At 62.7% G+C, this 55,825-nt stretch carries 54 protein-coding genes (1 of these 54 cut by a window edge); 24 read left to right on the top strand and 30 right to left on the bottom strand.

Annotated features, from left to right (window positions below):
• Positions 1-761 (top strand): Gfo/Idh/MocA family oxidoreductase (locus LRQ04_RS17755; protein ID WP_235521631.1); only part of this gene is annotated, 761 nt, incomplete at its 5' end.
• A 73-nt stretch (positions 762-834) separates the two neighbouring features.
• Here the strand turns inward: LRQ04_RS17755 and LRQ04_RS17760 are convergent.
• Positions 835-1,440 carry a TetR/AcrR family transcriptional regulator gene (locus tag LRQ04_RS17760; RefSeq protein WP_235521632.1) on the bottom strand — a complete coding sequence of 202 codons (606 nt, stop codon included), beginning with the start codon at positions 1,438-1,440 and terminating at the stop codon, positions 835-837.
• Positions 1,441-1,633: 193 nt separating this feature from the next.
• Here LRQ04_RS17760 and LRQ04_RS17765 point away from each other — a divergent pair, with 193 nt between their 5' ends.
• The 3 genes from LRQ04_RS17765 (at position 1,634) to LRQ04_RS17775 (ending at position 5,105) form a co-directional block, all read left to right on the top strand.
• The gene (locus LRQ04_RS17765; RefSeq protein ID WP_235521633.1) at positions 1,634-2,677 is read left to right on the top strand and encodes an NAD(P)-dependent alcohol dehydrogenase; all 1,044 of its coding nucleotides are present in this window, start codon (positions 1,634-1,636) and stop codon (positions 2,675-2,677) included.
• Between the two features lie 189 nt (positions 2,678-2,866).
• Entirely contained in the window at positions 2,867-3,931 is a 1,065-nt protein-coding gene (locus tag LRQ04_RS17770; protein WP_235521634.1) for a ferredoxin reductase, read from the top strand.
• 13 nt (positions 3,932-3,944) lie between these two features.
• Positions 3,945-5,105 (top strand): acyl-CoA desaturase, encoded by a 1,161-nt coding sequence (locus tag LRQ04_RS17775; RefSeq protein ID WP_235521635.1) that lies wholly within the window; start codon positions 3,945-3,947, stop codon positions 5,103-5,105.
• A gap of 10 nt (positions 5,106-5,115) precedes the next feature.
• Here the strand turns inward: LRQ04_RS17775 and LRQ04_RS17780 are convergent, their stop codons facing one another.
• The 3 genes from LRQ04_RS17780 to LRQ04_RS17790 form a co-directional block, all read right to left on the bottom strand.
• Positions 5,116-5,379: a hypothetical protein gene (locus LRQ04_RS17780; protein WP_235521636.1), complete on the bottom strand. Its 264-nt coding sequence runs from the start codon at positions 5,377-5,379 to the stop codon at positions 5,116-5,118.
• Positions 5,380-5,430: 51 nt separating this feature from the next.
• Entirely contained in the window at positions 5,431-6,417 is a 987-nt protein-coding gene (locus LRQ04_RS17785) for an aldo/keto reductase (protein WP_235521637.1), read from the bottom strand.
• Positions 6,418-6,518: 101 nt separating this feature from the next.
• Positions 6,519-7,427 (bottom strand): helix-turn-helix transcriptional regulator, encoded by a 909-nt coding sequence (locus LRQ04_RS17790; RefSeq protein WP_235521638.1) that lies wholly within the window; start codon positions 7,425-7,427, stop codon positions 6,519-6,521.
• A 179-nt stretch (positions 7,428-7,606) separates the two neighbouring features.
• On the opposite strand from LRQ04_RS17790, the gene LRQ04_RS17795 reads away from it, so the two are divergent.
• From LRQ04_RS17795 to LRQ04_RS17820, 6 genes are all read left to right on the top strand, one after another.
• Positions 7,607-7,942, top strand: a complete 336-nt coding sequence (locus LRQ04_RS17795; protein WP_235521639.1) for a carboxymuconolactone decarboxylase family protein — start codon at positions 7,607-7,609, stop codon at positions 7,940-7,942.
• Positions 7,943-8,714: 772 nt separating this feature from the next.
• Positions 8,715-10,946, top strand: coding sequence for a catalase (locus LRQ04_RS17805; protein ID WP_235521640.1), 2,232 nt, complete (start codon positions 8,715-8,717; stop codon positions 10,944-10,946).
• Positions 10,947-11,116: 170 nt separating this feature from the next.
• Complete coding sequence (locus LRQ04_RS20625) at positions 11,117-11,242, top strand: hypothetical protein (protein WP_255774361.1); 126 nt, start codon at positions 11,117-11,119, stop codon at positions 11,240-11,242.
• Positions 11,243-11,284: 42 nt separating this feature from the next.
• The gene (locus LRQ04_RS17810; RefSeq protein ID WP_235521641.1) at positions 11,285-12,058 is read left to right on the top strand and encodes a phosphatase PAP2 family protein; all 774 of its coding nucleotides are present in this window, start codon (positions 11,285-11,287) and stop codon (positions 12,056-12,058) included.
• An 81-nt stretch (positions 12,059-12,139) separates the two neighbouring features.
• Positions 12,140-13,174 (top strand): AAA family ATPase, encoded by a 1,035-nt coding sequence (locus tag LRQ04_RS17815; protein WP_235521642.1) that lies wholly within the window; start codon positions 12,140-12,142, stop codon positions 13,172-13,174.
• 100 nt (positions 13,175-13,274) lie between these two features.
• Positions 13,275-15,251 (top strand): amino acid transporter, encoded by a 1,977-nt coding sequence (locus LRQ04_RS17820; RefSeq protein ID WP_235521643.1) that lies wholly within the window; start codon positions 13,275-13,277, stop codon positions 15,249-15,251.
• 7 nt (positions 15,252-15,258) lie between these two features.
• On the opposite strand, the gene LRQ04_RS17825 is transcribed toward LRQ04_RS17820, so the two are convergent.
• The 8 genes from LRQ04_RS17825 to LRQ04_RS17860 all read right to left on the bottom strand — a co-directional run bounded on the left by LRQ04_RS17825 (position 15,259) and on the right by LRQ04_RS17860 (position 23,122).
• A complete protein-coding gene (locus LRQ04_RS17825; protein WP_235521644.1) occupies positions 15,259-15,588 on the bottom strand; it encodes a putative quinol monooxygenase in 330 nt (109 codons plus the stop codon).
• Between the two features lie 79 nt (positions 15,589-15,667).
• Positions 15,668-16,840, bottom strand: a complete 1,173-nt coding sequence (locus LRQ04_RS17830; RefSeq protein ID WP_235521645.1) for a Gfo/Idh/MocA family protein — start codon at positions 16,838-16,840, stop codon at positions 15,668-15,670.
• Positions 16,841-16,909: 69 nt separating this feature from the next.
• Positions 16,910-17,725 carry a sugar phosphate isomerase/epimerase gene (locus LRQ04_RS17835; RefSeq protein ID WP_235521646.1) on the bottom strand — a complete coding sequence of 272 codons (816 nt, stop codon included), beginning with the start codon at positions 17,723-17,725 and terminating at the stop codon, positions 16,910-16,912.
• Positions 17,722-18,876 (bottom strand): Gfo/Idh/MocA family protein, encoded by a 1,155-nt coding sequence (locus LRQ04_RS17840; RefSeq protein WP_235521647.1) that lies wholly within the window; start codon positions 18,874-18,876, stop codon positions 17,722-17,724. Before LRQ04_RS17840 ends, LRQ04_RS17835 begins: the two co-directional genes overlap by 4 nt.
• Positions 18,877-18,883: 7 nt before the next feature.
• Positions 18,884-19,870 (bottom strand): ABC transporter permease, encoded by a 987-nt coding sequence (locus LRQ04_RS17845; protein ID WP_235521648.1) that lies wholly within the window; start codon positions 19,868-19,870, stop codon positions 18,884-18,886.
• 3 nt (positions 19,871-19,873) lie between these two features.
• Entirely contained in the window at positions 19,874-21,382 is a 1,509-nt protein-coding gene (locus LRQ04_RS17850; protein ID WP_235521649.1) for a sugar ABC transporter ATP-binding protein, read from the bottom strand.
• Positions 21,383-21,439: 57 nt separating this feature from the next.
• Complete coding sequence (locus LRQ04_RS17855) at positions 21,440-22,492, bottom strand: substrate-binding domain-containing protein (RefSeq protein ID WP_235521650.1); 1,053 nt, start codon at positions 22,490-22,492, stop codon at positions 21,440-21,442.
• Positions 22,493-22,813: 321 nt separating this feature from the next.
• The gene (locus LRQ04_RS17860) at positions 22,814-23,122 is read right to left on the bottom strand and encodes a hypothetical protein (RefSeq protein ID WP_235521651.1); all 309 of its coding nucleotides are present in this window, start codon (positions 23,120-23,122) and stop codon (positions 22,814-22,816) included.
• 213 nt (positions 23,123-23,335) lie between these two features.
• On the opposite strand from LRQ04_RS17860, the gene LRQ04_RS17865 reads away from it, so the two are divergent.
• Positions 23,336-24,424, top strand: a complete 1,089-nt coding sequence (locus LRQ04_RS17865) for a LacI family DNA-binding transcriptional regulator (RefSeq protein ID WP_235521652.1) — start codon at positions 23,336-23,338, stop codon at positions 24,422-24,424.
• A 111-nt stretch (positions 24,425-24,535) separates the two neighbouring features.
• Here the strand turns inward: LRQ04_RS17865 and LRQ04_RS17870 are convergent, their stop codons facing one another.
• From LRQ04_RS17870 to LRQ04_RS17900, 7 genes are all read right to left on the bottom strand, one after another.
• Positions 24,536-25,123: a hypothetical protein gene (locus tag LRQ04_RS17870; RefSeq protein ID WP_235521653.1), complete on the bottom strand. Its 588-nt coding sequence runs from the start codon at positions 25,121-25,123 to the stop codon at positions 24,536-24,538.
• Between the two features lie 13 nt (positions 25,124-25,136).
• Positions 25,137-26,285 carry a zinc-dependent alcohol dehydrogenase gene (locus tag LRQ04_RS17875; protein ID WP_235521763.1) on the bottom strand — a complete coding sequence of 383 codons (1,149 nt, stop codon included), beginning with the start codon at positions 26,283-26,285 and terminating at the stop codon, positions 25,137-25,139.
• Positions 26,286-26,337: 52 nt separating this feature from the next.
• Complete coding sequence (locus LRQ04_RS17880; protein WP_235521654.1) at positions 26,338-27,486, bottom strand: glutathione-independent formaldehyde dehydrogenase; 1,149 nt, start codon at positions 27,484-27,486, stop codon at positions 26,338-26,340.
• Positions 27,487-27,893: 407 nt separating this feature from the next.
• Positions 27,894-28,706, bottom strand: a complete 813-nt coding sequence (locus LRQ04_RS17885; protein WP_235521655.1) for a hydrolase — start codon at positions 28,704-28,706, stop codon at positions 27,894-27,896.
• A 47-nt stretch (positions 28,707-28,753) separates the two neighbouring features.
• Positions 28,754-29,734, bottom strand: a complete 981-nt coding sequence (locus LRQ04_RS17890; RefSeq protein WP_235521656.1) for an NAD(P)-dependent oxidoreductase — start codon at positions 29,732-29,734, stop codon at positions 28,754-28,756.
• The gene (locus LRQ04_RS17895; RefSeq protein WP_235521657.1) at positions 29,731-32,406 is read right to left on the bottom strand and encodes an alpha/beta fold hydrolase; all 2,676 of its coding nucleotides are present in this window, start codon (positions 32,404-32,406) and stop codon (positions 29,731-29,733) included. Before LRQ04_RS17895 ends, LRQ04_RS17890 begins: the two co-directional genes overlap by 4 nt.
• The gene (locus LRQ04_RS17900; RefSeq protein WP_235521658.1) at positions 32,400-33,422 is read right to left on the bottom strand and encodes a 3-oxoacyl-ACP synthase III; all 1,023 of its coding nucleotides are present in this window, start codon (positions 33,420-33,422) and stop codon (positions 32,400-32,402) included. The genes LRQ04_RS17895 and LRQ04_RS17900 overlap by 7 nt, the downstream gene beginning before the upstream one ends.
• Positions 33,423-33,688: 266 nt before the next feature.
• Between LRQ04_RS17900 and LRQ04_RS17905 the strand changes: the two genes are divergently transcribed.
• Positions 33,689-33,895, top strand: coding sequence for a DUF2945 domain-containing protein (locus LRQ04_RS17905; RefSeq protein ID WP_235521659.1), 207 nt, complete (start codon positions 33,689-33,691; stop codon positions 33,893-33,895).
• Positions 33,896-33,898: 3 nt separating this feature from the next.
• Positions 33,899-35,095, top strand: a complete 1,197-nt coding sequence (locus LRQ04_RS17910) for an NAD(P)/FAD-dependent oxidoreductase (RefSeq protein ID WP_235521660.1) — start codon at positions 33,899-33,901, stop codon at positions 35,093-35,095.
• Between the two features lie 19 nt (positions 35,096-35,114).
• On the opposite strand, the gene LRQ04_RS17915 is transcribed toward LRQ04_RS17910, so the two are convergent.
• Genes LRQ04_RS17915 through LRQ04_RS17930 form a run of 4 tightly spaced genes read right to left on the bottom strand, consistent with a single transcriptional unit; the run spans position 35,115 to position 38,267 of the window.
• The gene (locus tag LRQ04_RS17915) at positions 35,115-35,576 is read right to left on the bottom strand and encodes a phage tail protein (protein WP_235521661.1); all 462 of its coding nucleotides are present in this window, start codon (positions 35,574-35,576) and stop codon (positions 35,115-35,117) included.
• 32 nt (positions 35,577-35,608) lie between these two features.
• Positions 35,609-36,817, bottom strand: a complete 1,209-nt coding sequence (locus LRQ04_RS17920) for a cation:proton antiporter (protein WP_235521662.1) — start codon at positions 36,815-36,817, stop codon at positions 35,609-35,611.
• Positions 36,814-38,052 carry a non-homologous end-joining DNA ligase gene (gene ligD, locus LRQ04_RS17925; protein ID WP_235521663.1) on the bottom strand — a complete coding sequence of 413 codons (1,239 nt, stop codon included), beginning with the start codon at positions 38,050-38,052 and terminating at the stop codon, positions 36,814-36,816. The genes LRQ04_RS17920 and ligD overlap by 4 nt, the downstream gene beginning before the upstream one ends.
• Positions 38,049-38,267 (bottom strand): hypothetical protein, encoded by a 219-nt coding sequence (locus tag LRQ04_RS17930; protein WP_235521664.1) that lies wholly within the window; start codon positions 38,265-38,267, stop codon positions 38,049-38,051. The genes ligD and LRQ04_RS17930 overlap by 4 nt, the downstream gene beginning before the upstream one ends.
• A gap of 93 nt (positions 38,268-38,360) precedes the next feature.
• Between LRQ04_RS17930 and LRQ04_RS17935 the strand changes: the two genes are divergently transcribed.
• Positions 38,361-40,109: a pyruvate dehydrogenase gene (locus tag LRQ04_RS17935; protein WP_235521665.1), complete on the top strand. Its 1,749-nt coding sequence runs from the start codon at positions 38,361-38,363 to the stop codon at positions 40,107-40,109.
• Position 40,110: 1 nt separating this feature from the next.
• Here the strand turns inward: LRQ04_RS17935 and uvrA are convergent, their stop codons facing one another.
• From uvrA to arfB, 3 genes are read right to left on the bottom strand one after another with little or no spacing between them, the layout of a single operon-like run.
• Positions 40,111-42,678 (bottom strand): excinuclease ABC subunit UvrA, encoded by a 2,568-nt coding sequence (uvrA, locus tag LRQ04_RS17940; protein ID WP_374198977.1) that lies wholly within the window; start codon positions 42,676-42,678, stop codon positions 40,111-40,113.
• A gap of 39 nt (positions 42,679-42,717) precedes the next feature.
• Positions 42,718-43,122 (bottom strand): RidA family protein, encoded by a 405-nt coding sequence (locus LRQ04_RS17945; RefSeq protein ID WP_235521666.1) that lies wholly within the window; start codon positions 43,120-43,122, stop codon positions 42,718-42,720.
• Between the two features lie 45 nt (positions 43,123-43,167).
• Positions 43,168-43,587: an alternative ribosome rescue aminoacyl-tRNA hydrolase ArfB gene (gene arfB / locus LRQ04_RS17950; RefSeq protein ID WP_235521667.1), complete on the bottom strand. Its 420-nt coding sequence runs from the start codon at positions 43,585-43,587 to the stop codon at positions 43,168-43,170.
• Positions 43,588-43,624: 37 nt separating this feature from the next.
• On the opposite strand from arfB, the gene LRQ04_RS17955 reads away from it, so the two are divergent.
• From LRQ04_RS17955 to LRQ04_RS17965, 3 genes are all read left to right on the top strand, one after another.
• On the top strand, positions 43,625-44,020 hold the full coding sequence (locus tag LRQ04_RS17955) for a hypothetical protein (RefSeq protein ID WP_235521668.1): 396 nt from the start codon (positions 43,625-43,627) through the stop codon (positions 44,018-44,020).
• A gap of 82 nt (positions 44,021-44,102) precedes the next feature.
• Entirely contained in the window at positions 44,103-44,720 is a 618-nt protein-coding gene (locus LRQ04_RS17960) for a dihydrofolate reductase family protein (RefSeq protein WP_235521669.1), read from the top strand.
• Entirely contained in the window at positions 44,617-45,207 is a 591-nt protein-coding gene (locus tag LRQ04_RS17965; protein WP_255774364.1) for an MBL fold metallo-hydrolase, read from the top strand. The genes LRQ04_RS17960 and LRQ04_RS17965 overlap by 104 nt, the downstream gene beginning before the upstream one ends.
• A 12-nt stretch (positions 45,208-45,219) precedes the next feature.
• Here the strand turns inward: LRQ04_RS17965 and LRQ04_RS17970 are convergent, their stop codons facing one another.
• Positions 45,220-45,612, bottom strand: a complete 393-nt coding sequence (locus LRQ04_RS17970; RefSeq protein WP_235521671.1) for a hypothetical protein — start codon at positions 45,610-45,612, stop codon at positions 45,220-45,222.
• 218 nt (positions 45,613-45,830) lie between these two features.
• Here LRQ04_RS17970 and LRQ04_RS17975 point away from each other — a divergent pair, with 218 nt between their 5' ends.
• Together LRQ04_RS17975 and LRQ04_RS17980 are read left to right on the top strand one after the other, a co-directional pair.
• Positions 45,831-46,313: a pyridoxamine 5'-phosphate oxidase family protein gene (locus tag LRQ04_RS17975; RefSeq protein WP_235521672.1), complete on the top strand. Its 483-nt coding sequence runs from the start codon at positions 45,831-45,833 to the stop codon at positions 46,311-46,313.
• Positions 46,314-46,319: 6 nt separating this feature from the next.
• A complete protein-coding gene (locus LRQ04_RS17980; RefSeq protein WP_235521673.1) occupies positions 46,320-46,673 on the top strand; it encodes a TraR/DksA C4-type zinc finger protein in 354 nt (117 codons plus the stop codon).
• Positions 46,674-46,730: 57 nt separating this feature from the next.
• Here the strand turns inward: LRQ04_RS17980 and LRQ04_RS17985 are convergent, their stop codons facing one another.
• Complete coding sequence (locus tag LRQ04_RS17985) at positions 46,731-46,991, bottom strand: hypothetical protein (protein ID WP_235521674.1); 261 nt, start codon at positions 46,989-46,991, stop codon at positions 46,731-46,733.
• 147 nt (positions 46,992-47,138) lie between these two features.
• Between LRQ04_RS17985 and ribA the strand changes: the two genes are divergently transcribed.
• A complete protein-coding gene (ribA, locus tag LRQ04_RS17990) occupies positions 47,139-48,977 on the top strand; it encodes a GTP cyclohydrolase II RibA (protein ID WP_235521675.1) in 1,839 nt (612 codons plus the stop codon).
• Here the strand turns inward: ribA and LRQ04_RS17995 are convergent.
• Together LRQ04_RS17995 and LRQ04_RS18000 are read right to left on the bottom strand one after the other, a co-directional pair.
• Positions 48,964-50,253, bottom strand: coding sequence for an MFS transporter (locus LRQ04_RS17995; protein ID WP_235521765.1), 1,290 nt, complete (start codon positions 50,251-50,253; stop codon positions 48,964-48,966). The two genes, ribA and LRQ04_RS17995, sit on opposite strands and share 14 nt — an antisense overlap.
• 177 nt (positions 50,254-50,430) lie before the next feature.
• A complete protein-coding gene (locus tag LRQ04_RS18000; protein ID WP_235521676.1) occupies positions 50,431-52,362 on the bottom strand; it encodes an FAD-binding monooxygenase in 1,932 nt (643 codons plus the stop codon).
• 191 nt (positions 52,363-52,553) lie between these two features.
• Here LRQ04_RS18000 and LRQ04_RS18005 point away from each other — a divergent pair, with 191 nt between their 5' ends.
• From LRQ04_RS18005 to LRQ04_RS18020, 4 genes are all read left to right on the top strand, one after another.
• Positions 52,554-53,489, top strand: a complete 936-nt coding sequence (locus LRQ04_RS18005; RefSeq protein ID WP_235521677.1) for a 5'-3' exonuclease — start codon at positions 52,554-52,556, stop codon at positions 53,487-53,489.
• 135 nt (positions 53,490-53,624) lie between these two features.
• Positions 53,625-54,188, top strand: a complete 564-nt coding sequence (locus tag LRQ04_RS18010) for a Clp protease N-terminal domain-containing protein (RefSeq protein ID WP_235521678.1) — start codon at positions 53,625-53,627, stop codon at positions 54,186-54,188.
• Between the two features lie 218 nt (positions 54,189-54,406).
• Positions 54,407-54,826, top strand: a complete 420-nt coding sequence (locus LRQ04_RS18015) for a YciI family protein (RefSeq protein WP_211712572.1) — start codon at positions 54,407-54,409, stop codon at positions 54,824-54,826.
• Positions 54,827-54,874: 48 nt separating this feature from the next.
• Positions 54,875-55,825, top strand: partial view of an RNA polymerase sigma factor gene (locus tag LRQ04_RS18020; protein ID WP_235521679.1) — the 5' portion only. It continues 315 nt past the right edge of the window; 951 of the gene's 1,266 nt are visible here — the first part of the coding sequence; it begins with the start codon at positions 54,875-54,877; its stop codon lies beyond the right edge, outside the window.

Below are 55,825 nucleotides of genomic sequence, written 5' to 3' on the forward strand. Positions count from 1 at the left end.
TCCGCCGGGCCGCCGCCGTCGGAATCGCCGCGCTCTGCGAGAAGCCCATTGACCTGGACCTGGACCGCGCCCGCGAAACGGCAGCCTTCGCACAGGAGAGCGGCGTGCCCGTCATGGTGGACTTCAACCGCCGCTTCGACCGCGACTATGCCGAGCTCAAACGCGTGGTGGACTCGGGGGAGATCGGCGCAGTGGAGCTCATCCAGCTCACCTCCCGAGGCCCGTCCATGCCGCCGTTATCCTACATCGCCGTATCCGGCGGCCAGATGCGCGACCAGACCGTGCACTTCTTCGACCTCGCCCGCTGGCTCTCCGGGCTGGACCCGGTAGAGGTCTTCGCCATGGGTTCGGCCCTGGCGGAGCCCGGCATCGCGGAGTACGACGACGTCGACACCTCTGCGGTCACGTTGCGGCTCCCCGGCGGGGCATTGGTCCAAATCGATTCCGTGCGCCGCACTGGCTACGGCTACGACGAACGGATCGAGATCATGGGCTCCGAGGGGATGGTGGAAGCCCGCCGTCACCGTAACGGCGCAGTATCCAGATACTCTCGCAGCACTGTGGTGGACGACGGGCTTCACCCGGGTTGGTTTGAGCGCGTGCAACCGACGTACGCCGCGGCCCTTGCTGCCTTTCTGTCTGCGGTGGAAGATGGCAAAGCCCCGACCCCCTCATTGGAGGACGGATGGAAGGCCCAGGCGATTGCGGAGGCAGCGGCGCTCTCCCTGCGCTCCGGCCGTCTGGAACCCATTAAGTACTGAGCCCTGCTGTGTCCCACCCGCCGACCATGCGGGGTTTAGCCGGTGATGTAAGCCGAGTGAGGAGCTGGGTCGCTCAGCCGATGGGCCACCAATCCGGAAGAAGCTCGCGCAGGTCGTCGAGGAATTCGTCGACGGGCCGCGGCGGGGTTTCCAGGAGGCGCGACTCCAACGCGCCCACCACGCCGTAGGCGATGTACCGGGCAACCATGGATGGTGGGACTTCACGGCCGCCCGGTGCCGGTATTTCGATGGCACGACGGGCGAGCAGCAGGCGGACAGATGCCTCAAAGTGGGATGCCAGCATCGCGTGCAGCGCTCCGGTGCCCGAATCGGTAACCAGGCCCCGGCGGTAGATGTCGCGGTGCCGGTCCACGTGTCTGGCAACATCGGCGGTGACTGCGACGATGGCCGGGCCAATGTCTCCGGGCCCGCTGAGGTGAGTTTCGCGGAGGGTGTCGAGCTCTTCGGACAGAACCTGCCGGAGAAGCGCTGCGGGAGAGGCGGCGTGCTGGTAGAACGTTGATCGGTTGACCCCGGCGGTGGCGGCGACCTGCCCCGCGGACAGTGTTCCGGCGTCGTGCCCCGCTGCGAGGGCAAGGATGGCCGAGGACAGTTTTTCCCGGCTACGCAGGGCCCGAGGGTCACTGGAAGTCTCGGCGGACTGTTTCGGTTCCAGCATTATTCAGGTCACACTCCTCAGTGATCTTGCCCTCCGGCGGTAGAAAATCGGCCGACTCAAGCGTACCGTTCTAACTATCCAACAAATGTCGGATAGTTGCGCCGGTTCATCGTACCGAAGGCCGTCGGCGGCGGATTTGCAGCCCCTTGATTGACGCAACAAAGAGACGCAACACAGACAGGAAGGACATTCAATGCGCGCAATCGTATTCAAAGAATGGAAGCAGTTCCCCGTGCTGGAGGACGTGGCCAGGCCCGTACCCGGGCCAGGCGAAGTGCTGTTGAAGGTAGCGGGCGCAGGTGCTTGCCATTCGGACGTCAGCATTTTCCAGGACTTCACCGCCGAGGTCCCGGGGAATATCACCAAGGGCTTTGTGCTGGGGCACGAGAACTCGGGCTGGGTCGAGGAGTTGGGGGCTCGTGTTGAGGGTATTGAGGTAGGTGACGCGTATCTGGTCTACGGGCCCATCGGTTGTGGGCATTGCAAGGCGTGCTCCCGCGGCCAGGACACTTACTGCGAGAACGCTGCGACCAACCCATACCTTGGCATAGGTTTGGGTCGCGACGGCGGAATGGCGGAATACGTCACGGTTCCCGTCCGCAACCTGATCCCGCTTGGAGATGCAGACCCCATCGCTGCGGCACCGCTTGCAGATGCAGCTCTGACCCCGTATCACGCCATCAAAAAGGCGTTACCGCACCTGAACGGCGGTGGCCGGTTCGCGCTGGTGGTGGGGCTGGGAGGCCTGGGTCAGATCGCCGTCCAGATCCTCCGGGCACTGACTGGCGCAACCATCATTGCCACCGATATGAAGCCCGAAGCGATGGCCAAGGCCGAGGCGGCGGGGGCCCTGACGGTTCCAGGCGGTCCCGACCAGATTTCCCGGATCCGCGAAATCACCGGCGGACGCGGCGTGGACGCTGCGTTCGACTTTGTCGGAGTGACTCCGACGATTGCCACAGCCACCGGTTCCATGGCCCAGGGTGGCCGGCTGACCGTCGTCGGAATTGCCGGCGGCCTGCATGAGTGGACCTTCTTCAACACGCCTTATGAATCCACTATCACCAACACGTATTGGGGCACCATCGAGGAGCTCCATGAAGTAGTGGATATGTACCGGGCGGGGCAGATCGTCCCCGAAGTAGAAACCTTCAGCCTCGAGGACGGTCTCTCGGCCTACCGCAAACTCGCCGACGGGCAGCTGAGCGCCCGGGCGGTAGTAGTCCCGCACCAGTAGTAGTCCCGAGCCGGCACGGTTGGGGACCCCGCTCCTTCTTGGTACTGTTGAAAGCCCCTTCCGGGGGGCTTTCCGCACATTCCAGCGCGGCTTTGGGGGACTTATCATAAGTATGCTTATGATATTGAGTAGAAGGGATCCTGACCGGCAGGGTCGGGATCCTTATTTCCCTGTTGCGGAGAGTAGTCCATGTTCAACTTCCGGCCACTGGCCCGCATCGCCTCGGTCTTGACCACGCCGCTGGCCCCGGAAGACGTCCTGGCGTTGTTCAACCCGGTCTACTCATCGCGCCAGTTGCGCGGGGTCGTCACCAGAGTGGTTCAGGAAACTGCGCAGTCAGTCACCATTTTCTTCCGGCCCGGCCGCGGCTGGCATGCCCACCTCGCGGGCCAGTGGGCAAGGATCGGCGTAGAGCTCAATGGGGTGCGGCACTGGCGATCATATTCCCTGAGTGCGCCGGCCGGTCAGGACCCAGCCATCACTGTCACGGACGTTGGGTCGGTGTCCGGTGTTCTGGTTCGTGAGACCAAGGTTGGTGACATCCTTTTCCTGGCCCCGCCACAAGGTGACTTCGTCCTGCCTGAGCATCCGCGTTCCCTGCTCATGCTTACTGCCGGAAGCGGCATCACTCCCGTCATGTCGATGATTCGGACCCTCGTCCCCGGACGACCCGACGCCGACGTTGTCCTGATCCATTCCTCCCGTGGGGAGGATGACAGTATTTTTCGAGAGGAACTGTTCGAGCTCGCTGATCAGTTTCCCAATTTCCGCCTGGTGCAGTGGCAAACGGGTGGCCGTGGACGCCTGAGCTTGGCGACTCCGGCTGATCTTGAGAGCATTTGCCCTGACTGGCAGGACAGAGCCGCCTACGCCTGCGGCCCTGAGAGCTTCCTGGATGATGCCGAAGCTCTCTGGAACCAGGCAGCGCAGGCAGCCTCAGCGGGCTCGCTGACCATTGAGCGCTTCCATGCCGAGCTCAAGGGGCGGGATGGAGGCGAGGGTGGCTTGGTCACCTTTGAAACATCGGACCGCGAGGTCATGGCCGACGGCGGCGTCCCCCTCCTTGACGTCGGGGAGGATGCGGGCATCCTCATGCCCAGTGGCTGCCGCATGGGGATTTGCCATAGCTGTCTCACTCCGCTGCTTTCCGGCAGCGTCCGCGACCTGCGTACCGGTGAGGTGCGTGGCGAACCGGGTGAACTCATCCAAACCTGTGTCTCGGCTGCCGCCGGGCCCGTCAATCTCAAGCTCTGAGGAGTACCACCGCATGTCAGTAGCTTCGGCCAAAAACCCCGCCACCGCCGTCGGGCTCAAAACGCGGCCCGGCGCCCTTGCCGAGGCGGGTCGACCCACGATGCGTCCTCCGGCGGCTGCGCACTTGAGTGACGAGCAAGTGGCCGAATTGGGACGCGAGCTCGACGCTATCCGCGACGGGATCCTGGCCAAGCGCGGCTCCAGCGATTCGACCTACATCAGGCGCATGATCAAGATCCAGCGGGGTCTGGAAGTTTCCGGTCGGGCGGCGCTGCTCGTCAGCAGGAACAAGGGCGCGTGGGTCACTGGAACAGCCCTCCTAAGCGTGGCCAAGATCCTTGAAAACATGGAGCTGGGGCACAACATCCTCCATGGACAGTGGGACTGGATGCGCGATCCGGACATCCACTCCACCACCTGGGAATGGGACTTCGTCACCCCATCGCGCTCGTGGCAGCACACGCACAACGATCTTCACCACCGCTGGACCAACGTGGTAGGCAAAGACCGCGACGTCGGGTACAACCTTCTGCGGATGGACCCTGATCAGGAATGGAAGCCCTTCAACCTGGGCAACCCCCTCTATAACGCCCTGCTGGCGCCCGTCTTCGAATGGGGTATCGCCATCTACGACCTGGAAATCCCCGAGTACAAGGAGGGACTGAAGTCCAAAGAGGCGATGGTCAAGGACCTCAAGGCACTGGGTCGTAAAGCCGCGAAGCAGTTCGCGAAGGACTATGCGGCCACCCCCGCTTTGGCCATGCTCACGGGCTCCGGGAAGCAAGCCCTTTACGGCACCCTCGTGGCCAACGCCGTACGCAACGTCTGGGCCCACGCAGTCATTTTTTGTGGCCACTTCCCCGAAGGTACGGATACTTTTACCGAGGAAATGGTCGAAGGCGAAACCCGGGGCGACTGGTATGTACGTCAGATGATCGGATCCGCGAACATCTCAGGCCCGCGGTTTATGCATCTCATGACCGGAAACCTTTCACATCAGATCGAGCACCACCTCTTCCCGGACCTTCCCTCGAACAGGTACTCAGAGATTGCACCGAAGGTCCGCGAAATCTGCGATCGTTACGGCCTGAAGTACACCACGGGGCCGTTGTTGAAGCAGGTCGGCTCTGCGTGGGCCAAAGTCTTCAAGCTCGCTCTTCCGCCACAGGGTTAGAGCAGAATCGCTAGCTGCCCTGCATCCCTTCCATTGCCCAGGCGATGAGGGTTAGTTCGAATTCATGAGGCTCTAGCGCGTCGTGCACGTAGGCATCCAATTCCACGGGGGTGGCATTGCCGCCTTCCGCCCAGTATTTGATCCATAACTGTTCAAGCGTGATGGCCTCTCGTTGGAGAAGGTTTCGAGCTGATTGTCGTGGGTCCATTGCAGCTGTCCCGTTGTTGTCGGGGGCCTCCTTCAGAGCTTGATGCGCAGGCTCCTTACTATTCACCGTAAACTCTGCTCCCCAAGACGGGCAAATGCCACTGGCTATTTCGGTGCTTCAGCCGTTGACGTAGCCCATATGCGTGGCGTTGTAGCGATCGCCATGCACTCCTACATTGCGGGCTAGGGCATTGAGGGCGGCAACCTCGTCGGCAGTGAGCGCCACGCGGGTAGCTTGGGCGTTCTCCTTTATGCGTGCGGTACGTCGAGTGCCCGGAATGGGGACGATCCATGGCTGCTGGGCGAGAAGCCATGCCAGCGCGATTTGGGCAGGAACCGCATCCTTCGCCGCAGCGAGTTCGATGACGTGTGCAACAAGAGCCTGATTGGCGGTCAGATTTTCGTCATTGAAACGCGGGACAAGGTTGCGGATGTCGCCCTCGGCGAAGGTGGTGTCCGCGGTAACCGTACCGGTGAGGAAGCCCTTACCCAAGGGGCTGAAGGGAACAAGGCCTATACCGAGTTCGGCAAGGGTTGGAAGTATTTCGACCTCGGGGTCGCGCGTCCACAGCGAGTACTCACTTTGTAGGGCAGCGACGGGCTGCACGGCGTGGGCCCGTCGGATTGTGGCGGCGGAAGCCTCGGATAGTCCGAAGTGTCGTACTTTGCCCTCCGAGATCAGATCCCGGACGGTGCCGGCGACATCCTCGATGGGCACTTCGGGGTCGACCCGGTGCTGATAGAACAGGTCGATGGCGTCGGTACGGAGCCGCTTGAGGGATTCTTCGGCGACTCGGCCGATCTGTTCCGGGCGGCTGTTCAGCCCGATGCTTTCGCCGTTTTGGATGTCCCAGCCAAACTTGGTGGCGATCACCACCTGGTCGCGGATCGGTTCCAGTGCCTCGCCGACAAGTTCCTCATTCACATAGGGGCCGTATACCTCGGCCGTATCGAAAAAGGTGACGCCATGGTCGACGGCTGAACGGAGCACGCTGACCATTTCATCGCGGCTGCCGGGGTTGGGCCCGTAACTTTGGGACATGCCCATGGCACCTAGGCCGATGGCCGATACCTCAAGTCCCTGTCCGAGAGTTCTTGTATGCATGCTGGTGCCTCCATTGTGCTGTTGAATGCGGTGGTGTCTTCGTTTGGAACGTGTTCGTGCCGACCAGGGAGATCCAAGGTGCGGGACGACGGAAGTTGCCCTTAGGGTTGCGTCCCCCTGGGCGAGTCGACGTGCGGCACTATCGGCCCGGCGTCGTTCTGTTGTTGGAGCGTGGCGGCCCAACTGGCGAGGAGCCGTAGGCGTTCCTCGCTGGCAGAGCCAGGTTCGGCTGTGTAGATGAGCATTGACAGGCCCGGCTCTGCGGTTAGCTCCAGGCCTTCATATGTCAGCGTGAGTTCGCCTACCTCATGGTGGTGGAAGCTCTTGGTGCCGGATCCATGCCGCCTGACATTGTGAGACCCCCACCGGATCCGAAACTCTGCACTTCGGGTGGAAAGCTCCCCAACCAGGTCGTGAAGCCGTTTGTCCTCCGGGTCGCGTCCCGCCTCAGTTCGCAGGATTGAGACGGTGACGTTTGCGGCCGCGTCCCAGCCCGGATAGAAATCCTTGGCCCGTTCGTCGAGGAAACAGAACCGCGCCAGGTTGCCCTGCCCTGGACCGTCGAAGACGTGATCGTAGAACGCCCGTCCCAGCGCGTTGGTGGCGAGGATGTCCATCCGGCCGTTACGCACGAATGCCGGCCCTTCCGTTATCACGGCGAGGGCGCGTGTCAGGCTTTCCCTCGCCACCCAATTCTGCGACTTGCGCTTGCGCACGGCGCGGACAGCGCCGTTGGCGATACGTGAAAGGTCGAAGAGGTGTTCGCGTTCAGCGTCGTCCAGTTGGAGGGCCACCGCAAGTGCATCGAGAACAGCATCTGAGACCCCGGAGAGATTCCCGCGCTCAATCTTGGCGTAGTACTCGACGCTTACAGCGGCGAGGGCTGCTACCTCGTTTCTTCTGAGACCCGTGACGCGGCGGTTCCCGGTAACTGCCAGCCCGGCCTGCTGGGGGGTTACCCTCGCACGGCGGGACATGAGAAATTCTCGAACTTCATTCCGGTTGTCCACGTTCCCAAGGCTACGACGTCCACACGTTGCGAGGGATGCCCTGCTGGTACGCCCCTCAGCGGTGACTCCCATAACTGGCGTCGTTGAGGTCCTATGGAATCTCAACACCCGCAGGGCATGCGGCCGCTGGCCGGTACACGCCCAACTGGCGAGGGAACCCATACACGAAAGGAAAAGACATGGCGAAGGACCCACGTGCAGGATGGACCGGCGGGCAAAACGCGTTCGGTGACTTTGCGCCCGGAATGGTCCACTACACCGACAAGGTGCTGTTCGACGAAGTATGGGAACGCGCGGGCTTGTCCAAGAGAGACCGTAGCCTGATCACCGTCGCTGCATTAACGGCTACGGGAAAAGCCGATCAACTGACGTTTCACCTCGACTATGCACGCCAAAACGGGGTAACCGAAGAAGAATTGAAGGAAGTCATCCTCCACCTCGCCTTCTACACGGGCTGGCCCAACGGAATGAGCGCGATGACCGTGGCCAAGAAGGTCTTCACCAAGGAGAAGTAGGGTAGATCTCCATTTCCCGCTGCCCGTCCGGTTGCGTTCCGTTGGGCGGCGCCCCCCCTGGGAGTCCAAGCGCTTCCGCTCCGAAGCCGCTGCTGAAGCCGAAGCCGTTGCCGGCGTCGCTGCGCTGTTGCGGCTGACTCTGCTTGACAGGGCCAGGTTGGGGACCACGAAGAGCCGGCCCGGAATGCCGAAACCGGTGGCCTCAACCTCCTGCAGCAGCGGGCCTGAGGAACTGTTGAGTTCGGCTGCCGGCAACGCAATGGAAGATGCCATTCCGATAAGGACTTAAACGACGCCGGCAGTCAGCAGGGTGCCGAAAAGGGCTTTCGGGTACACGCGGTTGACGCCTCGAACCTCTTCGGCGACGTGGGCTGAAGTCTCGAATCCAACGAAGGATCAATAGGCAGCGGAGATGCGGCCAGGATTCCAGCCCCCGGCGAGACTTCCGGATTGAATAGCTGTCATGACCACGTTGGCGCGAACGGACTCTTTGACGCCGCGGGCGTTCAGCAAACCGACCCGTAGCAGGAAAGCCAAAAGTTGTCGGCGCCGGCGGTGGGTCCAGGAAGGGTTTGAGGTAATCGCCGGCGAAAGCCAAGCTCAGCCCCGCGGCGCTGGTCACGCCGGCGCCCACGAGCGCATATATTCCTGCTCCCAGGACGTCGCCCAGTATCGAAGCAAGGCCGCTTTGTGATGTAGTGAACATCACCCTAGGATTAGTAAGCAAGCTTAGCTTCCGGGTTAAGGCAGCGAATCAAAAGGAGAACAAATCGTGCCAGTTGAGGACAATACCGTGATTCCCGGCGCTCCCTCCAGTGAGCCTCCCACAGTCGACGAGCCGACGACCCCACGTGAGCCTTTGCCTCCCAAGCCCGATCAGCAAGCACCGGAGGCGGTCTCCCCGACGGGAAGCCCGACGGGCGCGCCACTGAACTCGCGCGCGCAGTCGGGTCAGTACCTGACCACTGCCCAAGGGCTCCGGTTGGGGGACACCGATCACTCCCTACGGGCAGGCACCCGCGGACCTGTTCTGCTTCAGGACCACCATTTGCGGGAAAAGATCACCCACTTCGACCACGAGCGCATCCCGGAACGGGTTGTCCATGCCCGCGGCGCAGGCGCGCACGGCGTGTTCCGTTCCTACGGCACGGCATCGAAGATCACGAAGGCAGGGTTCTTGGCGGCCGATGTGGAGACTCCGGTCTTTGTGCGCTTCTCGACCGTGCTGGGCTCCCGGGGTTCAGCGGACACGGTTCGGGACACCCGCGGTTTCTCCACCAAGTTCTACACTGACGAGGGCACCTACGATCTTGTCGGGAACAACATTCCGGTCTTCTTCATCCAGGACGGCATCAAATTCCCTGACATCATTCACGCTGGAAAGCCGCATCCTGATCGGGAAATACCCCAGGCCCAGAGCGCCCATGACACGTTTTGGGACTTCGTATCCCTGCACACCGAGGCCCAGGCCCACACGATGTGGAACATGTCCGACCGCGGCATTCCCCGCTCGTACCGGACCATGGAAGGGTTTGGTGTCCATACTTTCCGGTTGGTCGCCGCGGACGGGAGCACCACGTTGGTGAAATTCCACTGGAAGCCCAAACAGGGCGTGCACTCGCTTGTCTGGGAGGAAGCCCAGATCATCAACGGCATGGACCCGGATTTCCACCGCCGCGACCTTGCTGACGCCATTGAGTCGGGCGCCTACCCGCAATGGGAGCTTGGCATCCAGACCTTCCCGGACACTGAGGACCAGATGTTCGAGGGCATCGATCTGCTGGATCCGACCAAATTCATTCCCGAGGAATTTGCGCCTGTCCAGCCGATTGGGCTGATGACGTTGAACGCAAATCCGACGAACTTCTTTGCGGAGACCGAACAGGTAGCGTTCCACCCGGGACATCTGGTCCCTGGCATTGACGTCACCAATGACCCGCTCCTTCAGGTCCGTCTGTTCTCCTACCTGGATACCCAGATCTCCCGGCTGGGCGGCCCGAACTTCGCGCAGATTCCCATCAACCGGCCGCAAGCACCCGTCAACGACATGCTTCGCGACGGGATGCACCAGACGGCGGTACACAGTGGGGTCGCCCCGTACCATCCAAACTCCCTCGACGGCGGTTGCCCCTTTATGGCCGGACAGGACGTTGGAGCATTCGTGGATGTTCCCGAGGCCCTTGCGGAGTCCATTAAGGAACGGCGCAACCCGGCTTCGTTCGACGACCACTTCAGCCAGGCCCGGCTGTTCTTCCGGAGCATGACCCCGGTGGAACAGGACCACATTGTGCAGGCGTACACGTTCGAGCTCGGCAAGTGCTACGAATCCAACGTCAGGGAACGGCAACTCATGGCCCTGGCCAACATCGACGCCGGGCTTTGCGCCGCCGTCGCCCGTGGACTGGGTATGCCGGTTCCCGGGGCCACGGTCCAGGTCCCCGATTCCGAACCGAGCGCGGCCTTGTCGCAGGTCGGCGGGACGTGGCCGGCTGCGGGCCGCGTAGTGGGGATTATTGCTGACGACAGCAGCGACCTGTCCCAGGTTGCCGCTGCACGCGAAGCCCTGGATGCCGAAGGCATCACGCCCTTGGTTGTTGCACCGGTTGGCGGGTTCCTGGGCGCGGAGGACGGCGCCGCCGTCGCCGTCCAGCGGACCTACCTCACCGCCCGATCCACAGAGTTCGACGCCGTTATCGTCGCGGGAAGCGGGGCTCCGGCGCCGGACGCAGCAGCGGGAAGGGACGCCAAGGCCGGCGCACCCTCACCCGGTCTTGATCCCCGGGTAGTCCTTCTGCTCACGGAAGCGTTCCGCCATGCCAAGGCCATCGCGGCGTGGGGAACCGGTGCGACGGCTCTGGAGGCGGCCGGTATCCCTGCAGACGGTACCGGGGTCGTGGTCGGCGACGCGCCGGACGCCGTGCTTACTCCAGTCCAGGAACTGCTGGCCGCCCACCGGGTGTGGGAACGATTCCCTGCAGCAGGACCGAGCAGCAGCGAGGCCTGACAGGGACGCGGGATCAGGGCAACCGCATGACATGATCTGCACGGCGGGCCGGCATCAATTCCGATACCGGACCGCCGTGCAGTGTGCCCGCGGCGGCCGCCGAATAGTGCTTCGCGAGGGCACGCGGGTTTCCTGACCGGCGTGCTTTACGCGGCCTTTATGCTTGGGTCATGTCTACTGATGAAGAAAAAGACCCACCTGTACCCGCCGACGTGGAGGGCAAGATTCCGAAAAAAATACATGACGGCCCAAACGATGACAAAGCACCGGACCACAAGCCCAAGGAGGAGGACTAGCGTTCTCGTCAGGAACGGTTTCCAGGGGGTCGAAGGAGATTGATGGCGGCGGCAGAAGCTTCGCAAACGCCCGGCAAGTGGGAAGTGTTCCACCAGAAATTCGTGGTCGAGGAGCGTTACATGGAGCCCCGCGCCAGAAAGGCGCTCTACTCAACAGCCGCGATGTTGGCACTCCTTGGCGTGACGCTCTTTGTGGTGACACTCATGGGCGTGCTGCAGAAGAATGGGCTCGCACTGGACGACGCAGCGGCTGAAAGCGGACTTCTGGCCATCCGTTCAGAGCCACTGACGGTGGTAATGATCGTTTTGGCAGTCGTCTTCGGGCCAATCGGGTTGCCGATCATTGTCTTGGTTGTCACCGTCGCATGGGGATTGCTGGCCAAGCACGCATGGCGCCCGATGCTTCTTGCCGCTGCCATGCTCACGGGGGTGGGGTTGGCGCAGATCATCGGCCGGTCAGTGGCTCGGGAGCGGCCTCCGGTGAGCCTGATGCTTTTCGGAGCTGACACGACATTTTCCTTTCCGTCCGGGCACGTTCTTGGCGCCTCGGATTTCCTGCTGGTCCTGACGTTCCTTGTTTTCTCCCGGCACCGAAACCCGAAGATCGCCGTCATCAGTTTTGTGTGTGCCGGCGTCGGTGTCGTCCTGGCGGCACTTAGCCGGATTTACCTCGGTTATCACTGGCTCACTGACGCAGTGGCGTCGGTGGCATTGTCGCTGGTGGTGCTCGGGGCGGTAATTGCCCTGGATACCTGGCGCACCGCTCGCGTCCCCGGCGAAACAGTCACAGGGGAACTCGCCGACCCGGAGTCCTAACGTCGCTTCTATAGGTGCCGTTGCGGTTCAGAACGAGTGGACAGCCACCCGGGTGGGAGAGTCCAGTATTACAGTGGATGTATGGCTGCCAGCCGCAATCCGCTCGATGACCTCCGGGAGTCCATAGGCCATCTGGCCAATCAGCTCAAGCTGCCCGGTTCGGAGCGTGTGGACGATCTGGTCGGGGACCTCATCGGTCCCAGGCCCGGTCCAGCCCGGCCGCTGTACGAGGTGCAGGCTGAGCTCGACGCCTTGGTCGGGCTCGAGACCGTGAAAGAACAGGTCCGCGCACTTGTGGCGCTACTCCAGGTTCAAGCCCGACGTAAGGCCCACGGTCTGCCGGAAGTAGCCACCTCGCAGCACCTGGTGTTTCTCGGAAACCCAGGCACGGGCAAGACTACGGTCGCACGGCTTCTCGCCGAGATGTATCGCGCTGTCGGCTTGCTGCAGAAGGGCCATCTGGTGGAGGTCGATCGTTCGGGGCTGGTGGGGCAATACGTGGGGGCTACAGCCATCAAGACAGACCGGGTGATCCGGCGGGCGCTGGACGGCGTCCTGTTCATCGATGAGGCGTACTCCTTGGCCCCGGAAGACGGTCGTACAGACTTCGGCCCGGAGGCAATCGAGGTCCTGCTCAAAAGGATGGAGGACCATCGGCACAGGCTGGTCGTGATCGTGGCCGGGTACCCGCGGCTGATGGAGTCATTCCTGCTTTCAAACCCGGGACTGCGTTCCCGGTTTGCCCGCGAGATCACGTTTCCGGACTACTCCGTGGACGAACTCCTGACGATCTTCCAGCGGATGTTGGTCCAACATGAGTACACGTTGGAGCCGGGCGCGGACCACATGCTGCGCCGGATACTCAACGGGCTCCATGCGGGAGAGGACTCCGGTAATGCCCGGTTCGCCCGCACACTGTTTGAGCAGGCGCTTAATCGGCAGGCGTTGCGGCTCTCGCTCAACGAGGAACAAAGCCTCGATTCCCTTGACCGCGACGCCGTCATGACCCTCACCGCAGCGGACATCGTCGAGGCCGCCTTGGCGCTTGGCGAGGAGCCGGAACCGGAACCAACGCCGGAACCGGAACAACCGCGTTGGTGGCGCTGGCTGGCCTGACACCGGCCGTTAAGGATTCATCAAGACCGGCCACCGCAGGGGAGTGGCGGTGCTATGTTCAGCAGAGAACAGGCCAGGAACGCCCGCGGAAGAGGCCGGAATGACAACGATGAGCCGGCCACCGGCGGATCCGTCAGCATTGCATCACGACGCGCGGAGCCGTTTCCGGAGCTGGCTTCTCTTCGGGCTTCAGGACAGCAAAGGCACGCATCAGGGACCCGGCGCGGTCAGCGACGCCCACGCTAGGAAGCACACCTGGTGGCAGGTCATGTGCCTGACCGGCGTCGATTACTTCTCCACTCTCGGCTACCAGCCAGCCATTGCTGCCTTGGCCGCTGGCGTCATCTCGCCCTTGGCAACACTGGTTTTGGTAGCCGTTACGTTGCTCGGTGCCTTGCCCGTCTACAGAAGGGTGGCCGGCGAAAGCCATCGCGGTGAGGGGTCGATCGCCATGCTGGAGCGTCTGCTGCCCCGGTGGGGCGGAAAATTGATCGTGCTGGTCCTGCTGGGGTTTGCGGCCACGGACTTCATGATCACCATGACGCTCTCCGCCGCCGACGCCACCGCGCACCTGATCCAAAACCCCTTGGTGCCCGATTGGTTGCACAACCAAAATGTGCCCGTGACGCTGTTCCTTTTGGCGCTGCTGGGAGCGGTTTTCCTTCGGGGGTTCAAGGAAGCAGTGAATATCGCCGTCGTTCTGGTTGCGCTCTACCTCAGCCTTAATGTCGTCGTGGTAGCCGTGTCCATCTTCGAAGCGGTCATGCACCCCGTAGCCATCAATGACTGGTGGCTCGAGCTCACCACCTCCCACGGGAACCCGCCGCTCGCTGTGGGAATCGCCCTGCTCGTCTTCCCTAAGCTGGCGCTGGGACTTTCAGGTTTCGAAACTGGTGTGGCGGTGATGCCGCAGGTCCGGGGGAAGGCCGGTGACACTGAGGAACGGCCTATAGGCCGCATTCAAGGAACACGTCGGCTGCTGACGACTGCCGCCGTGATCATGAGCAGTTTCCTGATCACGACGAGTTTCACCACCGTCGTACTGATTCCCCAACAGGAATTTCAGGCCGGCGGTGAAGCCAACGGGCGTGCGTTGGCATTTATGGCCCATGAGTACCTTGGCGTCGGATTCGGCACGGCCTATGACATCAGCACGATTGCCATTCTGTGGTTTGCTGGTGCGTCCGCCATGGCCGGGTTGCTCAACCTGGTGCCCCGCTACCTGCCGCGCTACGGCATGGCTCCGGAATGGGCCAAAGCTGTGCGGCCACTCGTGCTCGTTTTCACGTTGGTCGGTTTCCTGATCACCGTCATCTTCAACGCCGACGTCGATGCGCAAGGTGGCGCGTACGCCACCGGCGTGCTGGTGCTGATGATGTCGGCGGCGACGGCCGTGACCCTCTCCGCCCGCCGTCGTCACCAAGGGAAGCGGACAGTGGCATTCGGAATCATTGCAGTGGTCTTTATCTATACCGCCGTGGCCAATATCTTCGAGAGGCCCGAGGGTCTTCGAATCGCAGCAGTGTTCATCGCCGGCATCATCGTCGTCTCATTCCTGTCACGCGTCCGCCGTTCCTTCGAGCTCCACGCCACCAGGGTCCACCTGGACGAGCAGGCTCTCGGCTTCATCTCAGAGACCTGGGAAGGACCCATCCGCCTTATCGCCCACGAACCACTCCGGCTGACCCCGCAGGCCTACAGGGAAAAGTTCGAGTCCGCCGTAGAAGTAAGCCACATTCCTGTCGGTGAACAGCCCTTGTTCCTGGAAGTGGTCGTGGACGACTCATCGGACTTTGAGACTGAGTTGGCGGTTCACGGCATCACCCGGCACGGCTACAGGATTCTGGAAGTCCACGGTCCCGTGGTGCCCAACACGATCGCTTCCGTGTTGCTCCACATCCGTGATGTGACCGGGCTGATGCCACACGTCTACTTCCGCTGGACTGAGGGGAATCCCGTGATCAACCTCCTGAAGTTCCTGTTCCTGGGGGAAGGCGAAATTGCGCCGGTGACACGGGAGGTGCTGCGTGAGGCCGAACCCGAGGTCAGCCGGCGCCCGTGGGTCCATGTAGGTTGACTCGACGTTACGGGGTCCGGGGTGGAATCACGAGGGGAACAAGAGGCGTAACGGTGAACGGCTTGGCCAACAAAGGCTCCACGGCTTCCACAAAGGCCGTCACATGGACTTCCTGGTTGTGCGCTTCAAGGTCCCCCCTACTGACCCACCCCTCAAACAGCACGAAGGTGCCCGGTCGCTCTTCATCAGAGAAAACGGTGTACTCCAGGCATCCGGGATCGTTGCGGCTTAGGGTTTGCAGGGAGCGGAGGGCTTCCTGAAGTTCGGCTTCACGCCCTGCTTTGGCGATGAAAACCGGCTTGAGCCACACTTCTGTGGCCCTTCCGTGGGTTGGCATGGGACGGGACATCCTGTCTTCCTAAATTTGTTCAAGGAGTGGGAAGGACGGGGGATTCCCCCGTCCCTCCCAGAGTGGATCACGCGTTGATCTGTGGAACTTCCACCCAAGATTCTTTTGCCGCTGATTCGACGATGGCGTCGTCGATGAGGGCTACTTGATAGCCGTCAGCGAAGTTGGGGTTCACAGTCCCGCCTTCGGCGATTGCCTTGAAGAAGTCGTAGGCTTCGATAATTTTCGTTTCCCCGTAGCCGATGCCCAGGGCCGGAATGGGCCAGAGGGCGTCGCCGTACGGGTGGGCCGGGCCTGTGTATACGGTCCGGAATCCACGACGGTCGGCCTGGTCCGACGCGAAGCACACCTGCAGTTCGTCCCGGCGCTCGTAGTTGAAGACAATGCTGCCTTCCGTGCCGTGGATTTCGAAAGTGATGTAGTTGTTCCTTCCGTGCGCGTTTCGTGTCGCTTCGACGGATCCGACCGCTCCGTTGGCAAAGCGGATCATGGTCATCACTTCATCATCGACATCAACCTGGCCGCGTGGACCTTCCCCACCCCGAACCGTACCGAGTGCGTCGGCACCGCCGGCCTGCAGCGGACGTTCCGGGATCCATGTCGAGAGGACAGCATTGACGGCGCTGAACTCCCCAACGAGGTACCGGGCCATGTCTATGACGTGCGTTGCAATGTCGCCAAGCGCCCCAGAACCGGCGATGGACTTCTGGAAGCGCCATGAGAGCGGGGAATTCGGGTCGGCACTCCAGTCCTGCAGGTACGTTCCGCGGAAACTGAGGATTTGGCCGATGGACCCTTCTTCGATGTACTTCTTCGCCAAGGCCACAGCGGGGGTACGCCTGTAGTTGAAGGCGACCATGTGGACAATGTCCTTGTCCTTGACGGCCTCGTACATGGCTTTGGACTCTTCGCCGGTGCGTGCGAGCGGCTTCTCGCAAATGATGTGTTTACCGGCTTCTGCGGCTGCGATGGCGATTTCCGCGTGAAGGTGATTGGGAGTGGCGATGTCGACGACGTGGATTTCGGGATCGTCGATGATGCTGCGCCAGTCTGAAGTGGAGGTTTCGAAGCCGAAACGGCGGGCCGCTTCGTCGGCAAGCTCCGGAGTCGCCTCCGCGATCACCTTTCGAACCGGCAGCGCCGGCGCGGGCCAATAGAACATGGGCATAGCGGCGTAGGCGAGGGAGTGGGCTTTGCCCATGAACCCTCCGCCGATGAGGCCGACATTGAGGTTCTGCATGTGAATCCTGTTCCTTCCGAAAGTTTGCGGGTCTGGCCGATGAAGGCTTCCCCAGTGGTGATTGGGTGGTTAGAGGAGTTTCTCGAGGTACTTTTTGCTGAGCTCGGCCGCTGCCCGGGGGTCGCCGTCGTAGTTGTCCAGTTCGACCATGAGCCAGCTGTCGTATCCGCTTTCGCGGATGGCGGCGATGATGTCCGGGAAATCGAGTTCGCCTTCGCCGAGCGGCAGGAAGTTGAACGGGTCCCGCTGGAAGTCCTTGAGGTGAACGTGCTGGATTCTGTCGGCGTATTTCCGGATGACCGCGGCCGGGTCCGCACCACCAGCTGCGAGATGTGCGGTGTCCGGGCAGAAGCCGATCCTGGTGAGGGGCATGAGCCGGTCCAACTCATCGGGGCTCTCAACGATCGTGCTCAAGTGGGGGTGGTAGCTTGCCGATAGGCCAAAGCTTTCGGCAATGTCGGCAACCCGGTCCAGCGCGTGGCCCAGGCGGTGGTAGTCCTGGTCCGTGGTCCCGGACGCACGCCGCGCTCCGCCCCCAACGACCAGCCGTTCAGCCCCAAAGTTCGCCGCCAATTCCGCTGCAGTGTAGAGCCGGTGCACCTCATCAGGGAGGATATCGGTGTAAATGAAATTCGCTCCAGTGTAGACGCTGGTCAAGGCCACACCGTTACTGCTGAGGACCTCCTTCAGCTCCTCAGGCTTGTCGGCGTACTCTGCGAGGTTGCCGTCGAACATCTCAACACCCTGGAATCCGACCGAAGCGATGTCCTTGACGGCGTCCCGCATTGATCCATGGGTCAGGTAAAAGAGGTCTTTGACGCTCGTCACGCCTTGGGCGTGACCGACGACGCCGCCCCAGGTGATGGAGCAATATCCGAGTTTCATTGCATGGTCCTTTCGAGTGCAGGGGAGGTCATGGGAGATTCGAGCGTGTACTCGGGGACGCGAACGTCGACCCACGATTCTTCCCTGGCGGAGGTGACGACGGCCTCTGTCAGGTGTGCCGCCCTGAGGCCGTCGTGGAAGGTGGGGAGGCCCTCGGGTTTGTGGCCCCGGACGGCGGCATATGTGTCTGCGACGAAAGCGTTGAAGCTGTCCTGGTATCCCTGGGGATGACCTGGCGGAAGCTTGGCGTAGCGCCGGCCGCCGCGGGTGGTCAGCGTCTGCGGCCCCACGGGGACGGCGGAGGTGGAATCAACGCGACCTATGTGCAGGGTGTCCGGTGATTCCTGGTTGAAACTGAACGATGCATCAGTTCCGTCGAAGGAGAACCACAGGCGGTTTTTCCTCCCAGGGCTGACCTGGCTGACCACCAGCGAACCCGTGGCACCCTTGTCGGTATCGAACAGGAGGGTTGCGCCGTCCTCGGTGGCCACGGCGGACAGTTGTCCCCGGGTTTCGCGCTTGTCATAGGCGCGGCCCGTCCTTGCCATGATCCTGGTGATGCGATGTCCCGTGGTGAACTCCATCAGGTCGCACCAGTGCACGCCGATGTCGCCAAATGCCCTGGACCCTCCGCCCAGCTTTGGATCAACCCGCCAGTTCGTCGCGTCGGCACCTGCCAGCCAGTCCTGGAGATAGGAGCCGTGCAACAGCCAAAGGCGGCCTGCCTCGCCGTCGAGTATGCGGTCGCGTGACTCGCGGATGGCCGGATAAAACCTGTAGACGAAGGGCACCGCCGTGACGACGCCTGCCTGGTCTGCGAGGCGGGTCAGTTCGCTGGCATCCTCGACGCTGGTAGCCAGAGGTTTCTCGCAGATAACGGCTTTGCCTGCCGCAATGGCCTTGCGTGCCAGGTCCGCGTGGGTTGAATTCGGAGTGCAGATATGGATGACGTCAACGTCGTCCCGCGCGATCAGCGCCTCAGGGCTTTCGGCTGCGGCCAGAGCGCCGAACCGTCCGGTTGCCTCCTCGGCGGCGGCCTGACTGCTGGCGGCAACTGCACTGATGGTGCTCCCCGCCGCGCGTACCGCGTGGGAATGGACGGCGCCCATAAATCCGGTGCCGATGATCCCGGCGCGTGGAGTGGAAGACATGGGAGCGTTACTTCTTCCGGGCAAGGGCGACAGCCAGGATGATGATTACGCCGCGGACAACCTGCTGCTGGCTGCTGTCGAGTCCCGCCAGGATCAGGCCATTGTTGATCAAGCCAATCAGCAACGCGCCAAATAGTGTCCCGACGATCGAGCCGAAACCGCCGAACAGGCTGGTGCCGCCGAGGATGACTGCCGCGATGGCGGAGAGTTCATCGCCGGCTCCCCACTGGAATCGGCCTGACTGGAGACGGCCGGCGTAGAGCATCCCGGCAACACTCGCGACCATCCCGGAAATCAGCAGCACCTGGAACTTGATGCGCTTGGTATTGATCCCGGTGAAGTCGGCGGCGTTGCGGTTGCCGCCTGTGGCAAGGACCTGTCGGCCGAACCTGGTGCGGTTGAGGACGACGGCGCCGATGGCTACGAAGATGGCGCTCCAGACAACAAGGCCTGGAATGGGCCCGAAGTTGCCCGATCCGAAGAGCGTATTGAACGTATCGTTCAGGATGGGCTGCGGGGCCGAGGCCGTGATCCACTGCGCCACCCCGACAGCTATTCCCAGCATGCCAAGGGTCACCAGGAAGGACGGGATACCGAGGAGGCTGACGAGGGCACCGTTGATGGATCCGACCACCAGACCGACAGCGAGGCCGGCCAGAATGCCGGGAACCAGGCCCCACTGGGAGAGTGCCATTGCAGTGCAGACGCTTGACAGGCCGGCGACGGATCCCACGCTCAGGTCGATTTCAGCGCACGCGATGACGTAAGTCATGCCTACGGCGATGACAGTGATGGTGGCTGTCTGCCGAAAAATGTTCAGAAGGTTGTTTGGCGACAGGAAACCTTGGTCGCGCAATAGAACGGCGAAAAAAAGAAAGACGACGACGAAGCCGATGTAGATAACGTAGCGTCGCCAGTCAAGTTCCTTAAGGATCGTGCCTAGTGTGCGGCTAACCCCGGTATCCCGGGATGCGATGGTGTTTGTCTTGCTCACTGTTCATACTCCCTGGACTGCAAGTTGGAGATATTCCTCGTCAGCGATGCCGCTGCGGGGGATGTCACGGATGATTGAGCCGTCCTTCAGGACGAGGACGCGGTCGCTGACCGCTAGTAGTTCCGGATATTCGGAGGAGATGACGATGACGGCCTTGCCTGCGCTGGCAAGCTCACGGATCATGTCCAAAATTTCACTCTTTGTGCCGATGTCGACTCCCGCCGTCGGCTCGTCGAGGATCAAAATATCCGGGTCAGTACCCAGCCACTTCGCGATAACGACCTTCTGCTGGTTGCCTCCGGACAGCAGCCGCACGGGGCGATGGGGATGAGCCACTTTTACTGCGAAGCGCTTGATCAGTGAAGTGGATAACGCCTTGGCCTTGGAGCCATCCAGGAGCCCGCCCCTGCGGATCTGCCCAAGCAAAGGCAACAGCAGGTTGTCCTGCACCGAGTGCTCCAGGACAAGGCCTTGAGCCCGACGGTCCTCCGGAATCAGGGCGACGCCGGCGTTGATGGCCTGCTGCGGCGAGGACAGAGATACCGCCTTGCCGCGGATCAGGACCTGCCCACTGTCCAGTTTGTCTATGCCAAAGAGGGCGCGTGCAAGTTCGGTGCGTCCACTGCCCATGAGCCCGGCCAGCCCGAGGATCTCGCCGGGCCGAAGTGCAAAGGATACGTTCCGCACACGGGGGCCCGCGTTCAGGCCCCGCACTTCCAGCAGGGGCTCAACCTCGTGGGAGACCTCATTTCGCGCACGGTAGCTGAGATCGCCCTCGACCTTTTTTCCGACGATCCCTTCCACGATCTGTTCAGGTGTGACGTCGGATAGTGCCTTGGTAAGAAGGTGTTGTCCGTCGCGCAATATGGTGATCCGATCCGCGAGCCTGTACACCTCATCCATTCGGTGGGAGATATAGATGATGGAGATACCTCGCCGCTTCAGGCGGTCAATCAGCTCGAAGAGGGCTTCACACTCATGCCGGGCCAGGCTCGCCGTGGGTTCATCCATGATCAGAACCTGGGCGTTCTGCGAGAGGGCCTTGGCAATTTCGGTCAGCTGCCAATAGGCCGTGCCCAGCCGGGAGACCTCGGCGCTGGGGTCGACGTCCACTTCCATCTCGGCAAAGACTTCAGTGGCCCGCCTTACCGCGGCACGGTCATCGATGAGGCCGCCCCGGCCCAGCGGTTCAGCCGCCAGGCAGATGTTCTGGGCGACAGTCAGGCTCGGCACGAGGCTGAATTCCTGGAAGACCATCCCGATTCCTGCTGCCTTCGCGTCGTGGATCGACGTGATGGAAGCTTGCTTGCCTCCGATGAGTATCTCCCCGGCGTCCGCCTGGTAGACGCCCTGCAGGATCTTCATGAGCGTGGACTTGCCGGCCCCGTTGCCGCCTGCAAGTGCGTGCACTTCTCCCTTTCGAACATCGAAACCGACATCCTTCAGGACGGAGACGCCGTTGAAGCTTTTGAAGATGGAGCGCATCTGGACAACATTGTCTGCGGTGTTCATTTCTGCCCTTTCGGTGCCGGTGCGGGAGTTGTGGGCCCCCGCACCGGTCGGGTCTGCCTAACGCTTGTAGGACTCTTGGATGTCCTTGGGTGCGTCCTCGTGGTAGACCTGCTTCCATGCTTCGAGGACGTTGGAGTGGTCCACAGGAAGGGCACTCAGGGCAACATATGCCGGGGCTTCCTTACCGATCAGTGCCCCTGCCGCCAGCCGGGCTTCGGTGACACCCTGGTCGAAGGGGACCTGGGCGCCGAGGCCGACGACGAGTTCGTTCTTGGCCAAGGCGATGGCCACGTTCTTTCCGAGGTCTTCTGTGGCGATCTTCAAATCCTGGCGGCCTGCGGCGCGCGCTGCGGCCATGACCCCTTCTGCGGGGACATCCCATACGGCCCAGATTCCGGCCAGGTCGGGATACTTACTGATCATTGCGTTGGCAGCCGCCTGGGCGTCTCCCGCAAAGTCCGGGCCAGCGATACCCTTTTCTTCCACGATCTGGATCTCCGGGTATTCCTTGGTGATCGTGTCCTTGAATCCTTCGTGGCGCTGTTTGGTGACGAAGAAGTCGGCCTGGTGGTAGACGAGCCCGACCTTTCCCTTTCCACCGAGCGCTTTTGCCATTTGGTGGGCTGACACGACGCCGTTGCCGTAGTTGTCAGCGGAGACCACCGAAACATAATCCTTGCCGGCTGTCAGTCCCTGGGGGACGTTGTCCATGAAGACGAGCTTGGTGCCGGCGGCCGCTGCTTTTTTGTATGCGGAGGCTGTGGCCACAGGGTCTGTGGGGATGGAGATGATCACGTCCGGGTTTTGCGTCATGACTGTTTCGATGTCCGAAACCTGCTTGTCCGGCTTGAAGTTCGCGTCTGTAGTGGCGATGACCTTGATGCCGAGCTTGTCCAGTTCGCTCTTGAGTCCATTGACTTGGGCCGTGGCCCAGTCATTGCCGCCGTAGTGCATCACGATCGCTGCTTTGGCGTTCAGGCCCTTGATCTTCTCGATCTCTTCGGGCGTCAGGTCAGCCACGGATGCCGGGGACGGCGTCTCGCCGTTAGGTCCTTTGCTCAGCACCTGGCCCTTGATCTTTTCCAAGGCCAGTTGTGCCTTTTCAGACACGCCTGAATCGGGGGCGTTTGAGGCGCCTGTTGCCGAACTGCTGCACGAGGTGACGGAAAGTGACAGGACTGCTGCCACGGCCAGGAGGGGAAGCCTGCGGATCATCATTGTTCTCCAGTGCTTTTGAGTGGATGGATGGTTTTGAATGTCAGGCGAGAGCCAGGGCCAGTGCCGTTGGAATGGGCGACAGTACCAGCCCGCCTGTTGCCGCCGCGGTCCGGACAGCGCCAGCTTTGTCTGATGCCCTCAGGAGGGCTTCGGCATGCGCTTTCTCGACGAAGAAGCCAACTGAACATGGCCCGTGGTTGGACTGGACCCATGTCACCGCTTCGCCTGCTGCGGTGCTATTTCTCTGGCATCTTTTGCGACAGGGCCGCCGATGGTGGAGACCGTTTCGGCCGAGCCAAAGTCGTCGACCGTGATGACCAGGCTGGTCCATAGGCCGACGCCGTCGAAGACGCCCAGTACTGCGGTGGAACCGGGGGAGACAAAGGTGCTTACTGCCCCGCCAAGGTCGTTGCGGGCAGCGTCCGTAAGGAGCACTTCCAGATTCGTCCACTGGTCGTGGTCGATATCCCGAAACCCGGCGGTGGGGTTGAGCGCGAGTACGTCTGCGACACTGCCAGGCATTGCGCTCCTTCCTCATTGAATATCCGGGTCGTAAATGTCAACGAGATTGGACCGTAAACGTTTACGGAAGTGATCGTAAACGTTTACGGTCATGAGTGTCAAACCTCACACCAGAACAATGCATCGCGTTGGAGAGTCGATCCGTCAACGTAGGATGAGGAGGCACGAAGTCCGCCGCCGGTGTTGGTACGGCGGCGCGAGACAGGAGAGAGCATGGCAGACGCTGGAGTCACGCACGGAGCGAATGGACGTGGTCCGGAAGTCTCGTTACGCCGGAAGCCAACCATCAACGATGTGGCCAAAGTTGCCGGAGTCTCGTTTGGGACCGTCTCACGCGTCCTCAACGACGCACCGGACGTCAGTGCCGCCACCCGCCAGCGCGTTCTGCAGGTTATTCAGGACATCGGATATCGCCGGAACAGGGCGGCAACCGCGCTGGTCACGAGCAGGTCCACTTCCATTGGCATCGTCACTGACGGTTCCCCCCGGTTCGGCCCCGTCGGGACACTGATGGCTTTGGAAAACATCGCCCGAAAGAAGGGCTATGCCACAACAGTTATCAGTGCCGAAATGCCGTACGCCGATTCCGTACAAGCGGCGCTCGACACCCTCGATGACATTGGCGTTGGCGGGATCATCGTTATTGCACCGGTGGTGGATATGGCATCAGCTGTCTGGAACGCCACGTGCCGGGTTCCCGTGGAGATGATTGCCGCGGGAGCGTCGTCGACCCCCAACGTCTTCACATACTCCGAGAACCAGGAGCTTGGAGCCCGCCTGGCCACCCAGCACCTCATCGACCTGGGCCACACCGACATTGCCCATCTGGCTGGCTCCATGGACTGGTTCGACGGACGGATCCGAAAGCGGGGCTGGGAGTCCGCGCTGCGTGACGCCGGGCTGCCGCAAGGGTTCTGCGCGGAAGGGGATTGGAGCCCGCGATGGGCATACGAAACCGGCGTCCAGCTTGTTCGGGAAGGCAAAGTTCCCCAGGCGATTTTTGCTGCGAGCGACCACACTGCCCTGGGACTCATCCGCGCCTTCACTGAGAATGGCGTGCGTGTCCCGGAGGACGTCAGCGTGGTCGGATTCGACGATATCGAAGGGTCGGACTATTTCCTTCCGCCCTTGACCACAGTGCGCCAGGACTTCACCGCTTTGGCGCTGATGAGCATGGAGGTGCTGGTTGGAGCCATGGAGGGGCGGGAGGTGGACCGCACGCCTACGGCGCCCACACTGGTTGTCCGCAACAGCTCCACCCGTGCAGCGTCCGGACGTGTCTCCCCAGCAAAAGACAGCTGACGTCCTGCGGTCCCGCTGCCCTCCGTGGTTAGGTTCCGGCGGCGGTAAACTGCCGCAGGGAGGGAGGCGGACAGGTCACTTTCGGCCCTGTCCGCCTCCGCCCGAGGGGCCTTAGGCAGTCCGCCGCTTCCTGAGGGCTCTGAATGCGGCTACCAGGCCGCCGGCAGCCAACGCCCAAGGAACTCCGGCGATGATGGGATCCATCCACTGATGGCTCAGATCGGTGCGCTTTCTGCCGAACCGGGAGCGAGCCCCATGACGGGTAAATTCACTCATGACCCCGGTCTCAGTGATCGGGTTGTCCGGGCGCAGCGTGGCCAATGAGCGAAGATGGTGTTCCCATGCATCGATCCTGTCCCCGGCAATGAGGAGCAGCCAGTGGGCAGCCCGGCCCTCGCTGTATTTGTAGGCGAATTTCCGGACAGCGCCCGAAGCACCTTTGGGAGGTGCGGACGTGCCGAAAACAGGAGTGACGAAGGCATGTTCGACCGAGCGCTCCCGGGGCCACCTTTCTTCCTGGCGTTCCGGGAAGTCCCAGCGGGCACCTGTCTCTATGCCGGGCTGTTCACGAGGGTACGATGGCCGGTCTGCCGGGTCGAGGTCCGCGCCCCATCCTGGGATGCGGCTACGGAGGTCCCCTGCAGATTCCTTCAGGGCTGGTCCAGTGGAGGCGGCATACGGAGTTGGGATCTCATCCATGATTGTCGTCCTTTCAGGCTGGATTGGGTACGACGAGTGGCTTGATGCAGTCATCGAGCTTGGCGGAGAAGATGTGATAACCCTCAGCGATGTGCTCCAACGGGATGCGGTGGGTGACGATGTCGCTTGGCTTCAGGTAACCGTTTCGGATGTGGTCGAACAACCTGGGCCACTGCCTTTTCACCGGACACTGGTTCATCCGAAGGGTGAGTCCCTTATTCATGGCATCGCCGAATTTCACTGCGCTGAAAAGCGGTCCATAGGCGCCTACAACCGACACTGTTCCGCCTTTGCGGACTGAGTCGATTGCCCAGTTGAGCGCTATGGGGGAACCGCCCTGCAGTTTCAGCTTTGCGGCTGTCACGTGTTGGAGGAAGTTGCCATCCGCCTCGGCGCCTACGGCATCGATGACGACGTCGGCGCCCAGATAGTCGGTGGTCTTCTTCAGGTGCACAACAATGTCGTCGTACTCCACAAAGTTGTACGTTTCGGCGTGCGCGAAGGTGCGGGCCTTCTCGAGCCGATAGTCCAGGTGGTCGATAACGATCACCCTGCCCGCCCCCATCAGCCATGCTGACTTGGCTGCGAACAGGCCCACAGGACCGGCGCCGAACACCACCACCGTGTCACCTTCTGCGATGTCGCCCAATTGGGCGCCGAAATAGCCGGTAGGCAGCGCGTCCGTGAGCAGCAGCGCGTCCTCGTCATCCATCCAGTCCGGTATCAAACCGGGCCCGACGTCGGCGAAAGGGACGCGCACAAACTCTGCCTGGCCGCCGTCGTACCCTCCGCACGTGTGCGAGTAGCCGTAAATGCCGCCGACGGCGGTCGCGTTGGGGTTTACATTGTGGCAGTTGGAGAACAGTCCGCGGGCGCAAAAATAGCAGGATCCGCAGTAGATATTGAACGGAACCATGACCCTGTCACCGGGCTTGAGCCGCTCCACCGAAGGCCCTACCTGCTCCACCACGCCGATAAATTCGTGACCGAACGTCATGCCGACCCTCGTGTCCGGCATCATCCCGTGGTAGAGATGCAGGTCGGATCCGCAAATAGCGGCCAACGTCACGCGCACGATCGCATCGTTTGGATGCTCGATCGGTGGCATGTCCTTTTCTTCAACGCGCACCTTGTAAGGCCCGCGATACACCATTGACTTCAGTTCCGCCTCCCGTAAAAAGTCCTTCTAGACATCCGAAATCCCCTGTCACGCTTTATGCGTTGGAAGGGTGGAGGACAACTTTGGTCCAGCCGTCTTCGCGGTTGTCGAAGTTCTTGTAGCCCTCGGGAGCCTGGTCCAGCGGAAGCTCGTGGCTGACGAGGAAGGAGGGGCTGGCTTTACCGCCGGCAATGAGGTCGCGCAGGGCCCTGTTGTACTTCTTGACCGGGCACTGTCCCGAACCCATTGTCTGTCCCTTGAACCAGTAGTTGCCGTAGTCGAAGGCCACTTGGCCCTCCTTGGCGAGTTTGTCCGGAGCTCCGGGATCCTGGGGCAGGAAGACGCCCACCACGCCCAGGCCACCGACGAAGCGTACGGAGTCCACCAGCCGGTTCAGGGTCATGTTTGGGTGCTCATTACCTTCGGTATCGTGCGCCTGGTACCCAACGCATTCGCATCCCCGGTCTGCCCCGAATCCCATGGTTTGGTCCTTGACGAATTCCACTGGATCCACCGCGGAATCATCAACCGGGATGGCGCCGATCTGTTCAGCCAGCTTCAGGCGGTCGCTTTGACGGTCCACGACCATGACCTTGCCGGCCCCTTTGAGGATTGCGGAGTAAGCCGCCATGAGGCCTACAGGTCCTGCGCCGTAGATGACTACGGAGTCCCCGGGGTACACCCCGGCCATCTCCGTGGCGTGCCAGCCGGTGGGGAAGATGTCTGCGACCATCACGTAGTCGAGTTCCTTTTCCACAGCATCTTCGCCCAGGCGTAGACAGTTGAAGTCACCGTACGGTACGCGGAGGTACTCGGCCTGGCCGCCCTGGTAGGGTCCCATGTCCGCGAAGCCGTAGGCCGCGCCGGCGAGCTTGGGCTCGGGCTGCATGGTGAGGCAGTAGTTGGTAAAGCCACGCTCGCAGTTTTTACAGAACCCGCAGGCAATATTGAACGGCAGAACTACCCGTTCGCCCACTTTGACATTGTCCACCGCGGGACCGACCTCGACCACCTCGCCGAGATTTTCATGCCCGAAGGTTCGACCGGGTTCGAAGCTGGTCCGGCCTTCGTACATGTGGAGGTCCGAGCCGCAAATATTTGTTGTCGTAATCCGCACCAGAACGTCGGCGGGGTGCTCTATTTTGGCATCAGGAACGTCCTCGACGCTGACGTCGTTTGGCCCTTTGTAAACTACTGCTTTCATTTTTCTGCCCTTTTCTTTTTGCCCTGCTGATTCGACCATGTCGATGGTGCTTCCGGCGGGGGAGTCGCAGAAGAGTGCGGAACCATGACCGGAGGGAAGGCGCGGCCGTCACCCAGGAGAAGGGTGTTAAGTCAGCCAGGAGATGGGTCGTGCAGGTCCTTGCCAGTGAGTCGCTTTTAGGGGGTTGGTTGGCCCAAGGCGTTCAGACGGCAGGCTGTCCAGTACTATCTTCCTGCCGGTCCGTCCGCAAAAGAGAAACTGCTTGAGGCTCAATACTAAGCACGCTTATTATGAGAGTCGAGGGTAAACCGAAAAGAATTGGCCAGCCTGTTTGCTTCATTCAGCGGTTCCCGCTGAGGGAGAGGCAGGGCACCAAATCTGCAGGCTCCTCTGCGTTGCAAGGCAGGTCAACAGAGCTGGTCGAAGTCTCCCCGGGACCACGCGGCGTGCCTTTGGGCGGAGCTGAGCAAAATATCTTTCGCGCCTGACGGGATCCTGTTGTTGAAGTTGCCGTAGATCCGGTCAAATTTCAGTTCGCCGAGCTGCGCGGCAATGCGCAGTGCCATGGAACCTGAGAGCGGGAGGTGGTTGGGGTAGCTTCGCATGAAGGCAACGGAACGGCGGTCCGGGTTTGGAAAGACGCTGTCCCCGGTAAGCAGCACGCCTTGGCCGTCCGCACCGTCCGCCCAATGCGCCACGGCGCTGCCGGGGAAGTGGCCGCCGGTCTGGTGAAGGACCAGGCCGGCCGCGATCGTCACGCTGCCTGACCAGGTGGTGACGTTACGGCCTCCGCGGCCCAACCAGTCCCGGTCTGCTTCGGACACCAGGACCGGGACGCCCCCGAGCATCTTGGACCATTCGACCTGGACGCCAAACATGTGTGGGTGGCTGGCGGCTATCGCGAGGACGGGACCGTGTTCCAGGACAGCCTCCACTGCATGCTCATCGACGTAGCCGACCGGATCCCACAACAGCGATCCGGCAGGAGTCACCACAAGCTGGGCCGTCTGGCCGATCCCCACCTTGGGCTTGGTCCCTATGCCTATGAGGCCAGGCTCGCTTTCCGCCAGGGTGATGTGCTGCCCGGCGCTGGCCAGCTCGGCCAGCGTAGTCCACCGCTGACCGTCTTCGGGCACGTACTGTCTCTCGTCCACGCAGATGGGACAGAGGGCAGGGACAGGTTCGTCACGTTCAACAGCGCAGGTGGCGCAGATCAGCATGGGCCCAGACTATGGCATGCCCTAGCCAGGCCGTAAGTGTACGGGCCTCAGCTTTGCCGCCTTGAACCGTAGTATTCTTCGAGTTTCGCCAGTCCTTGGTCGATGGAAACCGTGGGCTTCCAGCCGAGCAAGTCCTGCGTTTCGCGCTGGTCGAACCAGTGCGCAGTGGAGAGCTGCTCAGCGAGGAACCTGGTCATCGGCGGTTCTTCTGTGCGTCCTGCCACGATCCAGAGTTTCTCGACCACTGAGCCCACAGCCCGGGCCACCCGCCCCGGTACGGCCCACGCCGGTGCGGGAACTCCCCCCGCAGCGCAAATGCCGGCCAGTAATTCGCCGATCGGCCGGGGCTCGCCGTTGGTGACCACCAGGGCCTTGCCGTGCACATGGTCCATACGGTGCAGCGCAGCGACAATGGCCGACGCCGCATTGTCCACATAGGTGGTATCGATCAGTGCACCGCCGGCGTCCAGCAACGGCAGGCGCCGTTGCTTTGCTCGGGCCAGGACGCGCTCCACCAGTTGGGTGTCGCCTGGTCCCCACACGACGTGCGGGCGGATGGCGGTGACGTGAAAGTCGGGTGAATCCGCCGCGAGGGCCAGCAGTTCGGCCTCAGCCTTGGTCCGGGAATAGTGGCCATGCGCACGTTTGGGGTCGGCGGGCTCGGCTCCCATGCCGGCGATGGCGGCGCCTGAATTGGCCACGGACGGGGAGGACACGAAGACCACGTCGCGGACCCCGGCGGCCCTGGCCGCTGAGAGCACATGCGCGGTTCCGCGGACGTTGACTTCGTCAAACTCGGCAGCCCGGCCCGTAAACGACACTTTGGCGGCGAGATGGATCACCCCGGTCACGCCGTTGAGTGCGCCGCGGAGGGCGTCCTCGTCCGTGACCGACCCCCTCACATCGGTGACGCCGTCGATACCGGAAGGGCTTCGCTGGAAGGTCGTGACATCGTGTCCCTGCCGTACCAGCAGCCGGGCCACCTCCCGTCCCAGCAAACCGCTCGCGCCGGTGACCAGAACCCTCATGGCTTGCCCGGACGGCCGCCGGCCAGCACCCTGGCAGCCCAGGCGGACAGCCGGGCCCTGTCGATTTTGGCGTTGTGCCGAATGTCGGTGGGCTGGGAGGCAACCACCAGCACAGCGGAGACATCGACGCCGACCTCGCGGGCCGCGGCGCGGACGCGCTGGGCCAGGTGCGGTGCGGCGGGACCCGCCTTCCGGACCTTAGGGACGGTCTCGACGACGGCGACAATCGCCTGCGTGCCCGCGGGACCCACGCCTGCCACGGCGGCCAGCCCAACACCGTCCAAGCGCTCGACGGCCTGCTCCGCACCAATAGGGGTCACTGCCTTGCCGGGCGCGGTGACCACGTGCTGAAGGCGGCCTTCCACCCAAAGGCGGCCTTCGGCGTCGAAATGCCCTACGTCGCCGGTCCGGTGCCAGCCGGCAGGACTGGCGCTTCCTTGCTGGGTCAACCAGAGCCGGTCGTAGGAGTCCTTCACATGGGGTGCGCTGACCAGGACCTCGCCCGTCACGCCCGCTTCGAGCGTGGGAGGGGAGTCTGATGCTGTCCCGTCCTCAGCGAGCGGAAGGACAGCAATTCGGGCACCATGGACCGGCCTGCCGACACAGACGCCGTTGCCGGCTCCCTTAACGGTCCCGACGCCGGCTTCGGCGGCCTGTATTTCCTGGAGGCTGATGTCCGTCACCGGGAGGGCTTCGGTCATCCCGTACGGCGTATGCAGCGAAGCACCCGGCACCAACTGCTGCACCTCTGCCAAGAGAGGCTCCGGGATAGGGGCGCCGGCGGAGAGGAGCAACTGGACCCCGTCCAGCGCTGTTTGTCCCGCTTCGCTGATCCCGTCCCGGGTGGCCAGGACGTTGCGCAGCGCTGCCGGAGCGGCAAAGACCACTGTGGCGTCGATCGCAGCAACGGCATCTGCCAACGCGCGGGCGGTCAAGGTGCGGGGGGCAGTGACGTCCATGTCCGGGGTGACCGAGACGGCACCCAGGGCGGGCCCCAGCAGGGCAAACGGTGCAAAGCCGGCCACGAGCCGGGCGCCGGGACGGATGTCGAAGGTTTCCGCCAGCGTATCCCGCGTCGCAGCCAGTTGCCGGTGGGTGTAGAGCACGCCCTTGGCGGGGCCCGTTGATCCGGAGGTGAACAGCACGGCCGCTGGAGCTTCCGGGTCCACGGAAGCGTTGTGCTCGGCAGCGCCGTCCGCGGCGCGCCGGGCCAAGGTTGACAGCGAGGTTTCAACCTTAAGGGCCCGACGGCGGATCACCGGAAGGTCCTGGACGCTGATCCGGCGCCCCGGCCACCCAAGCGCGGCGGCCGCAGCGAGAGCCTTGTCGATCCCGATCAGGAAGTCAGGGGTCGCGCCTTTGACGGCGCGGCTCAGGCCCTTGGTTCCCAGCCCGGCGTCCGCCACGACCACCACGGCACCCAGCCGAAGGCAGGCGTAGAGTGCCACGGTGAGATCCACGCCCGGAGGAACCATGAGGCTCACCCGGCTGCCACTGGCAACACCGGCTTCGCGGAGACCGGCCGCAACGTCCAGCACCCTGCGGTTGAGTCCGTGCCAGCTCAGCGACCGTGCAACACTGCCATCGGACGCCATTTCCGCAACGGCCGTCTCGGCGGCGGAGTCAGAGTCCGCCAGGGTGCCGAGCTCGTCCCAGAGGGGACGGAAAGCTTCTGGTTCCGGAGTAGCCGCTCCATCCGCCATGGCTTCTGGCCGGGTGCCGGCACCGTGTCGGTCTTTGTCCTGGGCTTGCCCTGCCAACCATTGGAAAACAGGTGTGGCAATGTCCCGGTCTTCTGCGAGGAGGTGGCCGGCGCCTTCGAACCGGTGGACCTGCGCGTGGGGAAGCCGGTGGATCAGGTCTTTGAGGTAGCGGTCGGAGAAAATGGGGTCGCGCGGGCCCCACAGCATCAAGGCGGGGACCTTCAGTGTGCGTAAGCCCTCGGCCACGGCGTCAAGTGCGGGGAAGCTGGGGTGGTCCGCATCAACGGGAATGTCGGCCACGAAGTTTCCCACTCCACCACGGCGGTGGGTGCCCCTGTAAGGGGCCATGTAGGCATTCCGCACTTCAGCGGGCAGAGGAGGCGACGCCAACGAATGTGTAACCCGCAGGAAAGAGTCGGATGTCCTCGTTCCCCAGGTGTGGACGGCCGGGTGCAAGGCAAGCCGCAGTGCAGGCGGGATCCTGGATTCGGATGGCTGGTGGACCGCTGTGTTGTTGAGGATCACTCCGGTGAGCTGGGTGGGGTGGGCCAACGCCCAGCCCAGGCTGATCACGCCTCCCCAGTCGTGGCCCACGGTGACGACTGGCCCTTCCAAGCCCAAGGTCTCGGTGAGGTCGCCCAGGTCGTTGATCCGGTCGGCGAGGCGGCGGAATGCGCCGGTACGTTCCGAGTAGCCCATGTCCAGTTGGTCGACTGCGATGACCCGCCAAAGCTGCGCCGGATCTGTTCCGGCCGCCAGCAGTGATCGCCACAGGTAGGACCAGGTGGGATTCCCATGCACGCAGAGCAGGGTGCCGACCGGGGTCATGCCCCTCCGCGCGAGCTCTTCGCCGTTGTCCAGGAGATGCCATGTGCGTACGGTTCCGGGGGCATCTGCGGCCGAAGTGGAGGGTACGTCTACTGTCCGTGACCATTCCGGGCGTACTCCCGGCCAGGTGGCAGTCACCATACGATTTCGACCATGCCTGCGTTCAGTCCGGAACCGACACCCATGCACAGGACCCTGTCTCCGGCGCTCAAGGACTGCGCCTCGGCCGCGAGGGTCATGGGCAGTGAAGCAGGTCCCACGTTTCCCCAGTGCGGGAACGTGATAGGCACCTTGTCGGGGTCCAGTCCCACGGCGTTGATGATCGCCTGAGTGTAGGCATTGCTGACCTGGTGGGTCACGTACCGATCCATGGCCGTCCAGTTCCATTCGGGCTGGGCTTCATGCCAGGCGTCGACCACCAGTTGCAGGCCGCCGTCGAGCAGGCCCTTCGTATCAGTGGTCATGCCGTCAATGCCACCCACGCACAATTCATGGTGTTCGGTTCCAGCCCGCATCACCCCGCCCACCAGGCGGTGGGCGCCGGTGTGCTCGTCCGCCGGTCCCAGGACCGCGGCCGCGGCGCCTGACCCGAGGGTCAGCGTGGCAAATTCCCGGTTGAAATCGTCCCGGGTGGTTTCGGGACGCTGCAGCCTGGCGAGGGTCGCCTCCTGGGTCAGCTGCGAGTCTTCTCCGTTGACGATGATCGCGTACTTGATCTGGCCGGAGTCGATCATGTTGGCGGCCAGGATCAGTCCGTTCACGAACCCCAGGCAGGCGTTGGCGAGGTCGAAGTTCATGGCTGAGGATGGCAGGCCCAGTTCGTGGTGGATCTTCACTGCAACGGATGGTTCGAGGTTGCGGCGGGTCACCGAGGTGTTGATCAGCAAGCCGATCTCGGAAGCTTCGACGCCGGCATCGGCCAACGCTTTCGCTCCGGCTTCGACGGCGGCATCGTCAAAGGATGTTCCGGCCGCCCACCAGCGCCGATGCGTGACGCCCGCGACGCGTTCCAGCAGCCGCGGCGGGAACTTCAACCGCTTCAGGGTGGTAGCCAGCTTCCGATCGAAGTCCGAGGAGCTGACGATCCGTGGAGCCTCGACGCTACTAACCGACAGCAGAGCGGTGTTGCTGTGCCTGAAGGTTGCGTTCCCTGCCAATTCAAGCCCCTGTTCGTTTCTGTCCCGCGTTCCTGCGGTGACTGTACCCCTATTACGCCGTTCCAAGCCCAAAAGCGCCGTTGTGCTCCGGGTACGGCTTTCCCCATAACTCCGCGGCAGTGCCCTGCGCTTAAAAATGGCGACCCTTAAGCATGACAGACAACCGGAGGATGTTATGACGTGGCAGCCAGGACTATCGGGAAATGATCATGATGCTTACTATTAGGGAGCATCTTAGGGGAGACCACCACTTACCAGGAGCGGACATGACGTTGAGCAAAGGGACCCGCGTGGAGTGGAACACCTCCCAGGGCAAGACCACGGGCAAGATCGTGGAGAAGAAAACCAGCGACTTCGAATTGGACGGGAACACGCACCGCGCCAGCGAGGATGAGCCGCAATACGTCGTCGAGTCGGAAAAGACCGGGGCCAGGGCGGCGCACAAGGGCGCAGCCTTGACCGAGAAGAAGTAGCGCATGGCGACGCGGCACGAGGTATTGATCATCGGTGGTGGCAACGCCGGCGTCTCCCTGGCCGCCCGCCTGATGCGGTATGGAGACAAGGACGTTGCCCTCATCGAGCCCCGCGACCACCACCTGTATCAACCGTTGTTTTCCCACATCGCGGGTGGACGTGCCGAAGTGAAGGAAGCTGTCCGCAGCCAGCAATCCGTGATGCCCAAGGGAGTCACCTGGATCAAGGACAAGGCAGCAGGCGTCGATGCGGGAGCCAACACCGTGCTGCTTGAGTCCGGGACGTCGGTGGACTACGGGCACTTGGTAGTGTGCCCAGGGTTGCAGTACCACTGGGAAGCAGTGCCAGGTCTGGCGGAGGCCGTGAACTCGCCCTATGGATCGTCCCACTATGAATTCGAGCTGGCCCCCAAAACCTGGAGCCTGCTCAGCGCCCTGCGTTCGGGCACGGCCATCTTCACCATGCCTACCGGCCCCGTCAAGTGTGCGGGCGCCAGCCAGAAACCGATGTACCTGGCCTGTGACTACTGGAAAGAAATGGGCGTCCTCGACAAAATCCGCGTCGTGATGGTCCAGCCTTATCCAACGGTGTTCGGCGTTCCGGAGGTGGACCGGGAGCTGGACCGCAAGATAGCCGAGTACGGCATCGAGCTGCGGACCAACAGCGAACTGGTCTCCGTGGACGCTCTCAGCCGAACAGCAAGCATCCGCGACAATTCCTCGGATACCATCGAAGAACTGCATTACGAGGTCCTCAACGCTGTACCACCGCAATCGGGGCCCGATTGGCTCACGTCAACCGATCTCCCGGCGGCAGGGGACCAGAGTGGTTTCGTCGAGGTGGACACTGAAACGCTGCAGCACCCCCGGTACCCGAATGTCTGGGCCCTGGGCGATGCCGCCGGCACCTCCAACTCGAAGTCCGGCGGCGCGTTGCGGAAGCAGACCAAGGTTCTCGCCAGGAACCTCGTGGCGGCCCGGGAAGGAAAACCCGTCACGGAGAAATACAACGGCTACTCAGTGTGCCCGTTCACGGTTTCCCGCAATACGGTGGTTTTTGCCGAATTCGGCATTGGCTACAAGCCCATGCCAACCATCCCCAAGGTGCCAACGTGGAAGGAGAGCCGTCTTTCCTGGTGGGTGGACAGGATCATGTTCCCGCAGGTTTATTGGCGGCTGATCCTTCGGGGTCGCGCCTGACGGCACGGTCTCCAGGAGCTTAGTACTCGCCTTTGATGACGAAGTACGAGCCGCGGATGACTCCGGCCAGTTTGGACTTCTGCCTGGCGAACTTGAAGTTGGCGGCCAGTTCCGCCGGAATTTCCATGCCGTCCGAGAGCTTGAAGCCGACAGCCCTTTTGCCGCCCTCGATGCCGTACATCACGTTGATCGACAGCCCGGACTTGTAGAAAACGTAGGCCATGCTCAGCCCCTCGACTTCGAAGGCAGTGGCTTCAAGGGCCGGCGAGTCGATAACGATCCCGCGTTCTTCGCGGAGGATACGGCTCACCCGCTCAACGACATCGGGGACCTCGCTGGCTGGACTCACCGAGAACACGTGCTGGTACTTGTTCCGGAAATAACGGGCCTCGTTGGCGCGCAGGCCCGCAAGGGCCTCTGCCACCGGAGAGGTCTCCAGCCCTTCGGTGGAAACCTTCTCGAAATCAACGATGTGCGGCATGCAGCCTCCTTATGGAAAGTGTCGGCACCATGCTAACCCGGCCGCACGTCCGTCCTGAGCCGTGGCCGGACCTGACGGAGCGCCAAGAGTGGGAAGAGCAGCAGCGAGATCATCCCGGCCCCTACAAGTGCCGACGCGATTCCGCTGGTAATGAGCCCTTGGTCGCGGCCGATGGCGGTCACGGCAACAATGATGGGCAGTCCGGTGGCCCCGAACAGGATCAAGGCCCGCTTCTCGTTGGGTGAGGAGCCCGGCGGAGCGACGAGGAGTGATGGCAGCCCGCGAATGACCAGCAAAAGGACCACGAACAACGGGACCAGCGCCAGGGTGGCGGGGCTGGAGGTCAGGGCAGTGAGGTCGAAGTCGATACCGGCGTCGATGAAGAAGACCGGAACCAGGAACCCGAACGCAATGGCGTCGAGCTTCGTTTCGACCACCTTCCGGTCCTGCTCCGGCGCCCTGGCCATGACGGTTTTCCAGAGGACTCCGGCGGCAAATGCACCGAGCAGCATGTCAAGGCCCAACACCATGCTCAGCACAACCAGGGCGCTCAAGATCAGCATGATGGACCTGACAGCAAACTGGCTGCTCGTGTGCAGGGTCCGGGCCACGTGGGCGTGGAACGCGGTGTGGCGTGCGCGGGAAGCGACGAAGACCGCAACACCGGTAAGGACAACGAAACCCACCAATACCACCGACGCAATGCCTACGTGGCGCCCGCTGAAGAACAGCGAGATGGCGATCAGCGGCCCAAACTCGCCGGCTGCCCCGAGAGCCGTTACGGCGATCCCAAGAGGCGAGGCTGAGGTTCCCGTATCACGAAGGATCGGCAGAATGGCACCCAGCGCAGTGGAGGATAAGGCGATGCCAATGATGACGGCCGCTTCCGGGCCTGGAGCCAGCAGGAGTCCGGCGCCGATGCCCGCGGCGAGGGAGATCACCCAACCCGCTGCTGCGCGGTTGGCAGGCCTGCCCCGGATGGTCGAAAACTCGATCTCGTTTCCGGCGACAAAAAACAGCATGGCAACGCCGAAGTCGGCCAGGGTGTCGGTGAAATGGGTCGACTCGATCCATCCCAGCAGGCTCGGGCCCAACAGGATTCCCAAGCCAATCTCGAAGACCACGATCGGGACCTTGGCTACACGATCCAACAACCGGGCCGCAAGCGGCGCTGCCACGGCGAGCAGGGCTATCAGCACCAATGAAGTGGACAGATCCTGCATGGGCGTCGCCGATGTCACGGCCGGCCGGGCCAATCCTTGCCGGCCCAGAGATCATAGTTGGCTACCAGGGCTTCCTGCGCAGGACGGTGTTCTTCCGGTATGTGTTGGAGGTTGATGCGCACCCGGTACCAAAGGGAACTCGAACCCCGCATCCCGTCAATAAGGACATCCGCAGGGCGTAGCGCGGAGGTGAGGTCGGAATGGCCTGCCTTCCACTGTTCGAGTGCTGCAAGTGCTTCCGGTTTGGTTTTGGTCCTGGCCACCTCAATGAGCGGCATGCTGGACATCCTCCTGCCCGATCCGTCACCGGCCCGCGGCGCCTTCTCTGCCGGCCCGAGCTCCGTGGCCAGTGCGAGAAGGCCGTCCAGTGAACCCGCGGCGTCATCAATGCCCGCGTGGGGATCGCCGGATTCGGCGAAGCGGACCGGAACCGTAAGTGCGGTGAACTGTTCAGGTTGGGCGGTCCGCACTTCCTCCCAGCTCAGCGGCGTCGATACCCTGGCATCGGGGAGTGACCGGATCGAATAGGCTGATGCCACGGTGCGGTCCTTGGCGTTTTGGTTGAAGTCGACAAAGACGCTTTCGCCGCGTTCTTCCTTCCACCACCGCGCTGTGGCGAGCCCCGGGGCGCGGTTCTCCACTTCACGCGCCAGCGTTTCTGCAGCCAGCCGAACATCGCGGAAGGACCACTGCGGCGAAATACGCGCCAGGATGTGGAGCCCCCGCGAACCGCTGGTTTTGGGCCACCCCACGAGTCCGACATCGGCCATTACCTCGCGCGCGACGTAGGCGGTGTCCACGATCTGTGACCAGTCCACCCCCGGCATCGGATCGAGATCGACCCGGAGCTCGTCCGGGTGCTCGAGGTCCTCGGCCCGTACTGGGTGCGGGTTCAGGTCAAGGCATCCCAGGTTGACCACCCATGCCAGGCCCGCGGCATCCCTGATGACGGTTTCTTCAGCGGAGGTGCCTGATGAGTAGTGCAGGGTTGCTGTATCGATGAACTCCGGATGGTTCTCAGGCACGCGCTTTTGAAAGAACGGCTCAGCATCGATGCCCTTCGGGAAGCGTTTGAGGACCATGGGGCGACCCCCGGCTCCCCGCAAGGCACCGTCAGCGACCGCCAGGTAGTAGCGGACCAGGTCCATCTTGGTCAGCCCGGGCTCGGGGAAAACCACCTTATCCGGATTGGAGATGCGGACTTCGGCGCCGTCGACGTCCAGGATCTCCGCCGGCGTCTTGGAGGGGCTCATGCGGCCACGCTAGCAAGCAACAACCGTTCCAGCCAGAGTCCCAGAAGAAGAAGTCCGGTAAAAACATCCTCGAAAAGCGGGCGGAAAAGCGGGCCGACATTGAAATGCAGAAATTGCTGGTTGAACTTATTGATCCTGCCCGGCTTCACGAGCCCGTCAGGGTCGAAAATTCGGGTTGTCCCTTGCCGATGAACCCCCGCGCTGAGCAGACTCATGCCTCGGCACCATGATGCGCAGACCGCTCGGAGGCTGGGCGACTATATTTGGCCATGTCAGCCCACCGCCACAACTGAGGGAGCCTGCACATTATGGCGAAGGAACTTGCCACCCAGCTTATCGAACAACTCCAGGCTGCCGGGGTGCAGCGGATCTACGGAATAGTGGGGGACAGCCTCAACCCGGTGGTCGATGCAGTCCGCCAAACAGGCGGGTCAAGCAAGGGCGGCATCGACTGGATCCATGTCCGCCACGAGGAAGCTGCCGCCTTTGCTGCCGCTGCCGAGGCCCAGCTCACCGGCAAACTGGCCGTTTGCGCTGGCTCCTGCGGCCCGGGGAACCTGCATCTGATCAATGGCCTCTACGATGCCAACCGCACCGGCGCACCCGTTTTGGCCATAGCCTCCCACATTCCAAGCAAGCAGATCGGAAGTGGCTTCTTCCAGGAGACCCACCCGGACCGGCTCTTCAACGAGTGTTCCGTGTACTCCGAAATGATCAGCACGGCCGAACAGGCGCCCAGGGTCATGCACAGCGCCATCCAGAGCGCACTTGGCCTGGGTGGAGTCGCCGTGGTCACCTTGCCTGGCGATATTGCGGGACTGGAAGCCACCGCGCCAACGCCCCTGCCCGCGACCTTCCGGCCCGCCAGCCTTGTCCCTGATCCAACCAGCGTCCAGGAACTGGCGAAAGCAATCAACGACGCCGGAAAGGTCGCCATTTTCGCCGGCGCGGGCGTCGAAGGTGCGCACAGTGAATTGATTTCGTTGGCTGAATTGATCAACGCTCCCATAGGCCACTCGTTGCGGGGCAAGGATTTTGTCCAATACGACAACCCATTCGACATAGGCATGACCGGACTGCTCGGTTATGGTGCCGCCGCCGAGGGCATCGAGGACGCCGATCTGCTCATCCTGTTGGGTACCGATTTCCCCTATGACCAGTTCCTGCCCGACACCCGGACCGCCCAGGTGGATCGCGCCGCCCAGCGGTTGGGGCGTCGGACCGACGTCGACATCGCAGTCCATGGCGACGTGCTCCCCACGCTGAAAGCACTCTTGCCGCTGGTGCAACCGAAAAAGAACCGCCGCTTCCTGGACCAGATGCTCAAAAAGCATGATCGCCTCATGAACAAGGCCGTGGGTGCCTACACGCGCAAGGTCGAGAAGAAGCAACCCATTCACCCCGAATACGCGGCATCGCTGCTCGACCAGGTAGCTGCGGAGGACGCCGTCTTCACGGCCGACACCGGAATGTGCAACGTCTGGACCGCGCGGTACATCAACCCGCTGGGTACCCGTCGCCTGATCGGGTCCTTCCTGCACGGCTCCATGGCGAACGCGTTGCCCCATGCCATCGGTGCGCAGCTGGCCTATCCGGGACGGCAGGTGGTTTCCGTGTCCGGTGATGGCGGCTTGTCCATGCTCCTGGGCGAACTCGTCACTGTGGCCGCGCATAAGTTGCCGGTCAACGTCGTGGTGTTCAACAACTCCACGCTGGGCATGGTCAAGCTCGAAATGCTGGTGGACGGGCTGCCCGACTTCGGTGTGGATGTGCCCGAGGCCAACTACGCGGCCGTGGCCAAGGCCCTGGGCTTCCATGCCGTGCGCGTTACGGATCCTGCTGACATTGAGGCCGCCTACCGGGAGGCCTTCGCGCATCCCGGCCCTTCCTTGGTGGAGCTCATTACGGACCCGAACGCCCTGTCCATCCCGCCGAAGATCTCCGGTTCACAGGTCATCGGCTTTGCCACTGCGATGTCCAAGGTGGTGTTGAACCGCGGTGCCGGTGAGGCTGTCAGCATGGCCCGCAGCAACCTGCGGAACATCCCGCGACGCTGACTCAGCCCCCGTAGGTGGCGGCCAGGTAGGGTGCCGTCCGGCTGCTGGTGGAACGCGAGACGACGGCGGGCGGCCCGGCGGCAATGATGGTGCCGCCGGCGTCGCCGCCGCCGGGACCGAGGTCGATCACCCAGTCGGCCCCGGCAACGACGTCCATCTCGTGTTCGACCACGATCACGGTGTTCCCCGCGTCGACGAGCCGGTGCAGTTGCGCCATGAGGAGCTGCACATCAGCGGGGTGAAGCCCCGTGGTGGGTTCGTCGAGGACGTAAAGGGTGTGCCCCCGCTGAACGCGCTGCAGCTCAGTGGCGAGCTTGATGCGTTGGGCTTCACCACCGGAGAGTTCGGTGGCAGGCTGGCCCAAGCGAAGGTAACCCAGGCCCACCTCCAGCAGGGTTTGCAGGCTGCGTGCGACGCCTGGCAGCCCGGACAGGAAGTCAGACGCAGCCTCCACTGTCATGCCCAGGACATCGGCGATGCTCTTACCGTGGTACTTCACTTCAAGGGTTTCCGGGTTGAACCGTGAGCCCTGGCATTCCGGGCATGGACCGTAGCTGCCGGGCAGGAACAAAAGCTCCACGGCGACGAATCCTTCGCCCTGACAGGTTTCGCAGCGGCCCCCGGCGACGTTGAAGGAGAAGCGGCCAGGGCCAAAGCCGCGGGCTCGGGCGTCTTCGGTGGCAGCGAACTCTTTCCGCACACCATCAAACAGGCCGGTGTACGTCGCCAGGTTGGACCGGGGTGTACGGCCAATGGGCTTCTGGTCGACCTTGACGAGCCGGTCCAGCCCATGGAGTCCGGAAACTGTTCCCGCGCTGTCGGCTGCGTCCCCGTCCGTAGTCTCCAGGCTCCCGGGATGAAGCGCCGCGCCCACCACCTCGGCCAGGACCTGGCTGACAAGGGTTGATTTTCCAGAACCTGAAACTCCTGTCACGGCTGTCAGGACACCCAGCGGGAATGTGGCCTCAAGGTCGCGCAGGTTATGCCGGTTGATGTTGTGAAGCGTCAGCCATTCTGTTGCTTCACGGGGTGGGCTTGTGCGTGGCCGACGCCCGGTGGCGGCAGAACCGCCGTCGTTCTTTTGCTTGCCACCAGAGCTGCCGGCAGGGAAAAGGAAGGGCCGCGTCACGGACTCCTCAACGTCTGCGAGGCCGGATACGGGCCCGCTGTAGAGAATCTCCCCGCCACCTTCACCTGCGCGCGGACCAACATCAACCAACCAATCGGCAGCCCGCACGAATTCCATGTTGTGCTCCACCACAAACACGGAGTTGCCGGAGGCCTTGAGCTGGTTCAGGACATCGAGCAGGGACTCGGCGTCGGCGGGGTGCAGGCCCGCCGACGGTTCATCGAGCACATACACCACCCCAAAGAGCCCTGACCGCAGCTGCGTGGCAATCCTGAGCCGCTGCATTTCGCCCGGGGAAAGCGTGGGCGTCTGGCGGCCCAGCGCCAGGTATCCGAGGCCAAGGTCAGTCAGTACCGTGACGCGTTTGAGCAGGTCTCGGGTGATGGCAACGGCTACTTCGGTGACCTCGCCGGAAACATGCTTTCTGGAAGCTGTTCCAGCTGACTCAAGCTTGGTCGTCGGCCGGATGACGTCGGCCAGCTCAGTCATGGGCAGCGCATTGAGTTCGGCGATGTTCTTCCCGGCAAAGGTCACCGCCAGCGCCTCCGGCCGCAGACCGCTGCCGCCGCAGCGCGGGCACGGGCCGCTGACCATGAAGCGCAGCACACGCTCTCGCATGGTGGTGCTCTTGGAATCGGCCAAGGTGTGCAGGACGTAGCTCCTGGCGCTCCAGAACCGGCCTTTGTATGGCTTGGCCACCCGATCCCGCTGCGGGGTCACTTCGACCACCGGTTGCTCCTCGGTGAACAGGATCCACTCGCGGTCCTTCTTGGGAAGTTTTCGCCAGGGAGTATCCACGTCGTAGCCCAGGTGTGTCAGGATGTCGCGGAGGTTCTTCCCTTGCCAGGCCCCTGGCCAGGCTGCAATGGCACCATCCCGGATGCTGAGGGTCGGATCAGGGACCAAGGACGCTTCGGTGACGGTGTGGGCGGTACCCAGACCGTGGCACTCGGGGCAGGCTCCTGCCGCGGTGTTCGGGGAGAAGGCGTCGGAATCGAGTTGCCCTACGCCCTCCGGGTAGGTCCCGGAACGTGAAAAGAGCATCCGCAACGAGTTCGACAGGGTTGTCACTGTTCCCACGCTCGAGCGGGCAGTGGCGGTACCGCGGCGTTGTTGGAGAGCGACGGCGGGTGGCAGGCCGGTGATGGAATCAACCCTGGGGTTGTGGCCCTGTTGGATGAGTCGTCGGGCGTAGGGGGCCACGGATTCGAAGTAGCGGCGTTGGGCTTCGGCAAAGATGGTGCCGAAGGCCAGGGAGGACTTCCCTGAACCGGAAACCCCGGTGAAGGCCACGATCGAATCGCGGGGGACACTGACGTCGATGTTGCGGAGGTTGTTCTCGCGTGCCCCGTGGACCCGCACGAAGCCGTCCTCGGCAGGGGACTGCGCTGCAGCAGCATCGGAACCGGGCCCTTGAGTCATCATCAGTTTGCTGTCCATTGATACGACTCTATCGGCGTTTGGCGCCCGTGCCGTTCCCTAACCGCTGACGACGGCGGCTACCGCACTGATCTCCACCAGCGCACCAGGGACGCCCAGGCCTGCAACGAATGCCGCAGTCACCAGGGGTGGCTCCTTGGAGGCGAGCTGGGCGGCAATCGCTCCGTAGCCTGCCGGGAGGTCGGCACCTTCGACGAAGAGCACAGTCCACTGGATGACGTCTTCCAGGCCCGCGCCCGCAGCCTCGAGGGCAGTTTTGGCGTTGTGCAGTGCGCGGGCAGACTGGATGGCCGCGTCGCCTTCTCCAACCAGTTTTCCGTCCTGGTCGACGGCGTTCTGACCACCGACATAGATGGTTGTTGCGCCGGGGGGAACGACGGCGACGTGGCTGAAGGCGGGGCTGTTGACCAACCCGGGTGGGCGGAGACGCTGAATAGGTGACATGAGGGTATGGTGCCATCCGGCGTCGACGGCCAAAAGGGGGCGCCGCTAATCGGCGGCAGGCCGACGTCGTTGTTGCTTGGTTGCCGACCGTTGTTCCTTGGCAGCCCTGTGGCGTCGTGCCGAGCCACGGGTTGGTTTGGAAGGCCGACGGACGGACTCGGGAACGAGGGCCGCCGCAATGAGGCCGGCCAGTTTGGCAAGGGCGAGCTCCCGGTTGCGAAGCTGGGACCGCTCCTCGGACGCCGTCACGGTGACGACGCCGGAGACGAGTCGTCGTTCGAGACGCTTAAGCAGGAGTTGGCGTTGCTCATCAGTGACGGCAAGGGACTCAACGACGTTCCACATCACTTCGGCGCGGGTGTCGGTGGTGTTGACGTGCTGCCCGCCCGGGCCCGAGGATCGCGAAAATCGCCAGCTGAGTTCAGCGGCGGGGATTTTCAGCAAGGGCGGGATGTCCAAGTCCATGGATTAAGCGTTGCACGCCCCACGCTAGGATCTTGTCATGGCCGGTTCCCTGGATTTCCTCGGCCCCATTCTTGAGATGATGACGTGGGTGGGGTTTGTCCCCGGCGTGCCTCTGCTGATCATCGCGTGGGTTGTTGCGAGGCGCCGCTGTCCATGGACGACGGCCGACGGCGAACAGTTCACCGCCGGGGGATACCTGGGACTTCACTGGGTGGACCAACGCAATGAGGAACAGAAAGTCCTCCTGGACGTCGCGGCGACAGATGGCAGCCTCACATCACGGTCGGTGTTGGTCCACTACGATATCTGCCACCCCTCCAGATGCTCCCTTGAGCCGCCAAGGTATGACAACACGGTGCTGATTCTTGGCTGGATCCTCACTGGCATTGGTTTCCTGAGTACCGTCGGTGGACTCCTCCTGGTGATCATCTAGCTGCGGGCCCTTGAACGCCCGATCGGTGCGGGGCTAGCATTTGCGCACGGCAGGTCCGTGCGGCCAAAACCAGGAGACCCAGATGAGCGAATCGTCCGCCACGTTGACAGTGGACTTGATTATTTCCTTGGACGGTTACGCCTCAGCCGAAGGCTGGCCGGGGTGGTGGGGGCTGGAGAGTCCGGAGTACCTGGCGTGGCTGGAGGAAGAAGGCAAAAAGGAGTTCACCACTCTGATGGGGGCAAATACCTACAGGGTCATGTCAGGTATGTCCGAACAGGCCGCGGGCCAGGATTCAGGTTTCTCCGAACAAGAAGGCGCCGCCCTCACCGGGTTGGCCGCCATGCGTAAAGTGATCTTCTCATCCACCCTGCAGGAGCCGTTGGCGTGGCCCAACTCGGAGCTGGTCAGCGGTGACGCAGTGGAGGCAGTGCGAAGGATGAAGGAATCCGGAACCAGAAAGTTGATGACCCTGGGCAGCCTCAGTCTTAGCCGCTCCCTGCTGGCCGCTGGCCTGGTTGACAGGTATCGGCTGGTCATTTTCCCGGTCATCACCGGCCGGACGGGACGGGAGCGGATTTACGACGGCTATCCGGATGTCTCTCTTGACATGGTGGGCAGCAGGAGGTTTGAAGGCGGGCTGCAAATGCTCGAGTACGTTCCTACTCTCATCGACGGCCCACGGGCTGGTCGAGTGTGAAGAGCTCGCGAAGGTACGGGAAGCGCCGGGGCTTGTCATCCTCACCCACTCACATCCGGACCATGTGGGCGGTTTGGAGGAGGTAGTGCGGAAGGTCCCCGGCGCGAGGATCCGGATCGGCCGCGAAGACCTCGGCTCGGTTTCGTCGTCGGCGCCCCTCCGGTCCCTTTCCGAAGGTGACCGGATCTGGGGGCTGCAGGTCATCGAGACACCAGGTCACACCAAGGGCCACATCAGCCTTCTCTCCCACGATGAGGGCCTGTTGTTTGTAGGCGATGCCGTGGGCAGCATGGGTGGCATGGTTGTCAGGCCTCCAGCGGCCTTCACTGCCGATGCGGCGATGGCGGAAAAGTCGCTGCGGAAACTCTGTGCCTTGTCACCCGCGAGGACTCTCTTCTCCCATGGTGCCGAGGTTCCCGATGCGGCCCTGCAAATCCAGGCCCTGTTAAGCGGGCAACCGGAGAGCCTCCCGGAGTCGGGTCACTAAGCTGCCGGGGGGTCAGGGCTCCGTTGGGAGCAAACCCTTCAAGCAGTCGGCATAGTGGGCCATGGCTTGGGAGAAGGTCAGGAGTTCAAAGCCCGCCCCGCCGTCGTTGGTCTCCCGCCATAATATGGGCTCGCTGCTGGTCCCGTTTGCCATGAGCGTCGCAATACCCCACGGATGGCGGGGATCCGCCACGGTAATCCCAGTGGCATCGAACGCGTCACGCAGGACGTAGGTGGTGACGGTCCGCCATGACTGCAGGAACGGTGGCCTTAGCTGCTCAATAAGGTCCTCGTCCTGAATGTTGTAGGCGTCCAACAGACTCTTTGATAGCGCGTCCCACTCTTTGTCGTCGCGGACCATGAGGTGCGCTGCCTCAACATGGGCGATGGTTTCGTTCAACGTCATGGCCAGTCCCCACACTTCCTGTCGTCGCTCAAGCCCGTTCGCTCAAGCCCAGGCGCCCGTGGTCATTGCCACGTCACACCATCATGAAAAGTAAACGGACAGGAGCCCGTCTTGATTCCCTTTGCTGCCGTCGTCGGCCACCACCGGTGGTCAATAAGCAAACTGACTAATAGGCTGGCCGCGGGGGTGTTCCCCGAATGGGAAGAGATGAGGCGAACATGACAGAAGAGCGCGACATCAGCAAAGTTACGGACATCATCAATGGTTCCAGGATCGGCATGGTGACCACAGTCAATGAAGACGGTGCCTTGGTGAGCCGTCCACTGGCAGTCCAGGACGTCAAGGACGACGGCGATATGTGGTTCTTCACCGGACTGGGCACCTCCCAGGTGGCGCACGTCCGGAGTGATCCGCGGGTCAATGTGTCATTCGGCAAGAACACGGAGTGGGTTTCTATTGCCGGAAACGCCGAAGTCATCACGGACCGGCAGACAATCCGCGACATGTGGAACCAGACGGTGGAAGCCTGGTTCCCGGATGGCCCTGAAACGCCGGAAGTCTGCCTCTTGCGCGTCGACTCGGAATCGGCTGAATACTGGACCAGCCCTGGTGGCACGGCTGCGACCGTGCTGCAGTGGGTGAAATCCAAGGTCACCCACTCGCGGATGAGCGTCGGCGAAAGCGGCACGGTGGAACTGTGAGCTGCCGTGGATGATCCGGAGCGGTTCCGGCGCTTACTGGAGGAAGAGAAGGCGGTCAAGCTCAACCTGCTCGCAGCGCTGCGCAGCGATATCACCTCGGTGAACCATGCGCGGCAGGACTCGAACGTCGATGATGAACACGACCCCGAGGGTGCCACGATTGCCTTTGAACTTTCGCAGGCGTCCGCCCTCCTGGAGCAGAGCCAACGTGGCCTGGCCCAGATCGACGCCGCTCTTGAGCGTATTGCGGCCGGAACCTACGGATTGTGCGCGGTGTGCGGCGTGGTCATACCGGAGGGCCGGCTGGAGGCCCGTCCGTGGACGCCGGTGTGCGTGCAACACGCCTCCAGCAGGCTCTAGCGCTTCAGGGCGCAGGCGTCTCCGGACGTTGCCGCCCAAGGTCGACAGGCGTGTGCGCTACGTGCCCATTCCGGGTTTAACCGGCACATACTCGATGCCCTGTTGGACCTTCTTTTGCGGCCCACGGGAGAATCCCTTGGCATCGAGATGGTTGCCCGCCCGGTAATCCGCCAAGGCCTTGTCGTAGGCCTCGTTGAGTTGCTGGCCACTGAGGATCTCTTGCGTACCGTCAGTGAAGGTGATGTGAATGTCTACGCCGCTGGGGAAGTGGCGTTTCATGCGGATGAAGCCTTGGGAATCCTGGAGTAGTGAAATCAAAGTCGGCCACGCTTTCAGAAGAAGGTCCACCCATCTTCCCGCAAGGAGCTTCACCCTGCGCCTTTTAGTTGCAGGCTCAACTAATCGGCTGTACGGTTAACTTGAAGGTTCAAGTAATGCCTTCCTGTCGACCCTGAAGGACCCGCCATGACCGCCAGCCTGGATATCGCACCGCCCGCTGCATCCCTGCCCAGGGCGACCGTTCGCAGCAACGTCACGGTGCCGCTGCAGTTTCCCGACGGGTACCGAACGACGGCGGAAGTCTTCACCTTCTACGGTTTGGCGGACGGGAAGGAGCATCTCCTTCTGGCCCTGGGCTCATGGGAGCAGTCCCTGCTCGCCCAGGACGGCGAAACAGCCGAGGCACCCCTGGTACGTCTCCACAGCGAATGCATGACGGGAGACGTCTTCGGCAGTGAGCGCTGCGACTGCGGTCCACAGCTGCGTGAAGCGGTCGAAAGGATTGCCGCCGTCGGAGGTTTCCTGTTGTACCTTCGCCAGGAGGGTCGGGGTATTGGCCTGTATTCGAAGCTGGATGCCTACGCGCTCCAGGACGACGGACTGGATACCTACGAAGCCAACCTGGTTCTCGGGCATGGCGAAGACGAACGCGACTATTCCGCCGGAGCGCAGATGCTCCAGGCCATGGGAGCCTCCCGAATCCGGCTTCTCAGCAATAATCCGGACAAGGCAGCACAGCTCTCGGCCCTTGGAATCGACATCGGCGACCACGTCCCCACCGGCGTCCACGCGTCCGAGGCCAACATGCTCTACCTGGCAGCCAAGCGCGATCGGACCGGACATGTGCTGGAACTGCCCCAGCCAGCCATGCCGGGCCCTGAAACTCTGCTCTCCCGGGCAGGAGCCCTGATCCCGCACCTCAGGGCACGCGCATCCGAAACCGAAGAACTCCGCCGTTTACCCGAAACCACAGTGAACGACCTTCAGGAGGCGGGCGTTTTCCGCCTCCTCGCGCCCAAGGGCGTTGGAGGTTACGGGTTTGGCGTTGAGGCCTATGCCGGGGTGGTCAGGCAGCTTGCCCGTGGTTGTGCATCAACTGCTTGGACCGCCGGGCACCTGATGGAACATGTGTGGATGCTGGCCCGCTGGCCCAAGGAAGTCCAGGACGAAGTCTTTGCCTTTGGCGGCGTTCCCCTGGCGGCCGCGACGGGTGCCCCGTTTGGTGCCGCCATAAAGGTTGCCGGTGGCTACAGCATCTCCGGCCACTGGAGTTTTGCTTCCGGAGTCATGCATTCGGAATGGGCGCTCCTGGCTGTTGACTGCGACGGTGTCCGGCTCCAGGCGCTGGTCCCCATCGCGGCGCTCGAATTGATCGATGCCTGGCATACTGCAGGGCTGCGGGGGACAGGCAGCAACGACCTGCGCGCGGACCAGCTCTTCGTTCCTGACCAACGGGTTTTGGAATGGGCCACCCTGGTCGCGCCGGACAACCCCGGGAGCGTGGTCCACCCCGACCCCATGCTTCACATCCCGATGGCGACGCTGTTGAACCTGGTGGCACCGTCCACCGCTTTGGGTGCCGCAGAGCATGCCCTGGAACTGTTTCAAGAGCAATTGCTGGTGCGGAAGGTCAAGAACACCACGGAGCTGCGCCAAGCGGACTCCGTCCTGGCCCAAGCGCGTTTCTCAGAGGCCTTCGGACTGGTTACCACCGCGAGGATGCATTGGGAGGAGGGCATCCGAATCCTGGCTGCGGTGATCGGACGGTCCGACACGGAGCTAACAGATACCGAACGCTCGCGGTACCGGTTGTCGCTTGCCCTCAGCGGCCAGGCGTCGGAGGCCGCGGTCAGGCTCATCGTCGCGGGTTCGGGCGGCAGCGCACACCGCTTGTCGCATCCCCTGCAGCGCATCCAGAGGGACGTGAATGTCCTCCTCAACCATCCCACGCTCAGCTTCGACCCCATTGTTGAACAAGCAGGCCGGGGACTGCTGGGCCTGGGGTTCACCGTCAGGTCGTTCTAGGCGTTTCTGCTGGGCCCTCCCGGGACGGCTCCGCAGCCAAGGTACTGGCCCGGTCCGCCGCCGCCCCTTGCTTCCTGCTCGCCAGCAGGAACGGCACCGCAATAAGCTCGATAACGCCGGCCATGGCCAATGACGCCGGATAACCGTAAAGGTCCGCGCCGCGGCCCAGGAGTGGTTGGATCACCACTCCGCCGCTGGAACCCATCAGCGAATCGAAACTGAGGACGGTGGCCCGCTGTTTCGACGGGATCATGTCATTCACGTACGCCTGCCGGACCGGAGTAGCCGCAGAACCCACCACGGCCCACAACGCCAGCAGCACCAGTGCTACCCAGAACACGCGTGTAGATCCAAGGACCAGGAGAATCGCGGCACCCACCAGGCCGGCGAGGATCATCACCGACGTGCGTTTGTGGAACAGTCCCCGGGCGTGCGGGGCCAACCAGCCGCCCAGGATCTGCGAGCCTGCGACAATCGCGGCGGCCAGGCCTGCGATGGAATAAGCTTTCGGGTCCCCGAAAAGGTCGAGAAGGTACGGCTGCAGGGCGTAAAAGACGTAAATTCCGACGCCGGCGCTAAAGGGAGCGGCCAGCATCATGTACCGAACGGGCCGGTTTCTCAGGCCGTTGTCTATCGAGGCCGTAAGTACGGTCCGGACAGCACGCAGGGGGTGCGTTGAGCGCTCAGGCGAGAAACCGACGTCGTGCATCAGTCCGAAGGCCACTGCAAACATGGCAAGCAGCACCCCCACGCGCAAAAGGAAAGGCACACCCAGGTTGGTGACCTGGGCAATCACGCCACCTGCGACCGAACCAAACAGCATTGCGAGGCCCTGGACCATTTGCCCGCGGCCAAGCACGGATTCGAGCCCGCCCTCATAACCGGAGAAACGCAAGGCGTCCACGAGCCACGCTTCGACGGCCCCGGAAAAGAATGTGAAGCCAAGGCCCAGCAGGACCGAAACCACCGCCCACATCCAAAACGGTGCTGAGAGCTGCCAGAGCACGTAATACAGATAGGTGGACACGGCCAGGGTCACGGTGCCGAGCAGGAACGATACGCGGCGGCCCCAACCGTCGGCGACCACCCCGGTGGGGACCTCGAAGAGGACCATGCCCGCCGTGAAGAAGGCATTCGCGGCGAAGGCTTCCAGGTTGCTGAGGCCCGCATCAAGCAGGAACAGGGTGTTGATACCCCAGATGAAGGACGCCGCCACGGTATTACCCAGCGTCAGTGTGAGGTACACACGTTGGATCGTCCGTGCGGCGGGATTCATGGTGTCGCCGCTTCCGCCAGGGCGGGGAAGGACCACACGCCCATTCTCGCGCTGATCGCTCCTGTTTGCCAGATCCGCGAGCGGCTTGGTTCGACTTTCAGTACCGGTTGAAAGCACGGTTAATTACCAAATGCCGGGGAACCCTGCGTGGGTTCCCCGGCACTTGGCGGTACATCGTCAGGCCTGGTTGCTCACCAGGCCATCTGCGGCGGCACTTTCCGTATGGTGCCCCGAAAGCACGGTCCTGAAGAATTCGGCGAGCTCGGCCGTTGCGGTCAGCGGCAGGATGTTGGCCACGTACTGGTCCGGGCGGACCACCACTACGACGCCTTCGCGGCTGAGGCCGCGGGCGTCGAAGATGTCGTTGCCGGGGTCGGTGCCGAAGACCTTTTCAAGGTACGTGAGCTCGAACGGTCCCACGGAGGGCTTGAACACCGCCGGGACGGCGTTGATGTCCACTCCGGTGTGGTCTTGCTGGTAGATCACCTTGACGTCGAACCAGGCGTCGCGGTCAAGGCTCGACGGCGTGGCCGCCAGCGGGGAGTCGGGTGCGGTTTCCAGCCACTGGGCCAGGTCCGCCACGGCACCGGGGGCGCCTGCGGGATTGGCGTCGGCGAAGACGTAGATGCGCCAGCGCCCGTCGGCTTTTGCGTGGTGGCCCAGGTGCATCGGGTTGGTGTCACAGACACGCTGCACCGGTGCGGACTTGAAGCGTTTGCCCAGGGGGAAGCCGGTGGCGAGTTCCTGATGTGCAGCTTCGGCAACGACCATGGAGGGGGCGTACTGGGTCATGAACCCGGCAGGGAACTCCGCGGTGCTCGTGTAGAACGTTTCCAGCTCCGTAGGGTCCTTGAATTCCTCGGGCTTCTTAGCCATGAGGGTGGACCATTCCTTGTCGAAGTCGATCAGGTTCTTGGCCACGACCTGGCGTTCGGCGGAGTAGGTATCCAGCAGCGATTCCGGGGACCGGCCTTCGAGGACGTGGCCGAGTTTCCAGCCGATGTTGAACCCGTCCTGCATGGACACATTCATGCCCTGCCCGGCCTTGGCGGAGTGGGTGTGGCAGGCGTCGCCGGTAATGAACACCCGAGGGGTGCGCGTGCCGCGTTCGGCCGGCAGGACGTCGTCGAACCTGTCGGTAAGTCGGTGACCGACTTCGTAGACGCTGTGCCACGCAACATTGCGGACATCCAGCGTGTAGGGGTGCAGGATGTCGTTGGCCTTGGCGATGATCTGCTCGATGGTGGTCTTGCGGACCGCGCCGTGGTCATTTGCAGTGACCTCACCCAAGTCCACGTACATGCGGAACAGGTGCCCGCCCTCGCGGGGGATCAGGAGGATACTGCCGCCCGAGCCGGACTGGATGGCGCACTTGGTGCGGATGTCGGGGAAGTCCGTGACGGCGAGAACGTCCATGACGCCCCATGCATGGTTGGCCTGATCGCCTGCAAGATGGCAGCCGATGGATTCGCGGACCTTGCTGCGGGCGCCGTCGGCGCCCACTACGTACTTGGCACGGATCTCGCGTTGCTGGCCTTCGTTCGGACCGGAAGTGTGGCCGAGCGTCACAGTGACTGGGTAGTCGCCTTCGCCTGTGACATTGAGGCCAAGGAACTCGTAGCCGTAGTCGGGAACCATTCGGGTGGGGGAGTTGGCCATGAATTCCGCGAAATAGTCCAGAACACGTGCCTGGTTCACGATCAGGTGCGGGAATTCGCTGATTCCCGCCGGATCGTCCACCGCGCGGGCAGCCCGGACGATGCGCGAGTGGTCCGCCGGGTCCGGCTTCCAGAACGCCATCTCGGTGATCCGGTACGCCTCGGCAATGATCCGCTCAGCGAAACCAAACGCCTGGAAGGTTTCCACGCTGCGTGCCTGGATGCCGTCGGCCTGGCCTATCGCGAGCCGGCCCGGGCGCCTCTCAATAATGCGCGTAGTGACACCCGGGAACTGGGACAGTTGTGCCGCGGTGAGCATGCCAGCGGGGCCGGTGCCAACAATCAGCACGTCAACTTCATCGGGAAGCCCGGCTGGTCGATCAAGACCGACGCCGGCTGCCGGCTCGACTCGGGGGTCCCCGGATACGTAACCGTGGTGGTGGAACTGCACGGGCTTTCCTCACTTCTTCGTGGGCTGGTGCTTCATGGGTGTTCGGGCTGTGTTCGATAATAGAACAGGCTGTTCGATTATCGCTCATACAATCGTAATGCGGGTCACACACGCGTTCAAGTCCTTTCGGATTTGACCCCGGTTGCACTCCAGTTCCTTCGGAATAGTGGTTGGGCATGTGAGGATCAGGTATGCCTCGACTGATGCTTCTGGACACTGCCTCGTTGTACTTCCGTGCCTTCTATGGCGTGCCGGATTCGATCCGTCGCGCAGACGGAACACCGGTCAATGCGGTACGGGGCCTGATGGACATGATTGCCCGCCTCATCACCGACTATGAAACAACCCACCTGGTGGCATGTTGGGACAACGACTGGCGACCCAAATGGCGGGTGGCGCTGATCCCCAGCTACAAATCGCACCGTGTCGCAGAGCTCGTCCCGGACGGTCCCGACGTCGAAGTGGTTCCCGACCCGTTGGAGGCGCAGATCCCCATGATCAAGCGCGTGCTGGAGCTCGCCGGCATTGCGGTCGTTGGCGTGGATGATCACGAAGCCGACGACGTCGTTGGCACGTACGCCAGTCACGCACAGTTCCCCACCGATGTGGTCACCGGCGACCGCGACCTGTTTCAACTCGTCGACGACGACCGCGGCGTCAGGGTCATTTACACCGCCCGGGGCATGAAGAACCTTGAGGTGATGACCGATGTCGTGGTGGTGGGTAAGTACCGGGTGCTGCCCCAGCAGTACGCAGATTTTGCGACCCTGCGCGGTGATGCTTCCGACGGGCTTCCCGGCGTGGCCGGGATCGGTGAAAAAACCGCAGCATCCTTGTTGGGCGAGCACGGTTCGCTGGCTGGGCTGCTGGAGGCTGCCGAGGCGCCCGACGGCGGACTATCGGCTACGGTGCGGGCCAAACTTTCCGCGGCGGCGGACTACCTTAAGGTGGCGCCCGCCGTCGTCAATGTTGTCCGGGACCTGGAGGTTCCTACGCTGGAACAAGCCGGCGCCGAACTGCGGCCAGTGACAGGGGATGCACGCGCTGAACTTGAACGACTCACTACCGAATGGAACCTGGGCGGCGCTGTAAAACGGCTCCTTGATGCCTTGGACAGGCTCGGCTGAACCGACAATTCACAGCGGAATAACAGGTTCACAACAGCGTGGGCTGGGGTTGCCCCTCCATCGTATCAAGAGGACGGCACTCCTGACCGTCCCTCAGGCACGGATCGTGGCAACACGTCCATTGAGGAGAGGTATATGTCGAGAACCAAGAGAATCACACTCGGAATCGCGGCCGGAGCCCTGGCCCTTGGCGCGGGGATGGGAGTGACAGGGATGGCGACAGCAGCCACTACCCCGTCGCCGAGTGCCACATCCTCCACGGATGCGGGCACGGCCCCAGCTGATCACGCGGGCAAGTCCGGAGGCCACGGCCATGGACGTGACGGGGGCCAGATCGCCTCCCAGCTCGCAACCAAGCTGGGTGTTGATGAAGCCAAGGTCACCGAAGCCCTCAAGGCTTTCCGCGAGGCCAACAAGCCTGCCACGCCACCTGCTGAAGGATCGGAAGGCACCAAGCCGGACCGGACGGCGCAAGAGGCCGCACTGGCCAAGTCCCTGGCCACGGCATTGGGTGTTGACGAGGCCAAGGTGACCAGCGCGCTGGAGGAGATCCGCACCGCAGGCAAGGCTGAGCGCGCAGCTGCACTGAAGACCAGGCTCGACAAAGCCGTCTCAGATGGAAAGCTCACGCAGGCCGAAGCTGACGCCGTGACCAAGGCTGTCGAAGCCGGGGTCATCGGGGGCGGCGGCGAGCGCTAGGCGCCCGCACCTCCCTGGCTGGAAGCCAGGTGACAAGGGGTCCCCCAGGTTCAGCCTGGGGGACCCTTCGCATCTTGGTCCCCGAGGGACGCTTCATCCCGGCGGGTCAAAGCCCTCTTGAAACTCGTTCGGGCAGGTTGTCGATTTTTTCCTCGACCCATTCGACCTATGGATGAGAAAGTCGAAGGGACTTTCCACTACACAGGAGATTGAGTGAGATGGCGAAATACATGTTGATCATGCGGGCCGACGACGATTCCTACGCCAAGTTCGAGAACATCGACTTCAACGAGATCCTCGAAGCCATGGGCAAATTCAATGATGAATTGATCCGTGCCGGGGTGCTGCTCGCTGCAGAGGGGTTGGAGGATGCCAAGGAAACCGTGGTGGTGGACTTCACTGGCGAAACTCCGGTAGTCACAGATGGCCCCTATGGGGAAACGAAGGAACTTTTTGGCGGCTTCTACATCCTGGACGTCGCTTCCAAGCAGGAGGCCGTCGAGTGGGCACGGCGGGCACCCATGACCGCTGGAACCAAGACCGAAATCCGCCGCGTCACCAGCATCGACGAGTTCCCCCAGGACAACGAATGGATCCAAAAGGAACGGGCATGGCGCGAGCAGACCGGACAACTCTAGGAGGTCGTGGACCGAACCCGGCCGCGACTGGAGTGAGTTGCAATTGAGATGAGGAGCAACGAGGCAAGGGCCGCCGTCGAAGCGGTGTGGAGAAGTGAGTCTGCCCGCATCGTCGGCGCCCTGGCCCGCTATACGGGCGATTTCAGCTTGGCAGAGGACGTCGCACAAGAAGCCGTTGCTGAGGCTTTGGTGTCGTGGTCCGTTGATGGCGTCCCCGCCGAGCCAGTGGGTTGGCTGCTGACCGCAGGCAGGCGTCGGGCGATTGATGCGTTCCGCCGTCGGGCCGCCCGCGACGAAAGGTATGCGCTCCTTGCCAACGACCTTAGCGAAGAGGAACCCGGTGCGGACTCCCTGTTTAACCCGGAGGCGATCAACGACGACGTGCTCGCTTTGATGTTCATCGCCTGCCACCCGGTGTTGTCCCGGGAAGCCCGTATCGCCTTGACCCTGCGCGTGGTGGGTGGCATGGGCACTGAGGAGATCGCCAAAGCGTGCCTGGTGCCCGTGCCAACGATTCAGGCGCGCATTACGCGTGCCAAGAAGACCCTCTCCGCAGCCCACATACCATTCGTGGTGCCCGAACTACCTGACATCCCGGAGCGGCTGGGGTCCGTGCTTCACGTCGTGTACCTCATTTTCACGGAAGGATCCTTTGCCTCCGGAGGAGACTCGTGGATGCGGGCGGAACTGGCCAGTGAGGCCCGACGACTTGCCCGTATTCTGGTGGGACTTACACACCAGCCCGAAGCCTACGGGTTACTTGCGCTGATGGAATTGACGGCAGCCCGCTTTCCGGCCCGGCTCGACTCGGCAGGGAATCCCGTCCTCCTTGAGGATCAGGATCGACGACGGTGGGATCAGGCGGCGATACGTCGTGGCCGGGCGGCGCTGGCGACGTCGGTCGCCCTGGGGCGCGGACTGGGTGCCTACGGACTCCAGGCAACCATCGCGGAATGCCATGCCTTGGCATCGACAGCGGCCGAGACCGATTGGCCGCGG

Origin of the sequence: Paenarthrobacter sp. AR 02, assembly GCF_021538675.1 — a bacterium.
In the GTDB taxonomy this organism is placed as follows: Bacteria; Actinomycetota; Actinomycetes; order Actinomycetales; family Micrococcaceae; genus Arthrobacter.

What these genes read in the sequence shown, in the direction of transcription:
- LRQ04_RS17760 (WP_235521632.1), bottom strand. Translation starts at nt 1,440, where the DNA reads ATGCTGGAACCGAAACAGTCCGCCGAGACTTCCAGTGACCCTCGGGCC.
- LRQ04_RS17765 (WP_235521633.1), top strand. Translation starts at nt 1,634, where the DNA reads ATGCGCGCAATCGTATTCAAAGAATGGAAGCAGTTCCCCGTGCTGGAG.
- LRQ04_RS17770 (WP_235521634.1), top strand. Translation starts at nt 2,867, where the DNA reads ATGTTCAACTTCCGGCCACTGGCCCGCATCGCCTCGGTCTTGACCACG.
- LRQ04_RS17775 (WP_235521635.1), top strand. Translation starts at nt 3,945, where the DNA reads ATGTCAGTAGCTTCGGCCAAAAACCCCGCCACCGCCGTCGGGCTCAAA.
- LRQ04_RS17785 (WP_235521637.1), bottom strand. Translation starts at nt 6,417, where the DNA reads ATGCATACAAGAACTCTCGGACAGGGACTTGAGGTATCGGCCATCGGC.
- LRQ04_RS17795 (WP_235521639.1), top strand. Translation starts at nt 7,607, where the DNA reads ATGGCGAAGGACCCACGTGCAGGATGGACCGGCGGGCAAAACGCGTTC.
- LRQ04_RS20625 (WP_255774361.1), top strand. Translation starts at nt 11,117, where the DNA reads ATGTCTACTGATGAAGAAAAAGACCCACCTGTACCCGCCGACGTGGAG.
- LRQ04_RS17810 (WP_235521641.1), top strand. Translation starts at nt 11,285, where the DNA reads ATGGCGGCGGCAGAAGCTTCGCAAACGCCCGGCAAGTGGGAAGTGTTC.
- LRQ04_RS17815 (WP_235521642.1), top strand. Translation starts at nt 12,140, where the DNA reads ATGGCTGCCAGCCGCAATCCGCTCGATGACCTCCGGGAGTCCATAGGC.
- LRQ04_RS17820 (WP_235521643.1), top strand. Translation starts at nt 13,275, where the DNA reads ATGACAACGATGAGCCGGCCACCGGCGGATCCGTCAGCATTGCATCAC.
- LRQ04_RS17825 (WP_235521644.1), bottom strand. Translation starts at nt 15,588, where the DNA reads ATGCCAACCCACGGAAGGGCCACAGAAGTGTGGCTCAAGCCGGTTTTC.
- LRQ04_RS17830 (WP_235521645.1), bottom strand. Translation starts at nt 16,840, where the DNA reads ATGCAGAACCTCAATGTCGGCCTCATCGGCGGAGGGTTCATGGGCAAA.
- LRQ04_RS17835 (WP_235521646.1), bottom strand. Translation starts at nt 17,725, where the DNA reads ATGAAACTCGGATATTGCTCCATCACCTGGGGCGGCGTCGTCGGTCAC.
- LRQ04_RS17840 (WP_235521647.1), bottom strand. Translation starts at nt 18,876, where the DNA reads ATGTCTTCCACTCCACGCGCCGGGATCATCGGCACCGGATTTATGGGC.
- LRQ04_RS17850 (WP_235521649.1), bottom strand. Translation starts at nt 21,382, where the DNA reads ATGAACACCGCAGACAATGTTGTCCAGATGCGCTCCATCTTCAAAAGC.
- LRQ04_RS17860 (WP_235521651.1), bottom strand. Translation starts at nt 23,122, where the DNA reads ATGCCTGGCAGTGTCGCAGACGTACTCGCGCTCAACCCCACCGCCGGG.
- LRQ04_RS17865 (WP_235521652.1), top strand. Translation starts at nt 23,336, where the DNA reads ATGGCAGACGCTGGAGTCACGCACGGAGCGAATGGACGTGGTCCGGAA.
- LRQ04_RS17870 (WP_235521653.1), bottom strand. Translation starts at nt 25,123, where the DNA reads ATGGATGAGATCCCAACTCCGTATGCCGCCTCCACTGGACCAGCCCTG.
- LRQ04_RS17880 (WP_235521654.1), bottom strand. Translation starts at nt 27,486, where the DNA reads ATGAAAGCAGTAGTTTACAAAGGGCCAAACGACGTCAGCGTCGAGGAC.
- LRQ04_RS17885 (WP_235521655.1), bottom strand. Translation starts at nt 28,706, where the DNA reads ATGCTGATCTGCGCCACCTGCGCTGTTGAACGTGACGAACCTGTCCCT.
- LRQ04_RS17890 (WP_235521656.1), bottom strand. Translation starts at nt 29,734, where the DNA reads ATGAGGGTTCTGGTCACCGGCGCGAGCGGTTTGCTGGGACGGGAGGTG.
- LRQ04_RS17895 (WP_235521657.1), bottom strand. Translation starts at nt 32,406, where the DNA reads ATGGTGACTGCCACCTGGCCGGGAGTACGCCCGGAATGGTCACGGACA.
- LRQ04_RS17905 (WP_235521659.1), top strand. Translation starts at nt 33,689, where the DNA reads ATGACGTTGAGCAAAGGGACCCGCGTGGAGTGGAACACCTCCCAGGGC.
- LRQ04_RS17910 (WP_235521660.1), top strand. Translation starts at nt 33,899, where the DNA reads ATGGCGACGCGGCACGAGGTATTGATCATCGGTGGTGGCAACGCCGGC.
- LRQ04_RS17915 (WP_235521661.1), bottom strand. Translation starts at nt 35,576, where the DNA reads ATGCCGCACATCGTTGATTTCGAGAAGGTTTCCACCGAAGGGCTGGAG.
- ligD (WP_235521663.1), bottom strand. Translation starts at nt 38,052, where the DNA reads ATGAGCCCCTCCAAGACGCCGGCGGAGATCCTGGACGTCGACGGCGCC.
- LRQ04_RS17930 (WP_235521664.1), bottom strand. Translation starts at nt 38,267, where the DNA reads ATGAGTCTGCTCAGCGCGGGGGTTCATCGGCAAGGGACAACCCGAATT.
- LRQ04_RS17935 (WP_235521665.1), top strand. Translation starts at nt 38,361, where the DNA reads ATGGCGAAGGAACTTGCCACCCAGCTTATCGAACAACTCCAGGCTGCC.
- uvrA (WP_374198977.1), bottom strand. Translation starts at nt 42,678, where the DNA reads ATGGACAGCAAACTGATGATGACTCAAGGGCCCGGTTCCGATGCTGCT.
- LRQ04_RS17945 (WP_235521666.1), bottom strand. Translation starts at nt 43,122, where the DNA reads ATGTCACCTATTCAGCGTCTCCGCCCACCCGGGTTGGTCAACAGCCCC.
- arfB (WP_235521667.1), bottom strand. Translation starts at nt 43,587, where the DNA reads ATGGACTTGGACATCCCGCCCTTGCTGAAAATCCCCGCCGCTGAACTC.
- LRQ04_RS17955 (WP_235521668.1), top strand. Translation starts at nt 43,625, where the DNA reads ATGGCCGGTTCCCTGGATTTCCTCGGCCCCATTCTTGAGATGATGACG.
- LRQ04_RS17960 (WP_235521669.1), top strand. Translation starts at nt 44,103, where the DNA reads ATGAGCGAATCGTCCGCCACGTTGACAGTGGACTTGATTATTTCCTTG.
- LRQ04_RS17965 (WP_255774364.1), top strand. Translation starts at nt 44,617, where the DNA reads ATGTCTCTCTTGACATGGTGGGCAGCAGGAGGTTTGAAGGCGGGCTGC.
- LRQ04_RS17970 (WP_235521671.1), bottom strand. Translation starts at nt 45,612, where the DNA reads ATGACGTTGAACGAAACCATCGCCCATGTTGAGGCAGCGCACCTCATG.
- LRQ04_RS17975 (WP_235521672.1), top strand. Translation starts at nt 45,831, where the DNA reads ATGACAGAAGAGCGCGACATCAGCAAAGTTACGGACATCATCAATGGT.
- ribA (WP_235521675.1), top strand. Translation starts at nt 47,139, where the DNA reads ATGACCGCCAGCCTGGATATCGCACCGCCCGCTGCATCCCTGCCCAGG.
- LRQ04_RS17995 (WP_235521765.1), bottom strand. Translation starts at nt 50,253, where the DNA reads ATGAATCCCGCCGCACGGACGATCCAACGTGTGTACCTCACACTGACG.
- LRQ04_RS18005 (WP_235521677.1), top strand. Translation starts at nt 52,554, where the DNA reads ATGCCTCGACTGATGCTTCTGGACACTGCCTCGTTGTACTTCCGTGCC.
- LRQ04_RS18010 (WP_235521678.1), top strand. Translation starts at nt 53,625, where the DNA reads ATGTCGAGAACCAAGAGAATCACACTCGGAATCGCGGCCGGAGCCCTG.
- LRQ04_RS18015 (WP_211712572.1), top strand. Translation starts at nt 54,407, where the DNA reads ATGGCGAAATACATGTTGATCATGCGGGCCGACGACGATTCCTACGCC.